Origin of the sequence: Nocardia sp. NPDC058666, assembly GCF_042714895.1 — a bacterium.
Lineage (GTDB): Bacteria > Actinomycetota > Actinomycetes > Mycobacteriales > Mycobacteriaceae > Nocardia.
The window spans coordinates 1-56071 of record NZ_JBHXRY010000016.1; the positions used below are offsets into that span (position 1 = coordinate 1).

The window sequence follows — 56071 nt, forward strand, 5'->3', positions numbered from 1 at the left end:
CTGTCGACCACGGCGACCACCGGCACTACTACCAGGCGCCGATCCGCGACGTCGGCGCGGTGGGCAGTTCTCCCGCCGAGGACAGTGGCGGCCGATCGGATTCGGGGGCCGGTGATGGCGGTGTCTCCGCGGACCCGGATTCGCGGGCTGAAGGCGGCCGGAGTGCGGGTGGTTCCGGCGCCCTGGATTCGCAGCCCGAAGGAGGGGGATCTGAGGTTGTTGGTGCGTACAGTGACGCCGCCGTCGCGTCGGTTGTGCTGGATTCGGGCGCGACGATCTTGTTCGATCGGTCGGCCCTGGACAGCGGCGTTGCCAAGGAACAGCGCCGCGTCGAGGGGATCGCGCTGCCCTACGCCGAGCGGATCGTGGTCGCCGACGGTTCGGGTCGCGTCGAGGTACGCGGGCGGGACGGGGCGGCGGGACAGGTGCAGAACGCCACGTGTCCGCAGCCGCAGGGACAGGTTGTCACCAGGCGCGGAGTTGTATTCGGTTGCGCCGACGGGGCACTCGTGGTGGCGCAGCGCGACGGTGATTTCGTCGCCGAGAAGATTCCCTACCCGGCGCTGACCTCGGATCGGGCCAGCGCGTTCACTCATCGACCCGGCAGCACGACGCTGACCGCGCTCGCTGGTCGCGATGGTGTGTGGACGCTCGATATCCGGAAGAAGACCTGGACACGGACCGCGATCGTGGACCCGGTCGCGGCGAACACCGCCGGTGAAGGATCACCGCTGCTGGTGCTCACCCGCGACGGTGTCCTGCACGCGATCGATCCGGTATCCGGCGGGGAGACAGGACAACTCGCTGTCTCGAGCGGGCCCGTCGAGGGGCAGCCGGTAGTCCTCGTCGACCCGGATCGCGCCTACGTCAACGACATTCGCGGGCGCAAGGTCCACGAGATCGCCTACAACGACAACCTCCGGTTGGCGCGCACGTTCGAACTGGATATCGCGCCCTCGCTGATGGTGGAGACAGGTCTGTGAACCACGCATCTCTCGACATCCGACCGTCGACCACAGCCGGTGTAATCGACCCGTTCGTGGCCGAACAGGTTTCCTCGATGCCTGCGAATCCGGTCTCAGCATCGCGCCGGTTCGGCCGAATCCGGTGGGAGGCCCGCGCTTTCCACGTCCGCGGCACGCCGGGAGCAGGCACGTCGCGAGTCAGCGTGGCGATGCGCCGGACGGCCCGACTGCTCATCACGGCCGCGCTGCTCATCCCGTTGCTCGCCGCGTGCACCAGTGGGACCGAGCGGTCCGGGATCGTGGTGACCACGAACATTCTCGGCGACCTGACCAGGGCGGTCGTGGGCGACTCGGTGCCGGTGACGGTGTTGATGCAGGCCGGCACCGACCCGCATTCGTTCGCGATCTCCGCACGTCAGGCGGCCGACATCGAGCACGCCGCGCTGGTGGTGCACAACGGCCTCGGGCTCGAGGAAGGCATCGCCCGGCATGTGCAGGCCGCGGTATCAGCGGGAGTGCCCACGATCGCCGTCGCCGAGCGGGTTGATCCGATCCGCTACACCTCCGATGAGTCCGCGGGACAACCCGATCCGCACTTCTGGACCGATCCGGCACGGGTGCGCCTGGCCGTCGAGGCGATCAGCGCGGAGGTGCTCGCCCAGGTCGCCGGCATCGATACCGGTGCGGTGCAAGCCAATACGCAACGCTACCTCGGCGAACTCGACCAGCTGGATCGGTGGATGACCGACAAGTTCGCCGCCATCCCAGCCGAGCGCAGACAACTGGTCACCGACCATCACGTATTCGGTTACCTCGCACAGCGATTCGGGTTCCGGATGATCGGCGCGGTGATCCCCAGCGGCACCACCCTGGCCTCGCCGAGCGCCTCCGACCTCGACGCACTCGCCACCGCGATCAGAACCGCGGGCGTGAGCGCCATCTTCGCCGATTCCGCACAGCCCGACCGGCTTTCGCGCGTCCTGGCCGAACACACCGGGTTGCACGTGCAGGTGATCGCCCTGCACACCGAATCCCTCACCCCGCCCGGCGAAGGCGCGGCCACCTATCTCGAGATGGCCCGCGTCAACACCGAGGCCATCGCCCGTGGTTTGTCCGGGCCCACAACGTAATTCACGCACCGAGAAATGGAGCAGTACATGAACAGGTCACGGACCACCACGATGGTGGCCATGTCCGGGGCACTCGCCTCGGTGATCGCACTGGGCGGTTGCACGGCGGACGAACCCGACCACGCCCACGAGCACACACCGGGCGCCGAACCGATCGCGCTCACCTACGACGGCGGCATCTACGTCCTCGACGGCGCCTCGCTCGCCCAGAAAGGGGACGTGAAACTCGACGGATACAACCGCCTCAACCCGGCCGGCGACCACGACCACCTCATGGTGTCGACCAAGGACGGCTTCCGCGTCTTCGACGCCTACGCCGCCGCCTTCACCGGAACCGACTATCCCGCAGCCAAACCTGGCCACGTGGTGCGGCACGCGGGCAAGACCGTGCTGTTCGCCGACGGCACCGGCGAGGTCACCATCATCGACACCGACAAGATCGACAGCGGCAAATCCTCCGAGGTCTACAAGACGCCCACCGCGCACCACGGCGTCGCCCTCGAACTCTCCAATGGGAACCTGCTGGTCACCCTCGGCACCGAGGACGCACGAGTCGGCCTCGCGGCACTGGACAAGGACCGTAGGGAAATCGCGCGCAACGAGGACTGCCCCGGCGTGCACGGCGAAGCCGCCGCACAGGGTGAAGCGGTCGTGGTCGGGTGCCAGACCGGCGCCGTGGTCTACCGCGACGGCAAGATCACCAAGGTGACCAGCCCGACACCGTACGGCCGAATCGGCAACATGTCCGGCAGCGAGGCCTCGCCGATCGTGCTCGGCGACTACAAGCAGGACAAGGAGGCCGAACTCGAACGCCCACAGCAGATCTCGCTGGTCGACACCACCGACGGCACCCTGCGCCTGGTCGACATCGGCACCAGCTACACCTTCCGCTCACTCGCGCGCGGCCCGCAGGGTGAAGCCCTGATTCTGGGCACCGATGGCAAGATCCACGTGATCGACCCCGGCGCGGGCAAGGAAATCCGCACCATTCCGGTGCTGGGCACCTGGCAGGAACCCCTCGACTGGCAGGACGCCCGCCCGGCCCTGTTCGTGCGGGACGGCATCGCCTACGTGAGCGACCCGGCGACCAAGCAGGTCCACCGCATCGACCTGGCCGACGGAAAGGTCACGGCCACGGCCACCCTCGCCGCCGCGCCGAACGAGATCACCGGCGTCACCGCACACTGATCCACGGCTGCGCCCGGCCCACGTAGGAGCCGGACGACTCGCGAGACCGGCCTAATCGTCCAATCGGGGCCCGTTTCCGTCGAAATACGGACTGAACGCCGCCGATTTGGACGATTAGGCCGGGCAATCGGTACTCGCGGCCCACGACGGGATCGGATGCCAATGCCCTGGCTACGCGCACACCTGTCTACCGGTCGGTGCACCGCACGACGACCTCGCGCAGGTTGCGACTACGCACATCATCGAGAATCGCCATGCCCAGGCGGTTCATGCTGTAGCCGAACCCCAATCCCGTTGTGGGGTCGGCGAATCCGAAGGAGCCACCCAGGCCGGTGGTGCCGTAGGCCCGTTTGTCCGAGCCGAAACGGAAGGTGCCGCGCGATTTGCGGAAGCCCAGGTGGTAGCGGCTCTTGGTGTGCAAGACCAGGTCGTCGGCGGGGACATCGTCGGCGGTGTCGGCCGCGGCGAGCTGATCGAGGACGTCGTCGCTGATGGGCAGCGATCCCGTGCGGCCCGCCGCGGCGCCGTAGACCTTTGCCAGCGCGCGAGCGTTGCCGACGCCGTTCATGCCGGGCCATTCGACTTCGAGGAACTCCCGACGCGCGGCACGAGCAGGCGCACCGGGACGCGGGTTGGTCAGTGCCGCATAGGAATACCCGCGCTTGGCGTAGACCTCGCCGCCGATGCGCAACGGCAGATCACGGCGTTCGTACCGCCAGATGTCGAAGCCTTTGGTCGCCGACAATTGGGCGACCCGCTCCATCGGCTCGGATGCGGGCAGGCCGATGAACAGGTCGGCGCCGACCGGTTCCGCGATCTCCTCGGCGAAGAACTGTCCGAGGCTGCGACCTTCCGGATCCACCCGGCGCAACAGTTCGCTCTGATACAACCCCAACGTCAGCGCGTGATAGCCCTGCCGGGTGCCCGGCTCCCACGCCGGTTTCTGCGCGGCGAGCAGCTCGCCCAGCGCATCACGGTCGATCAGCTCACGCAGTTTCACGATCCGGTCCAACCCGGACAGCCCGGCCTGATGATCGATCAGCTGCCGCACGGTGATCCGGTCTTTGCCGTGCGCGGCGAACTCCGGCCAGTACTTGGCTACCGGCGCCTCGTAGTCCAGCAGCCCGCGCGACACCGCCGTCGCGATCGTGAACGCCGACATCCCCTTCGACGAGGAGAACACCGGCACGATCGTGTCGCGCTCCCACGCCACCTCGCGCCGGCGATCACGATGTCCCGCCCACAAATCGACCAGCGGTTCGTCGCCGGAATACACGGCAACCGCGGCGCCGATCTCGCCGTGATGGGTGAAATTGCGGCGGAACGCGTCGGCGACGGGGCCGAAACCGGCCGCCACGTCGCCGTGGATCGAGGGTGCTGCACTCATGGTGCCCACGATCGTAGCCGCGTCTCGTACGCTGCCGATATGCGATCGCTGCAGCAGGTTCAGCACTGGCCGGTCCGAAATGCCGCCGCCGCGGTGGTCACCGCCGACTCGGTGGACAGCATCGGCGACACCGAGCGCGTGTTCGCGCTGGCCTCGGTCACCAAACCGTTGGTCGCCTACGCCACGCTCGTGGCAGTCGAGGAAGGCGCGGTCGAACTCGACCAACCCGCCGGACCGCCCGGATCGACCGTGCGGCACCTGCTCGCCCACACCTCCGGCGTCGCCTTCGCCACCCCCGAAATTCTCGCCGAACCCGGCGCCCGCCGCATCTACTCGAGCGCGGGCTTCGAACTGCTCGCCGACTTTCTCACCGAGCAGACCGGCATCGAATTCCCGCAGTACCTGCGCGAGGCGGTTTTCGAACCACTGGGCATGACCTCGGCGACCCTCGACGGTTCCGCCGGGCACGCGGGCAGCGCCTCCCTGGCCGACCTGACCCTATTCGCCCAAGAGTTGCTGACACCCCAATTGATATCTGAGCAAACATCGGCCGAGGCGACCAGCGTGCAATTTCCCGATCGCAACGGAATCCTGCCCGGATACGGGTCGCAGCGACCCAACGACTGGGGATTGGGATTCGAAATCCGCGACGGGAAAACCCCGCATTGGACGGGCACAGCCAATTCCGCACGCACCTACGGGCACTTCGGCCAGTCCGGCACGTTCCTGTGGGTCGACCCGGAAATAGGGGTGGCGACAATCGCGTTGAGCGACGAGAATTTTGGTGACTGGGCCAGAACCGCGTGGCCGAAATTCAGCGATTCCGTTATCGCAGAGACACATAACACGCAGTAAAGTAACACGCGCAACACCGCACGTTTGGCTACACTCGGGCCACGCCAGACCACGACGGGCCGTTGGGGAAGACGTTCCTTGTCGAGGCTGGAGGTGTTGTTAGTGCGCGCATCGAGTCAGTTCGCTGACGCGACGGCGGGTGTGGTCTACATCCACTCATCGCCCGCCGCGTTGTGCCCGCACGTGGAATGGGCACTGTCCACCGCGCTGTCGTCCCCGGCGAAATTGCGCTGGAACACCCAGCCCGCCGACGGACAACTGCGCGCCAGCAGCGACTGGATCGGCCCCGTCGGCACCGCCGCCCGGATAGCCCAATCGTTGCGGACCTGGCCGGTACTGCGTTTCGAAGTCACCGAAGACCCCAGCGAAGGAGTCGACGGCGAACGCTACAGCTTCGTACCCCAACTGGGCCTGTGGCACGGTTCCACCGGCGCCAACGGTGACGTGATGCTCGGCGAAATGCGATTACGCGCTTTACTGCAAGCCGCCGCGGAACTGGACTCCCTCGGAACCTTCGACCTTTCCACCGAACTCGACCGTGCATTGGGTTCGCCCTGGGATGAGGATCTCGAGGCATTCCGGCAGGGAACCGATTGCATCGGCGCGGAAGTCACGTGGTTGCGTCGGGACGTGGGTTAGCAGCTTTCAGCCGAAGAATGCGATGCGGTCCTTGTATCGGAATCTTCAGTGGGGCAGCATCACAGAAGTGATCAACAGACGAATTACCGGAGCTTTCCTCGCCGCCTCCGCCGCCGCGGTCGTGTTCGGCCCCATCGCTCCCGCGGGCGCGGCCACGCCGTTCGTAGCGCCCCAGGTCGCCTTCGACGCCGCCGCGTCGGGCACCGTGACCGCCACCCTGCACAACCCCAACGACCGGGGTCAGTGCTGGGCCGAAGCCGGTGTCGGACCGGAGAAGAACCACGTGTTCTTCGGCGACGGCACCCTGGCGGCGATCGCCGACGCGGGCAAGACCATCACCGTCACCCTCGAAGGCCTCGCGCCCGGCACCACGCTCACCGCACGCGCCGGTTGCATCAACGGCGCGGAATACGTGTTCTCCGAGTTCGTCACGGTCACGATCCCCAAGCCGTCGACCCCCAAGCCGTCGACCGGCAGCTTCGGGTCCTAGCGATCGGTTCGGCGGTAGCCACCACCGCTACCGCCGGATCTAGCTCGCCGGGTCGAACCCGAACTCGCGCAACTCCTGCGAACACCGGCACGCCGCCGCCAACTTCCCCGCCCACGCGACCGCGTCCTCGCGTGTAGGCAACTCCAACACCGCGAACCCGCCCGTGAGCACGGAGCCCGGATAGATCTCCCCACTCACCGACCCGTCGGCCCCGACCAACACCGGATCGACCTCCGCATTGATTCCCCCGCCGAACACGTACACACCGGCCGCCTTCGCCTCCTCGATCACCGCATGCGATTCGGCCACGACGATCGGAAACTCCTCGTCGGCGAGCACCATGGCTTCGCTCGGGAAGGAGATGAGGTATTTGGTCATGGATCGATGATGCCCTGCGGGAAATCACAATCGCCGACCATTCGCGCGATCTCGAGCCGCGGGTACGGGGTCTGCCTGCTCTCGTGCTGGAGGCGGCGGAAGAATTCGGCCATCACTGTCGCGAGTGGGGCATTGCCGGTGATGATCGAGGAGGGAACCTCCGGGATCCCGGTAGGCGTCCTGCCGTTGGCGTACTCGCTGATTCGCGCGTCGAGGTTGTCACGCCCGCGCAGGGCAGCGACCAGCCAGCGGGTGGAGTAGAAGCGTGCATAGGCGCGGTCGTAGGTTCGGTGGCAATCGTAGAAGTCGGATTCTTGTGGTGACAGCGCGAAATCGGTGGAGATCGCCAGACCGTAATCGGCGAAATACAGCCGTTGGCCGTCGGTGAGGATGTTCTCGAAGTGGGCGTCGAAGTGCAGCAGGCCTCGGCTGTTCATGAAGGCGATTCCCGTGTGTAGATCATTGTCGACCATGGCACAGGCGCGATCGGTGGCCTCGGCGCCCGCGTCGACCTGCTCGCCCAACCACTGATGCAGGTTCTGCGGGATGAACTCCAGGAACAGCGCGATGCTCGCACCGGACTGCCGCTGACCTTCGACCCGATCGCGCACCGCAGCCCCACCGCCCCAGAACGAAACGACCCGGTCGACATCGGCAAGTTCCTCGGGCAGCGGCGTCGAGTCCGGCAGTATCCGCCAGTGGTGCATCAGCGGGAAGCCGTGGTATTCGTCCGCGAGCACCCAGTTCGTCGTCATGATGTGGACGGCGAGTTCTCGCCACGCGCCGAAGCTGGGACCGCCGATGCCGTAGTGGCAGAACATCGGCAGCCCGAACAGATTCGCCGTGGACCCGACGTTCTCCGGAAGCCGCTCCAGGTCGGTCAACGGCACCCGCTTGACGAAGACCTGAGAGCCGCCGACTTCCAACATGGCCGATTTTCCACCGATGCCGGAACCCAGCGGCGCTGCTGCGTCGACGAGGTCCTGTAGCTCGGAATCGCTGTGCAGTGCAAGGGCTTCGGAGATGGCACCGTGGGCAGCCAGGCGTGCGCCGCGCGACATGTCAGGACACTTCATGCGTCTCACGCTAGATGGCGAGTGTCATTGGGACCTGTCCTCGGCGGCGGTGCTCCGCGAACATAGGGCAGATGTGGATGGGTGAATCCTTTCGGGCCGAGCGTGCCTCTTATGTGTGTCGCGACGGATGTCGGACGGATAGGGAGGTTGTTGTGATCATCGGGATCGGTGTTGTGGTCGGGTTGAGTCTGGTCTGCACGTGCGTGTACGTGTTGAAGCGCAAACGAGCTGGGCGTGGGTGAATCTGGTTGGCCTGGTGGGGAATTGATCGCGGCCGCGCAGGGTGGGGATGTGGATTCGATTGCGGCGTTGGTGGCGGGGGCGCATCCGCATATTCAGCGGTTCGCCTACTCCCTGTGTGCCACAATGGAAGACGCGGAGGACGCGGCGCAGGAGGCTTTGATCATCCTGTATCGGAAGGTCGGGATGTTGCGGGCTTCGGGGGCGTTGGCGTCGTGGATGTTTCGGATCGTTCGGAACGAGTGTTTGCGTCGTGCGCGGATGCGGTATCGAATGCCGTTGCAGGACAACATCTCAGCTGCTTCGGCGGAGGATGAGGTACTGCGGCGGTGGGAGGCGGGCAGGGTGGCGGCTGCGGTTGCCGCGTTGCCCGCGGACCAGCGCAGCGTGTTGATCATGCGCGACATTCAGGGTTACAGCGGGCGGATGGTCGCCGATGCGCTCGGGCTCAGTACGGCGGCGATGAAGTCGCGCCTGCATCGGGCTCGGGCGGCGGTTCAGCAAGCGCTGCGGGCTGCTGACGATGTTGTCGGAGGACAGGATGAGCGGTGATTTCGCAAGCAAGTCGATGGTCGAGCACCTGGTGCGCGGCGGGGTGGGATTCGGTGCGCTGATCGGGGCGGTGGTGCTGATTCCCGTGGTCGGAGCGGTCAGTTTGCTGCTGCTGCCCGTGGGTTTTGTCGCGCTGCGTGGGTGCCCGATGTGCTGGGCGATCGGGCTGGTGCAGACCTTGTCCAGGGGTCGGCTGCAACGCTCGTGTGCGGACGGTCAGTGCACGTTGACCGTGGGTGGAGCCCGCTAGCGAGCGGCCGGTCTTACGTGCCGGCCGCTCACCCCCAAGCGCGGCGGGTCGCCGGCATACCGGAGTTGCCCTGCGCGGTCGGCACCACGCCGAGGACCTGGTGGATTCCGAGACCGCCGTCCTCGAATCCCAGTGCCGAGGCCGCCATGTACAGCCGCCAGATCCGGGCGCGGCCCTCGCCGACGAGCGAAATCGCTTGGTCCCAAGCACTTTCCAGATTCGCGACCCAATCTCGCAGGGTCAACGCGTAGTGCTCGCGCAACGCTTCGACATCGCGCACTTCGAACCCGGCCCGCTGCATCGCCAACGCCACCTCGCCCACATCGATGAGCTCACCGTCGGGGAAGACGTAGCGGCCGATGAACGAGCGGCTACGCATCGTGGAACCGCCGGGGGAGGAGATCGCGTGGTTGAGCAGGCGACCCTCGGGGCGCAGCAGGGCGCGCAGGGTGTCGAAGTACTCCGCTGCGCGTTTCGTGCCGACGTGTTCGAACATGCCGATCGAGGAGATCGCGTCGAACTGCTCGCCGTGGAGGTCGCGGTAGTCCGACAGTCGGATCTCGACCTTCGCGCTGAGCCCGGCGTCGTGGACTCGCTTGCGCGCGAGATCGGCTTGCTCGCCGCTGATCGTCACGCCGACTACCTGCGCGCCGTAGACCGACGCCGCGTGCATGGCCATCGAACCCCAACCACACCCGACGTCGAGCAGGCGCATCCCGGTGCGGTCGGCCAGGCCGAGCTTGCGGCAGATCAGATCGTGCTTGGCCTCCTGGGCGTTTTCGAGGGTGCTGTCCTCGGTGACGAATCGTGCGCACGAGTAGGTCATGCTCGGGCCGAGAACCAGCTGGTAGAAGTCGTTGCCCACGTCGTAGTGATGGCTGATCGCCGCCGCATCCCGGCGCTTGGTGTGCACCGGTCCGCGACGGGGTTGGGCCTCTTCAGGTGGCGGCTTCGGGCGATGGGAGAGCGCGCCGAGTCGGCGGGCCGCGTCGACGGCCTTCCAGGTGGCGCCGAGGCCGAGATGCGCGTCGTCCGACGCTGTCGACTGCAGCGATCGAAGCATCGTGAAGATGTCGCCGTCCAAGTCCACATTCCCGGCGACGTACGCGCGCGCGAGCCCGAGTTCGCCTGGGGCCCAGACCATATGACTCAACGCGTCCCGCGACCGCACCCGCATCGTGCCCGCATTCCCGGATTCGATCGAGCTCCCGTCCCAGAACTCGAACCGCACCGCAGGCTCAGGCCCTAACGCCGCCCGCACCAATGGTTCGAACGCCGCCGCGACGGAGGTTTCGTTTCCCATCCGACCACTATGACCCGCGACTTGCGGTGCGAACGGCAACGACTCGGTGTCGAGATCTCGGTCGAGCCGGGTAGTGCCTCGATTCGATTTTCGACCCACCGTCTTGCGAAGTCGTCCGGAAATTCGGTTCTTCGGCCGAGTACGGCGCGATACCGTCGGGTCATGTCGCAATCAGTGGAGAACATCCAAACTTCCGTCACCGCAGACGATCTCGCCCTGGCCGTCCGACTCGCCGTAGAGGTCTTGCGCACGGCGTCCCCCGACAGTTGGGATGCGAAGGCGGGCACGCTCGAGTGGGACTGCTGGGAAACCGTCGAGCATCTCAGCGACGACCTGTTCTCCTATGCGGCACAGCTGAGTCCCGGCATGCCGTTGGACCGGCACGTGCCGTTCGTGTACGAGAGTCGGCGCCCAGGGGGCCCAGCGAACGCGATTCACGCGGATAGGCAGGCGGGGCCCGACGGCCTGCTGCAGGGGCTGGCAGCGTGCGCCGGGATGCTGGTAGCGATGGTGCGCACGACACCACCGCAAGCGCGCGCCTACCACGGCTACGGAATCTCCGACGCCGAAGGTTTCGCCGCGATGGGCATCGTAGAAACGTTGGTCCACACCCACGACCTGACCCAGGGACTCGGCCTCCCCTGGAACCCACCTGCCGACCTGTGCGCGCGCGTCCTCACCCGACTGTTCCCGACCGCGCCGACTTCTGAGCAACCCTGGCCCACCCTGCTATGGGCCACCGGACGCACCGAACTACCCGGCCACGCACGCCGGACCAACTGGCGCTGGGAAAACACGCCACGGGCGTAGCAGCCGACCGTTCTCGCTCGGCTCGTGCGCCGATGACCGGCCTGCCGTTCCAGTGGCCGGAGAACTCCGGTCGGCGGCCACGTCGTCACCCTTGGGGCATGGCGTCCTTGACCGGCTTGTCCCGCACGAGGTCTGACATGCACAGGAGGTCGACCATCGATACCCGGTCGTCGTTCTTCGCGGGATCATTGCCGTAGACAGCCACGATCACCTGGAGCTGGGATGCCTTGTCCAGGTCCGTGTATTGCCCGCACGTCACGGCCAGCGGGTCACCGACCGTGGCTTTCGCAGGCGTGGTGGTTCGGGGGGCCGTGGTCGAGGAGGTGGGGGAGGACGCCGTCGAGTCGGCGCCCTCCGATGAACAGCCCCCCACCACGAACCCGGCCAGACACAATGCGGACAGTGCGATAGCCGAACGTGCTTGTCTCATGCCGCCCATCCTGCCCGAGACGTACGTCCTTCGACAGCGAACGGCCATCGGAATTCATGTGCGGGACAAGGCAACTGACTCACGGCAGTCCGTTGCAAGATCGACGGGCGTCTGACAGCCGATCTATAGGTGGGCGCAGAGGGGATCGAACCCCCGACCGCTGGTGTGTAAAACCAGTGCTCTACCGCTGAGCTATACGCCCTGGCACCGCCGGGGAGAACCGGCGGTGTCGAGTTATGAATCTAGCGCGGCGAGCGCTTTCTCCCAAGCCGCCTGGTCACGGGCCTGTCCGGGCTCGTTCATCTCGGCGAAAGTGATGTAGCCGGACTTGTCGACGACGAAAGTTCCGCGGTTGGGGTAGCCGGATTTCTCGTTGAAGACGTCGTAGGACTGGGTGACGGCGCCGTGCGGCCAGAAGTCTGACAGCAGGGGGAACAGGTAGCCCTGTTCCGCGGCCCAGATCTTGTGGGTGGGTGGAGGGCCGACGGAGATCGCGATGATCTCGGCGTCGTCGTTTTGGAACTTGGGCAGTTCGTCACGGACCTTGCACAGCTCGCCCTGGCAGATGCCGGTGAAGGCGAGAGGATAGAACACCAGCAGCACGTTCTTCTTGCCGCGATAGTCCGACAGGGTGACGGGCTGGTTGTTCTGGTCCTTGAGCGTGAAATCCGGCGCGAGAGTGCCAACCTCTAGCGGCATGGGTACGAATCCTCCGTCGTGTCGGGTCTCAGCCGGGCTGCTCGCCCAACTGAGACCCTAGCGAACGGCTGATTCAGCGCTGTTTGGACGGTGCCTTCGGCTGAACCAGCCGCGAGGCCGTCCAACCGCCGAGGCTGATGGTGGATGTCTGAGTCAGGCCGGCCGTGGGTGCGGCTTCGGCGATCTCGCTCGGATCGACATGGCCTGGTTGACCGGTTTTGGGGGTGAGGACCCAGATGAAGCCTTCGTCTGCCAGCGGGCTGATGGCGTCCATCAACTCGTCGGCCAGATCGCCGTCTCCTTCTCGCCACCAGAACAGGACTGCGTCGACGACCTCGTCGGAGTCGTCATCGACCATCTCCGCGCCGGTGACCTCCTCGATCTCGGCGCGCAATGCGTCGTCGGTGTCCTCGTCCCAGCCCAATTCCTGAACAACCAAGCCGTGAGAAATGCCAAGCTTCTGAGCGTAGTTCTGCGCGTCCGCCGCGGCGACCACGGTGGTGTCCTCCCTAAACTTCCGACAGTAAGATAGGTGCAAGCGAACATGGTTATCGGCCGCAGCGCAAGCTGATCGGGTGAATCGGTACCGTATGCCGCGTGTCGGGAGGGCAAAATCGGCTGTCTCAACAGGCGTCGTGGACCGCGGTCCGTGCCTGGTTGATGGCACGACTGGCGGTGTTGAGCTTGTCCACCGGTGAGTTGTAGGTCATCTTTCTGGTTTGGGTGGACAGTTCGCGCGCGGCGGTGACGTAAGCGCTGAATTTGTCGGCCAGTTCGGTGGGCAGCGCGCCCGCCGCGGCGACCACGCCCGTCTCGACCTTGGTCGCCGCGTTGTCCAGGGTGGTGGCCGCGGACTCGCGTTTGGCGGCGTAGTCGGGCGCGTTGCTGTCGTGGGCGGACACGAAGTCGTTGAAGGCGGTCACGCCCGCGCCGGTGGTGGTGGGGAACTGGGTGCAGTTGTCGGTGACCGCCTTGTCGCGCGCGGCGGCGGCGCGCGAGGACGCCGCGGCCGACGAGGTGGCGGCCGCGGCGGTCTTGTAGGCGGCGACTTCGGCGGCGTCGGTGGTCGGCGTGCCGGGAACCTGCTGCGCACAGCCCGCCAGCACCGCACCGACGGTGACGGCGACAACGGCACAGACCGACCCCAGCCGCCGCGCGTGTAGCACCCTCATCGTTGCCCTCTCACTAGCCGAAGCGACTCGCGTTTTCATCGCCGAACTTAATTGATTTCCTGCTGACATGATGACCTGGGCAGCGGTTTCGGTAAGGATGGGGGTGCGCCCGAACCATTCGTAGCGGGCGTTCCGCACACCAAGCGGGCAAGCCCGGGGACAGCGACGCCGACAAGCAGTTCAGCCCCTAGTACGAGGAGCAGATTTGACCGACCTGATCCACTCTGCAGCTTCCGACGACTCCGTGTCGACCGATGGCGGTGAACCCACCACCAAGCCCACCGGTGAGCGGGTGCGGGTCATTCGGGAAGGAGTGGCGTCGTACCTACCCGATATCGACCCCGAAGAGACCGGTGAGTGGCTGGAATCCTTCGACGCGATGCTCGATCGGGAGGGTCCGGGCCGCGCCCGGTATCTGATGTTGCGTCTGCTCGAGCGCGCCGGTGAACGGCGTGTGTCGATTCCGGCGCTGACCTCCACCGACTACGTCAACACCATTCCCACCGAGAACGAACCGTGGTTTCCCGGTGACGAGGAAGTCGAGCGCCGTTTCCGCGCCTGGATCCGGTGGAACGCAGCGATCATGGTGCATCGCGCGCAGCGCCCCGGAATCGGTGTGGGCGGACATATTTCGACCTATGCGTCGTCTGCGGCGCTGTACGAGGTGGGTTTCAACCACTTCTTCCGCGGCAAGGATCATCCCGGCGGCGGCGACCATGTCTACATTCAGGGCCACGCCTCGCCCGGCATCTACGCGCGCGGTTTCCTCGAGGGTCGGCTCAGCGCCGACCGGCTCGACGGTTTCCGTCAGGAATACAGCCACGGCGGCCTCGGCAAGGGCTTGCCGTCCTACCCGCATCCGCGGTTGATGCCCGACTTCTGGGAATTCCCGACCGTGTCGATGGGTCTGGGCCCGATGAACGCGATCTACCAGGCCCGGTTCAACCACTACCTCACCGACCGTGGCATCAAAGACTGCTCCGACGAACATGTTTGGGCGTTTCTGGGCGACGGTGAGATGGACGAGCCGGAGTCGCGCGGTCTGATCCAGGTCGCGGCCAACGAGGCGCTGGACAACCTGACCTTCGTGATCAACTGCAACCTGCAGCGCCTGGACGGGCCGGTGCGCGGCAACGGCAAGATCATCCAGGAGCTGGAATCGTTCTTCCGCGGCGCGGGCTGGAATGTCATCAAGGTCGTGTGGGGTCGCGAGTGGGACGCGCTGCTGGGCGCGGATCGCGATGGCGCACTGGTGAATCTGATGAACTCCACCCCCGACGGTGATTACCAGACCTACAAGGCCAACGACGGCGCGTACGTGCGCGACCATTTCTTCGGCCGCGACCCGCGCACCAAAGCGTTGGTACAGAACATGTCCGACAGTGAGATCTGGAATCTCAAGCGCGGCGGCCACGACTACCGCAAGGTCTACGCGGCCTACTCCGCGGCGATGGCGCACAAGGGCCAGCCCACGGTGATCCTGGCCAAGACGATCAAGGGCTACACCCTGGGCAAGCACTTCGAGGGCCGCAACGCCACGCACCAGATGAAGAAGCTGGCACTGCAGGACCTCAAGGACTTCCGCGACCTGCAACGCATTCCGATCAGCGATGCGCAGCTCGAGAAGGACCCGTACCTGCCGCCGTACTACCACCCCGGCATGGACGACCCTGCCATCGAATACATGTTGGCCCGCCGCAAGTCGCTGGGCGGTTTCGTGCCGCAGCGGCGCAACGACGCCAAGCCGTTGAAGCTGCCCGGCGACGAGGTGTACCGCTCGGTGCGCAAGGGTTCGGGCAAGCAGCAGGTCGCCACCACCATGGCGCTGGTTCGCCTGGTCAAGGAACTGTTGCGCGACAAGGAGATCGGCAAGCGGATCGTGCCGATCATTCCCGACGAAGCGCGCACGTTCGGCATGGACTCGTGGTTCCCGACGCTGAAGATCTACAACCGCAACGGCCAGCTCTACACCTCGGTCGACGCGGACCTCATGCTCGCCTACAAGGAGAGCGCCGTCGGCCAGATCATGCACGAGGGCATCAACGAGGCCGGTTCCACCGCGTGCTTCACCGCCGCGGGCACCGCGTACTCCACCCACGGCGAGCCGATGATCCCGCTGTACATCTTCTATTCGATGTTCGGGTTCCAGCGCACCGGCGACAGTTTCTGGGCCGCGGCCGATCAGCTGGCGCGCGGGTTCGTGCTCGGCGCCACCGCGGGTCGTACCACGCTGACCGGTGAGGGCCTGCAACACAACGACGGGCAGTCGCTGCTGCTGGCATCGACCAATCCCGCTGTGGTGACCTACGATCCGGCGTTCTCGTTCGAGATCGCGCACATCATCCGCGACGGTCTGCGGCGGATGTACGGCGGCGGCGCGCAGACGCCCAGTGAATTGCCGGGCACCGAGGTCGCGCCGGTGGGCACGTTCGGTGGGGAGAACGTCTTCTACTACATCACCCTGTACAACGAGCCCTACCAGCAACCGGCCGAGCCCGACGACCTCGATGTCGAAGGGCTGTTGAAGGGCATCTACCTGTACCAGCGCGGCGGCGAGGGCGATATCCGTGCCCAGATCCTGGTGTCCGGCGTGACCGTGCCCGACGGGATACGCGCGCAGCAGATGCTGGCCGACGAATGGGGCGTGGCCGCGGACGTGTGGTCGGTGACCTCGTTCGGCGAGCTGCGCAGGGACGCGGTGAACAAGGAGATCGCGGCCTTGAAACACCCCGACACCGACCCCGGCGTTCCGTACATCACCCAGGCGCTGTCGGCCGCGCGTGGCCCGGTGATCGCCTCCACGGACTGGATGCGCGCGGTGCCCGATCAGATCCGGCAGTGGGTACCCGGCGACTACATCACCCTCGGTACCGACGGGTTCGGATTCTCCGACACCCGCACGGCCGCGCGTCGGGTGTTCAACATCGACCCGCAGTCGGTGGTGGTCGCGGTGCTGGAAGGCCTGGCGCGCGACGGCACGTTCGACAGGTCCAAGGCGGTGGAAGCGGCGCGCAAATACGGCATCGACAGTGTCGCCGCCGCGCCGAAGCCCAGTGCGGACGCGGCAGAGGAACTGGCGTAGCGGACTATTGGACTGTGGAGCGCAAACCGCCGCGGCCCCGTCGGATCACCGAGGGCACCAGCGAGCACGAGGTCTATCTGCCGACGGGGGCACTGTCCCCGAACCGGCAGACCCGTGATCCGCTGCCCGACACGCTGTTACGGCGGGTCAAACAGTTCTCGGGCCGACTGTCCACCGAGGCGGTGGGGTCGATGCAGGATCGACTGCCGTTCTTCGCCGACCTGGACGCCGCGCAACGTGCCGGCGTGCAGATGCTGGTGCAGACCGCGGTCGTGAACTTCCTGGAGTGGTTGCAAGATCCCGACTCCGATATCCGCTTCAGCCTGGACGCGTTCCAGGTGATTCCGCAGGATCTGGCGCGGCGGCTGACGCTGCGCCAGACCGTGGACATGGTGCGGGTGGCCATGGACTTCTTCGAACAGTGGCTGCCCGCGCTGGCGCGCAACGATCGTCAGCTGGTGGCGCTCACCGAGGCGGTGCTGCGATACGGGCGTGAGCTCGGTTTCGCGGCCGCCTCGGTGTACGCCAGCGCCGCGGAGTCGCGTGGTGCGTGGGATACCCGCCTGGAGGCCCTGGTGGTCGACGCGGTGGTCCGGGGCGACACGGGTCCGGACATGCTGTCGCGCGCGGCCACGTTGAACTGGGACGCCACCGCGCCCGCCACCGTGCTGGTGGGCACACCGCCGGTGGACCAGAGCGTGTCCACGGTCGGCGCCGTGCACACCATCGCGACCAAACACGGTCGCGCGGCGCTGGCGGTGGTGCAGGGTGCGCGGCTGGTGATGGTGGTCAGCGGGAATCTGGGGGACTCGGGCATCGGGTCGCCGTTTCTCACCGACCTGCTGGCCGAGGTGTTCTCCGACGGTCCGGTGGTGATCGGGCCGACCATGCGCACGTTGGGCGCCGCGCACGCGTCGGCGATCGAGGCGCTGGCCGGCATGGAGGCCGTGGTGGGCTGGCGTGGCGCGCCAAGGCCCGTTCACGCCACGGAGTTGTTACCAGAACGCGCGTTGCTGGGCGATAGAGCTGCGATAGAGGCGTTGAACGAGTATCTTGTGGTGCCGTTGGCCGCTGCCGGATCTTCGTTATCCGACACACTCGACGCGTACCTGGATTGTGGTGGAGCAGTAGAGACTTGCGCTCGGCAGCTGTACGTCCATCCAAATACCGTTCGGTACCGACTCAAACGAATCGGTGAGGTGACCGGTCGCGATCCGATGAATCCGCGCGACGCGTATGTGCTCCGTATTGCGGCGACAGTAGGTCGTTTGACACGAACGCATAACGAATCGTCACCTCCCGTCACAGAAACCCCGTCCATCCCGGTGGCCCACGAACCCCTGTAACGAGATCGGCGAATCGGTCGATCCCGACACCCCACCTCGGATTTTGTGGGACCCCTACAAAAGCCATCCCCAAGCTTCATTCGCGCCGACATCTCATGCGGCGGGGGTCACAGTGTTGTCTTAGGGGGTGATCGCGTTGCTTACCCCTGGACAGGGGTCCCAGACTCCCGCCATGCTCACGCCGTGGCTCGCGCTTCCCGGTGCGACTGACCGCCTCGAGCTGTGGTCCAAGGCCGCAGGCCTGGACCTGGTCCGTCTCGGTACCACCGCGACGGCCGAGGAGATCGTCGACACCGCGGTGACCCAGCCGCTGGTGGTGGCGGCCGCGCTGCTCGCGTTTGCCGAAATCGCCCCCGCGTCGATCCCGGCCGATACAGTCGTGGCCGGACACTCGGTCGGTGAATTCGCCGCAGCCGCTGTCGCCGGTGTCATCACCGCCGACGAGGCCGTCTCGCTGGCCGCCATTCGCGGCCGGGAGATGGCCAAGGCTTGTGCGCTGGAGCCGACCGGTATGTCCGCGGTGCTCGGCGGCGACGAGGCCACCGTGCTCGCACGCCTTGCCGAACTCGACCTGATTCCGGCCAACCGCAACGCGGTCGGCCAGATCGTGGCGGCGGGCAGCCTGGACGCACTGGCCGAACTGGCGGCGAACCCGCCGGAGAAGGCCCGCGTTCGCGCACTGCCGGTGGCCGGCGCGTTCCACACCGCGTACATGGCCTCGGCACAGGAAGCCGTCGCGGAAGCCATCGCGGCGATCTCGCCCAGCGACCCGATCCGCACGCTGCTGTCGAACTTCGACGGCAAGCCTGTCACCTCGGGCGCCGACGCGATCACCAAACTTGCCGCCCAGGTCACGCGCCCCGTGCGCTGGGACCTGTGCAACGAGACCATTCGCGCCGCGGCCGTGTCGGCCGTGGTCGAACTGCCGCCCGCGGGCACGCTGGTCGGCATCGCCAAGCGGGAACTGAAGGGCACGCCCACTCTGGCCCTGAAGACCCCCGAAGACCTCCCCGCGTTGGTCGCACTGACCACTGCGGGCTAGCTTTCCCCCGGCGGCTACGCACAGCGACGTGCAGCCGTTCACGACCCCACAAATAGCAACAAGAAGGGACCACCAAAGTGGCCGCTCTGACCCAGGAACAGATCGTCGAAGAACTCGGCAGGATCATCGAAGAAGTGACGGGTATCGAACCGTCCGAGGTGACCATCGAGAAGTCCTTCGTCGACGACCTGGACATCGACTCGCTGTCCATGGTCGAGATCGCTGTGCAGACCGAGGACAAGTACGGCGTGAAGATCCCCGACGAGGATCTCGCCAGCCTGAAGACCGTGGGCGACGCTGTCTCCTACATCCAGAAGCTCGAGGCGGAGAACTCCGACGCCGCCGCGGAGCTCAAGGCCAAGTTCGACGGCGAGTAGGGCCGAACTTTGACCACTCCTGCTCCCAGTACTTTGAACGGGAACTTCCCCAACGTTGTCGTCACCTCCATGGCGGCGACCACGTCCATCGCGGGTGACGTCGATGCGACGTGGAAGGGACTCCTCAACGGTGAGAGCGGAATCGACGTTCTCGAGGATTCCTTCATCGAGGAATACGACCTGCCGGTGCGAATCGGCGGTCACCTGAAGGTCAGCCCCGACACCCTGTTGAGCCGGGTCGAGATTCGCCGCATGGCGTATGTCGAGCGCCTGGCGACCGTTCTCGGTCGTGAGGTGTGGAAGAACGCGGGCAGCCCTGAGGTCGACAACGACCGTCTCGGCGTCGCGATCGGCACCGGACTCGGCGGCGGCGACGCCCTGATCGACTCGGTCGACAAGCTGAAGAACGGCGGCTATCGCAAGATCTCGCCGCTGGCTGTTCAGATGGTCATGCCGAACGGTCCGTCGGCGGTCGTCGGTCTCGAGCTGAAGGCCAGGGCGGGAGTGGTCACTCCGGTCTCGGCGTGCTCGTCGGGTTCGGAAGCTATCGCCAACGCGTGGCGGATGATCGTGATGGGTGACGCCGACATCGTCGTCACCGGTGGTGTCGAGGGCTTCATCGACTCGGTGCCGATCGCGGCGTTCTCCATGATGCGTGCGATGAGTACCCGCAACGACGATCCGAAGGGCGCCTCGCGTCCCTTCGACAAGGATCGCGACGGGTTCGTCTTCGGCGAGGCCGGTGCGCTCATGGTCATCGAGACCGAAGAGCACGCCAAGGCTCGTGGTGCCACCATCCACGCTCGACTGCTGGGTGCCGGTATCACCTCCGACGGCTTCCACCTGGTCGCCCCCGATCCCGAGGGCACCGGTGCGGCCAGGGCGATGACCCGCGCTATGCAGACCGCTGGTCTGACCAAGAGCGACATCACCCACATCAACGCCCACGCGACCGCGACGCCCATCGGTGATTCCGCCGAGTGCAACGCGATCCACAAGGCGATCGGCAAGCACGCTTCGGTGTACGCGCCGAAGTCGGCACTGGGTCACTCGATCGGTGCCGTCGGTGCCCTCGAGTCGATCCTCACAGTGCTGGCGATCCGGGACGGCATCGTTCCGCCGACACTGAACCTGGACAACCAGGATCCGGCGATCGATCTCGATGTGGTGCACGGGGAAGCCCGTCGCCAGGAAATCGAGTACGCGATCAACAATTCCTTCGGTTTCGGTGGGCACAACGTCGCGCTCGCCTTCGGTCGGGCGTAACAGCCGCATCGACTGCATTCCGATCCCCGGTGGGGGTCGTGCCAACTGAATGGTTCGACCCCCACCGGCGGTTCGCCACAGCAGCCGCCACCGCGGCAATTTTTTGAAGGAGTGAGCGCGATGACCATCATTGCTCCCGCGTTTCAAGACACCACTACCGATCCGCGCGACCCACTGGGTCGGCTCCAACGCTTTTTCGACCCCGGCACCGTCCTGCCGCTGCATCCGCGTGACCGCTCCGGCGTGCTCGCCGCGATCGGCGAGGTCGACGGGGTTCGCACCGTGGCCTACTGCTCCGACGCCACCATCATGGGCGGCGCGATGGGCGTGGACGGCTGCAAGCACATGGTCGACGCGATCGACACCGCCATCGAATCCGGCATCCCCGTGGTCGGCCTGTGGCACTCCGGTGGCGCCCGCCTGGCCGAGGGTGTCGAGGCGCTGCACGCGGTAGGCCTGGTCTTCGAGGCCATGGTTCGCGCGTCCGGCCTCGTTCCCCAGATCTCGGTGGTGCTCGGCTTCGCCGCCGGTGGCGCCGCCTACGGTCCCGCGCTGACCGATGTCGTCATCATGGCGCCCGAGGGCCGCGTTTTCGTCACCGGACCCGATGTCGTGCGCTCGGTGACCGGCGAGAACGTCGACATGGAGACCCTCGGTGGTCCCACCACACACTTCAAGAAGTCCGGCGTGTGCCACATCGCCGCCGATGACGAAGCCGATGCCATGCACCGCGCGCGTCGCCTGGTGTCGATGTTCGCCGAGCAGGGCGAGTTCGACCTGTTGGCCGCACAGCACGGCGACGTCGACCTCAAGGCGATGCTGCCCGAATCGGCCAAGCGCGCCTACGACGTGAAGCCGATCGTGCACGAGCTGCTCGACAACGTCGACGGTGAGTCCTCGTTCGAGGAACTGCAGGGTGGTTACGCCCGCAGCATGGTCACCGGCCTCGGCCGTCTGGGCGGTCGCACCGTCGGCGTGCTGGCCAACAACCCGCTGCGCCTCGGCGGTTGCCTCAACTCCGAAAGTGCCGAGAAGGCATCACGTTTCGTGCGCCTGTGCGACGCGTTCGGCATTCCGCTGATCGTGGTCACCGACGTGCCCGGCTACCTGCCCGGCGTCGGCCAGGAACTGGAAGGCGTGGTCCGCCGCGGCGCGAAGTTGCTGCACGCCTTCGCCGAAGCCCGCGTCCCCCGCGTCACCCTGGTCACCCGCAAGATCTACGGCGGCGCCTACATCGCGATGAACGCCCGCTCCCTGGGCGCCACCGCCGTCTACGCCTGGCCCGGCTCCGAAGTAGCGGTCATGGGCGCCAAGGCCGCAGTGGGCATCCTCCACAAAAAGGCACTCGCGGCGGCCCCCGAAGCGGAACGCGAAGCCCTCCACGAACGCCTCACCGCCGAACACGAAGCCCTCGCGGGCGGCGTCGAACGCGCGGTAGCCATCGGCGTGGTAGACGAGGTCATCGACCCCGCCAAAACCCGCAGCACCATCGCCGCCGCCCTGGCCGCGGCCCCGGCCCGCAAGAGCCACCACAAGAACATCCCACTGTGATGTGAAGTGACACAGCGACATTCGGGCCCCAGGATTTCCTGGGGCCCGAAGTCGTTTCTGTGGACGAAAATTGAGGCGATCTTTCCCTCCGCGGTGCGGTAGTGTGCCGTCTGATCAGAGGGGACCGGGATGGCGCATCGGTTGAGTCCGCAGGAGAAGAAGGCGTTCAGTTATGCCAAGGATCGGCGTAACTGCTACGGGGAGAACGACAAGAGTTCGCGCAAGAACATCGCACGCAACAAGCGGATCCGAAATCGGGTCGACCGGCGTCGTGACAGTGTCCTCGTCGAAGCGACGGGGCCTGTCGATCTTGCGGCTGCCGAGAAGTGCGAGGTCGGGATGTTGTCGACACGGTCGAAGTGGCAGACCGGGTGTTGGCGGAAGATGCCGGATGCGCCGCTGCGGGAGATGGTGGCTTACAAACTGAGACGTCGCGAGAATCGGGTTGCGATGTCTGCCCGGGCGAATGCCGGTGCGGCATAAACGCAGTCGTCAACCACAACGGTCGCCGTCAGCGGGTGGCTGGCGGCGACCGATTGGTGGTGCCTTCGAACACGTTGGGCCCGAACGGTTCACGCTATGACAACGCGCGATACCAGCATCCGGGACGGTGCGCGGTCGCTATCACCGAACCACGCGCATAATGGCAGGGTGCGCTATGAGGAACTCGCCGACGTCCCGTGCTCGATCACGCGGCCGCTGGTGATCTTCGGCGACCGCTGGACTCTGCTCATCCTGAAATACAGCTTCGCCGGCGTGCGCCGTTTCAACGCGTTCCAAAGCACCATGGGAATTTCACGCAGCCGCCTGCGCGACCGCCTCGACCGCCTGATCGACCACGAAATCCTGGTGAAGCGCCCCGCCGCCGACGGCGCCTACGAGGAATACCGCCTCACCGAAAAAGGCCACGCCATCTACCCGATCCTGATGGCGATCCGCGACTGGGGCGACACCTACATGGCCCCCGACGGACCACCGGTCGAATACCGTCACCGAGGATGCGAGGGCGAGGCACACGCCCACCTCACCTGCGACCACTGCGCCGCCGAAGTCACCGCCCGCGACATCGACCCCCAAGCGGGCCCCGGAATCACCCCCCGACGCGAGCTGGACGATTGATCACCACGCTGTCAGCGTGGCGATCAGCGGTAATCGCCACGGTGAGAGCGTGGTGATCTTGAAACGCTAGGTGGTGTGCCAGGTGACTTGGTCGTTCAGGGGGGCGCGGGCGGTGCGGAAGGTGTTGATGGGGTGGGTGAGGTCGGGGTGGCCGAAGGAGATGCCGAACACGACCTTGCGGGTGTCGGGGATGTCGAAGTAGTCGCGGAGGAAGGGGGCGTAGGAGGCCAGGGCGGCTTGGGGGGCGGCGCCCAGGCCTAGGGCTTGGGCGCCCAGGAGGAAGTTTTCGAGCCAGAGGCCGCAGTCGATGGCGCCGTAGATGCCCAGGTCGGCTTCGGAGGTCACGATGGCCACGTGGGGGGCGTCGAACAGTTCGAAGTTGCGCACCATTTGGCGCATGGTCTTCTCGTGGTCGCCTTTGACGATGCCGACGCTGTCGTAGAGCTGGAAACCGCACGCGCGGCGGCGATCCCGGTAGACACCTTCGTAGGCAGTCGGGAATTCGAAATCCGGTGTGCTGCCGGTGGTTTGGATGTGGGCCAGCAGTTCCTTGCGGAACCGGTCGGTGCCCTCGCCCGAGGTGACCACGACCTGCCAGGGCTGGGTATTGCACCAGGAGGGGGTGCGTTGGGCCAGGGTCAGCAGCTGTTCGACGGTCGCGCGGTCGACCTGTTCGGGGGTGAACTGGCGGCAGGTCCAGCGCTGGTCGGCCAGTCGCTGGAGGGTCGCGAAATCGCTGGTGTCGTGGTCGTTCTGCGTCATCGCGCGGCTCCCATGCTCGGCCGAGACCTAGTCTCAATTCGAGACCAGGCTAGCAGTTGTGCCGATCACGCGGCAGGGTAACTCGGGGGCGTCGGGCGGGTGGCGAGAGGAGCGCGACGCCGATCCCGGGGCGGCCGGGCTCGCGCCTGCGGCACATCGGGGCAGTTCCGGGGCACAATCGAACGTATGGCTTTGCAGGCCCGCGACGCGCAGGAGCGCAAACGGCACGGCAGGCACTACACGCCACCGGAGCTCGCGCGGTTCCTGGCGCGACGGGCGCTGCGGTACGTGCCACGCGCCGGGGTGCTGCGTGTGCTGGACCCGGCGTGCGGGGACGGTGAGCTGTTGCTGGCGGTGCATCGGGAAATCAGTTCCAGCGCACCGGATCTCGAGGTCCAGCTCGTGGGATTCGATCTGGACCGACGGGCTGTCGACGAAACCAGTACGCGTGCGGCGGCTGTCGGCGTCGAAATAGACTGTCGTGCAGTGGATTTCCTGACTGCTTCGGATGGTCTCGCTGACGGTTCGTTCGACTTGATCATCAGTAATCCGCCGTATGTCCGAACCCAGCAGCTCGGTGGCGCGACGGCCCAATTGCTGAGTAAGCAGTTCGGTCTGCGTGGGCGGATCGACCTCACTCACCCCTTCGTTGCTATCGCGCCGCGGCTGTTGACTCCCGGTGGTGTGCTCGGGTTGCTGTGTGCCAACAGGTTTCTCACCACGAGGGCCGGGGCAAACCTGCGCCGGATCCTCACCAGCGAGCTGACTCCGGTCGAGCTCTACGACCTGGGTGATACGAAACTGTTCGCGGCCGCGGTGCTGCCCGCGATCACCGTCGCCTTGCGCGCGAACGGGCCGCCGAACTGCCGTTACGTCTCGGTCTACGAGGAGCTGGGTGTCGAACCTGATTGTGGGACTGGACTATTCGATGCATTAGCAGGTGAGGACGGCTGTCGTGTCGGTGCCGGGGGCCGGGTGTTCGCGGTGGAGGTCGGCGTATTGGTGACGGGGGAAGTTACCCCCACGGTGACGGCAGGCTCTGACACCGCCTGGCGGATGTCGCGCCCCGCGATCGACCACTGGCTCGGCCGGATCGCCGACCGCACCTGGCGATCATTCGGTGAGGTCGGGCGCATTCGAGTGGGGATCAAGACGACCGCGGATCGGGTATTCATCTCTGACCAGTGGGATCAGAAGGATCCCAGCCCTGAGCCGGAACTGTTGCGGGAGTTGATCACTCACCATGATCTCCAACCCTGGCAGGTCGCGATGAGCAGGGGAACGAAGGTGCTGTATCCCTACGACCTGCTGCAACCGCGTCGCACTCCGATCGACCTGGCCGAATACCCGTGCGCGGCAGAGTATCTCCGCTCTCACGAACAAGTGCTGTCGGGCAGACGGTACGTGCTCGACGGTGGTCGGAAGTGGTTCGAGATCTGGGTGCCGCAACGCCCACACTTGTGGCGCGCACCAAAGTTGGTGTTTCCCGACATCAGCGAACGACCCCGCTTCGCGCTGGATCGCTCGGGCGCGGTGGTCAACGGCGACTGCTACTGGATTTCGCTCACCGATCTCGGTGACGCGCCCACCGATCTGGCGTATCTGCTGATGGGCGTGGCGAATTCGACGCTGGGGTTGAAGTTCTATGACGCGGTGTGCGGGAACCGTCTCTACTCGGGTCGACGTCGCTGGATCACCCAATATGTCGCCCGGCTGCCGCTGCCCGATCCTGCCTGCCCGGCGGCCTGCGAGATCGTGCGGAGAGTGCGTGCGCTGTTGGAAGACGGTGTGCCCGTGGCGGACTCGTGTATCGATGAGGTCGTTGCGGCGGCCTTCGGTGTCTCAGCGGATGCCGACCATGGGTAGCAGTGTGCGCCGCGCGAACTCGCGCCCGGCCTCCGCGTCGTCGAGCGGGATGAGCCCATCGGGGGTCAGCGCCAGCGACAACGCCAGCCGCGCCATGACCTCGGCGACCAGATCGGGGTCGAACTCGGGCACCGGTGCGCTGACCTGCAGTTCGCGCAACTTGTCGGCCAGATACGCGCGGCCCACGGCCAGGATCGGCCCGGCCTGCGTGGTCAGGCGCGGCAGAATGATCTCGGGCTCGGTGGCCAGCAGTCGGCGCAGCAGTTCGTTGCCCGCGATGGTGGTGACGAACGCGACGAAGATCTCGACCAGGTGCTCGCCGGGCTCGGTGACCGCGCGCACGCGCTCGTCGATATCGCGGACATAGCGTTGCGCCTCGCGCACACCGACCGCTTCGACCAGCTCGTTCTTGGAGTCGAAGCGTCGGTACAGGGTGGCCGGGCTGATGCCGGCCCGCCGCGCGATCTCGCCCATGCTCGTGCGCTTGATCCCGAAATCCAGAAACGCCGACAGCGCACTGTCGAGCAGCTTCTCCCCGTCGGTGACGGGCTTTTCCAGTATCCGCGCGAGGATGGACGAAACGGTAGGCATTGCCCCATTATCCCTACGGGGACAGATCCAGCGCTGCCATCTCTTGTTCGATCGCATTGGCCGCGAAATGCACACCGCGCGAACGCAGTTCGTGCACGCGCGATTGCAGCGCTTCGATCCCGCCGGGCTGGGCCGCGATGTCGGCCAGGCTCAAGCGCCCCGCCGCTCGGCGCACACCGGAATGCACGTATGCCACCGTGATACCTCCTGCCTCGCGTACCCGGAGCCGATCGTCGCTCTGGTGATCGGACGCGATACGCAGGACAAATGCTATCAGGTTTACCTACTGGACACTTGCTCAGTGTGAGCTGTCACAACACCTCGGCGTCGCGGTGGTTGGTCAGGTTGTGCAGATACACCGCGGCGTTGAGCTTGATGCCGTCCTGCTGTGCCTGCGTGAGTTCGCGCCGCACCTTGCCCGGCACGCCGGCCACCAGTGAACCGGGCGGAATCTGCGCCCCCTCGGGGATCAGCGCGTTGGCCGCGATCAGACTGCCCGCACCGATCACCGCGCCGTTGAGCACCGTGGCGCCCATGCCCACGAGCACATCGTCGCCGATGGTGCAGCCGTGCAGAATCGCGTTGTGCCCCACCGAGACTCCGGCTCCGACGGTGAGTTCGAAACCGGGGTCCGCGTGCAGCACGCAGCCGTCCTGGATGTTGGTGCGCGCGCCGATGGTGATCTGCTCGAGGTCGCCGCGCAGCACCGCCGAGTACCAGACGCCGACCTCCGCGCCCAGCCGTACCTGGCCGATGACGGTCGCGTTGGGCGCGATCCAGGCGGTCTCGTCGATCTCGGGCGTGGCACCGTTCACCTTGATGATCATGGTTGTGATTATCGCGCCGCCCCGGGGAACGGTGCGCGGGGGGCTGCCAACACACTCCTGACGGCGGCCGACGTCAGATCGAGTGAAATGTTTTCGGCGCGCGAGTCGATGTCACGAATAGTTCTGCTATCTAACATCTTTCGTGGGCTGAGGAGCCGAAATGTTGCGGAAAGTATTGAGGGGCAACCAGTTGCGTGCGGCGTTCGTCGTGCTGGTCGGCCTTGTGGTGCTCGTGCTCGGCGCTTGCTCGTCGGGAGGAGACTCGGGGGTCTCGCGACCGAGCTCGGTGACGAAGACTTCGGTCACCGTGACGAAGTCGGTGACGGCCACGAGTTCGCCTACGGCGTCTACTGATCCGGGTGGGGCGGGTCCGGAGTCGTCGTATTACCACTCGCCCACGCAGCCGCCCGCGGTCGCGCCGGGGGAGATCCCGCCGGGCTACAACTGCGTTCCGGGGCCCGATTGTGGCACCGACAACTGTGGTGACCAGTGCGGGGTCGAGACCGGTCCGGGTTGCCCGCCAGGGGTGAAGCACTGCGGGACCGACAACTGCGGTGACCAATGCGGGGTCGAGACCGGTCCGGGCTGCCCGCCGGGAGTGAAGCACTGCGGCACCGACAACTGCAGTACCGAGGCGTGTGGGGTGGTTCCGCCGCCGGTCACGACCACCGTCGCCCCGACCACGACTGCGCCGGTCACCACCACCTCGGAAACGGCGGCGCCGACCACCACGATCCCGGCGACCGCACCGGAAACCACGTCGAGCCAGTCGGCTGCACCACCGGCATAGGCCGTGCTGTTTGCGCTTCGGCGCTGATGGACAAGTGATCACCAGGCTCTGGTGCAGGATTCGAGCGGCTGAAATCTGCATCAGAGCCTGGTGATCTTGTTACTGGCCGCCGCCCAGGTACCAGTCGGGGGCGCCGTCGGTGGGCAGGTCGCGGAGTTTGTCGGGATTGCGGACCACATTGATCGCCACGACCCGGCCCGCGTCGACCACGAACGAGAAGACTCCGGTGTGGGTGCCGTCGAACACCACCAGCCCCGGCATGCCGTTGACCAGCACCGCCCGGCCCCACCCGTCCGCCGCCGAGGGCGCGTGGTACCAGCCCAGCAGCATCTTCGCGATGAGTTCCGCGCCGCGCACCGGCTGCCGGATGGCGGGCACCTTGCCGCCACCGTCGGCGGTGAGCACCACCTTGTCGTCGAGGATGCCCAGCAGCGAACTCAGGTCACCGGAGCGCCAAGCCAGCGCGAAGGCCGAGACGACCTTCTCCTGTTCGACAGGCGACGCCGGAAAACGTGGGGTGCCGTTCTCGACATGCTTGCGAGCCCGCGACGCCAGCTGACGCACCGCGGCCGGGGTGCGCCCGACGACCTCGGCGACCTCGGGACCGGTCATGCCGAACACGTCTTGCAGCACGAACGCGGTGCGCTCGGCCGGCGACAGCGACTCGAGCACGACCAACAGCGCGGTGGTGACGCGCTCGTCCTGGGAGATGCGGTCGGCGGGATCGTCCCAGGACGTGACCTCCGGTTCCGGCAGCCACTCGCCGACATACTGCTCGCGACGGGCACGCGCCGACCCGAGTTGGTCCAGGGCCAGACGGCCGATGACGGTGGTGAGCCACGCGCGCAGGTTGTCGATCTCGTCGGCTTTGCCCGCGTCGAACTGGCGTTGCAGGCGCAACCACGCGTCCTGCACCACGTCCTCGGCGTCGCTGATGCTGCCCAGCGTGCTGTAGGCCAGGCGCCGCAGATAGGGACGGTGTTCCTCGAAGCGGCGGGCCAGCTCGGCCTGATCCAGCGGCTGCGGTGCGGTCATGGTGTGCGCCCGTTCGGTTGATCTTGCTCGGTTCCGGCGAGTCTAGAAGCGCCGTCGCAGTGATGACGAACCAGCGGGCGTGGGTGTGACATTCGGGCTGCCCGCTACTGTCGGCCGGTGCGTACAGGGATATCGACGGCGGCCGGGCTGGTGCTGGGATTCGTGCTCGATCGGGTCTTCGCCGATCCCGCGCGGTGGCATCCGGTGGCTGGATTCGGTTCGGCGGCAGCGGCTTTGGAGAAAGTGACCTATGCCGATGATCGGCGGGCCGGGGTGGTGCACGAGATTGTCGCCGTCGGGTCGGTGGTGGGGATCGGTGTGCTCGCCACCCGTGTCGGTCGTGGGGGTGTGCTGGTGACTGCGTTGGCCACGTGGACTGCGCTGGGTGGGCGCAGTCTCGCGCGTGCCGGGCGTGCCATGGCTGACCGGCTCGACGCCGGCGATCTGGCGGGGGCACGTGAACTGTTGCCGTCGCTGTGCGGGCGGGACCCGTCGGTCCTCGATGCCGATGGATTGGCTCGTGCGGCGCTGGAATCCATTGCCGAGAACACCTCGGATGCGACTGTCGCGCCGCTGGTGTGGGGGGCGGTCGCGGGGGTGCCGGGGGTGCTCGGATATCGGGCGGTGAACACGCTCGACGCGATGATCGGGTATCGAAACGAGCGGTACCTGCGGTTCGGGTGGGCCGCGGCTCGAGTGGACGATGTGGCGAATTTGGTGCCCGCCAGGGTGGCTGGGTTGTTGACCGTTGCGCTCGCGCCGGTGGTGGGGGGCCGGTCGGGGTCCGCTTGGCGGGCTTGGCGGCGGGACTCGGGGAAGCATCCGAGTCCGAACGCGGGGGTGGTCGAGGCGTCTATGGCGGGGGCGCTGGGGGTTCAGCTCGGGGGGCGGACGCAGTACCGGCATGGGGTGGAGTTGCGGCCGACGTTGGGGGAGGGGCCTGCGCCGACGACTGGGGATTTGCGGCGGGCTGTGGTGATGTCGGAAGTGGTGCAGGTGGGGGCGGTTGTGGTTGCGGGTGTGGTGGGGATGGTTGTTTCGCGAAGGCAGAGATGACCTGGGTTTTGGTGATTCCGGGGGCTGGTAGGGGGCGCGGTCAGTTGCGGCCGTAGCGGTCGGCTAGGCGGGCTTCGGTGGTGGGTGTGGTGGGTTCCGTAGTGGGTTCCGTGGGCGCGGTTTCGGCCTTCTCTCGGCGGCGGGCGCGGAGTTCGGCGACTACGAAATAGCCGAGGCCCAGTGGAGCCATCAGGCCGAAGGCCAGCCATTGGAGGCCGTAGGACAGGTAGGGGCCCGCATCCAGTTGGGGGAGGGGGGTCGGGGTGAAGGCGCCGGGTTGGTCGGCGGCCAGTTGGAGGTAGCCGCCCTTGTCGGTGCCGGTGGGGATGGGTGTCAGTTCGGTGCCGAGGACGGTGGATTCCTGAGTGGTGTCGACTGTGTACACCTGACGGAAACCGTCCTGGGTGGTCGGAAGTTTGTCGGGGACAACGCCTTCGGAGGCTCGGATGCGGGCTTCGATGCGTTGCGGGCCGGGGGGCGGATCGGCGATCGCGGGTGGGCGGGTGCCGTCCACGGAGGCGACCAGGCCGCGGTCGATCAGCAGGGTGCGGCCGTCGTCGAGGCGGAAGGCGGCCAGCACGGCGTAGCCGGGGGCGCCGTCGAGGTGGCGCAGGCGCACCAGCACTGTCGACTCGGGGACGAAGGTGCCGGTCGCGGTGACCTTGCGCCATTCGGTGTGGGTGTCGGAGTCGCCGAGGACTTCGGTCACCGGGACCGGGTCGGCCTGGACGGAGTCGGCGATCAGTTGGTTGCGGTGTTCGGTGCTGTCGTTCTTGCCCAGTTGCCAGGGGGCCAGGACGGTAAAACATAGGTAGGCGAACGCGCCGACGATCACCGCGAGGATCAGCCAGCTGGGGCGCAGCAGGAAGGTGAGTTTGCGCATCAGCGTGGCACGTCGGCGCGGGCGTCGAGTTCGGCGTGGACCCAGTCGAGCAGGCCGGGGATGGCGGCTTCGATCTGGTCGCGGACCAGGTCGAAGTCGGACTGGTCGCCGTAGTACGGGTCGGGGACGTCGAGGCCGTTCGCGGCGGGGTCGAAGCTGCGCAGCAGTGCGCGCTGGTCGGACGGGACGCCGCGGTGGGCGAGTTCGCGGTCGTGGCCGGTGTCCAAGGCGACGATCAGGTCGGCGTCGCTGTGCTCGGGTCCGAAGGTGGCCGCGACGTGCTCGGCGGCGTAGCCGGCGCGGCGCAGGGTGGCCTCGGTGCGCGGGTCGGCCGGATCGCCGACATGCCACGAACCGGTGCCCGCGCTGCTCACCCGCACCCGGTTCGCCAGACCGGCACGGTAGAGGTGCGCCTCGAACATCTTCGCGGCCATCGGCGAGCGACAGATATTGCCTGTGCAGATGAAGGTCACGTGCAACGGTTCCACGGGTCCCATTGTCGCCGGTGCCGCCCGATCGGCGCCACGTAGGGTGTTCAGTTGTGTTCCCCGACGCAGTCGACCCCGCGATGTTGCGCCACCACGGCGATGTGGAAGCGCGACCGGGCATGGTCGATTTCGCGGTGAACGTCCAGGGTGTCGCCCCGCCGTCCTGGCTGCGCGAACGCCTCGCGGCCCGCCTGACCGACCTCGGCCGCTACCCGAGCGCCGACGACGAACTCGCCGCCCGCACCGCCGTCGCCGCCCGCCACGGCCGTTCACCCGACGAGGTCCTGCTGCTGGCCGGCGCCGCCGAGGGCTTCGCGATGCTGCCGCGTCTGGGGTCCCGCCTGGCGGCCGTCATCCACCCGTCCTTCACCGAGCCGGAACTGGCCCTGCGCGAGGCAGGCGTCCCGGTCACCCGCGTGATCCTGGACCGGCCCTACACCCTCGACCCCACCCTGGTCCCCGAAGAAGCCGACCTGGTCGTCCTGGGAAACCCCACCAACCCCACCTCGATCCTGCACCCGGCGGAGACGATCCAGGCACTACGCCGCCCCGGCCGAATCGTGGTCGTCGACGAAGCCTTCGCCGACGCGGTGGTCGGCAGCGAACCGGAGTCGGTGGCAGGCGTCTCCGCTGCGGACGTGCTGGTCTTCCGCAGCCTCACGAAGACCTGGGCCCTGGCCGGCTTGCGCTGTGGTTACGTGCTCGGCGCCCCCGAGGTGCTGGCACGGCTTGCGCACGGCCGCCCCCACTGGCCGCTGGGCACCCTGCAACTCGAGGCGATCATCGCCACCGCGCAACCGGCCGCCGTCGCGGAGTCCCGCCGCTACGCCGCGCGCATCGCCGCCGATCGGGCCGCCATGGGCGAACGCCTCACCGCGCTGGGCATCGACGTTCACGCGCCCGCGACAGGCCCGTTCCTGCTGCTGCGGGTCGCCGACGGAGCGCTCGTGCGCAAGCGCCTCGCCGACCGCGGGATCGCCGTGCGCCGCGCCGACACGTTCCCCGGACTGGGTCCCGACCATCTGCGCGTGGCGGTGCGCGGTGCCGCGGAAGTCGACCGGTTGATCGATGCGTTGAACGCGGCACTGTGGTGAGTCGCCTGCGCCGGGTGAGAACCGTCGACTCGGTGCCGACCGGCTCGCATCAGAAATACAGGTCATGGCGGGCGCGAAGCCGTCGATCAACCGAAACGTTTGCACCGCAAGGTGATTCGATAGCCATCATTCCCACGAAACGAAGGAGGCGGCGGTGACCGACCTGGCCGAACTGATCGCGGTACTCGACACGGCATACCCGCCGAGACTGGCCGAGAAGTGGGATTCCGTGGGCCTGGTGTGTGGTGATCCGGCGCAGGAAGTCACCAAGGTGATGTTCGCCGTCGATGCCACCGCCGCCGTGGTCGACGAGGCGATCGCCTGGGGCGCACAGGCTTTGGTCGTGCATCACCCGCTGCTGCTGCGTGGCGTGGACACCGTCGCCGCCGATACACCCAAAGGCGCACTGCTGCACCGGTTGATCCGATCCGGGTGTGCGCTGTTCTCCGCGCACACCAACGCCGACTCCGCCGATCCGGGCGTCTCCGATGCGTTGGCCGCCGCCGTCGGTCTCACCGTCACCGGCCCGCTCGATCCGAAACCCCTTGCCTCCGTCGACAAGTGGGTCATCCAGGTCCCGCAGACCCACACCGCTTCGCTGATGTCGGCACTGTTCACCGCGGGTGCCGGCGCAATCGGTGATTACCGCGAAGCCGCCTGGTACACCGCAGGCACCGGTCAGTTCCTCCCGGTGGACGGTGCCAACCCGGCGATCGGCGCGATCGGCACCGTCGAAACCGTCACCGAAGACGCCGTCGAGGTAGTCGCACCCCCGACCTCGCGCCTGGCCGTGCTCGCCGCCCTGCGCGCCGCGCACCCCTACGAGGAACCCGCCTACCACGTCACCGAACGCGCCCCCCTGCCCTCCTCGCTGGGCATCGGCCGCATCGGCGAACTCGCACAACCCGAAACCCTGCGCGAATTCACCGCGCGCGTCGGCGTCGGCCTCCCCCGCACGGTCTGGGGCGTACGCGCGGCAGGCGACCCCGACCGCATGATCGAACGGGTCGCGGTGTGCGGCGGCGCAGGCGACTCCTACCTCGACAAGGCCATCCGAGCCGGCGTCGACGCCTACCTCACCTCCGACCTGCGCCACCACCCCGTCGACGAACACCTACGCCGCGGCGGCCCCGCCCTCATCGACGCCGCCCACTGGGCCACCGAGTTCCCGTGGTGCGGCCAGGCCGAACAGTTCGTCAACGCCGCCCTGCCCTCGGTGGAAACCAGCGTCTGCACCCTGCGCACCGACCCGTGGACGCTCACCGGCTAGGCCCGCCGTGCTGTTCATCGCGTGAGCTGCCTCGCATCCGCTCCGGTGGTATCGGGTGGGATCAACCTCCTGGACGCGCCGCACCAGCATTTCCAGTGACCGCGGTCTTCGGGTCTTGGCGAGATCACCCCTCGCGGCGCGGTACGGTTGATCGATCCCATCCATCCACTGTTCAGGAGTTCGTGCGCGTTGAATGTCGAACCGTCGGTCCAGACCAAGCTGCTGCAGTTGGCAGCAGTAGATGCCGAGTCCGCGCGCATCGCCCACCGTCGTTCCGCGCTGCCCGAGCAGCTGGAAGTCACCCGGCTGGCCGCCGAGCGCAACGGCTACAAGGACGCGGCCGTGGCGGTGGAGATCGGCATCGATGATCTGGACCGCGACATCCGCAAGCTCGAGGGCGAGGTCGAGGCCGTGCGCAAGCGCGAGGACCGCGACCGCGGCATGCTCACCGCGGGCACTGTCGCCGCCAAGCAGCTGTCGGAACTGCAGCACGAACTGGGCAGCCTGGAGCGTCGCCGCTCGGTGCTCGAGGACGAGCTGTTGACCGTGATGGAACAGCGCGAGGCGATGATCGCCGACCACGCGCACGCCGGCGCCCGACTGAGCAAGGCCGACCAGGATCTCGGCGACGCCGAACGCCTGCGCGACGAGGCGATGGCCGACCTGGAAGTGGCGCAGCAGCGGTGCGAGAACGACCGGTCCGCGCTGATCGGGCTGTTCCCCGCCGAGCTGATCGCGCTGTACGAGAAGCAGCGCGCGGCCAACGGTGTGGGCGCGGCGCTGCTGCAGGCCCGTCGCTGTGGCGCGTGCCGGATCGAGATCGACCGCGGCGAGATGCAGCGCATCGCCAAGGCCGCGCCCGACGCGGTCCTGCGTTGCCCGGAATGCAGCGCGATCATGGTGCGCACCAAGGAATCGGGGCTGTGACCGGATCGGTGCGCTGATGCGTTCGGTGATCGTCGAAGCCGACGGTGGTTCGCGCGGCAATCCCGGCCCGGCCGGGTACGGGGCGGTGGTCTTCGCCGACGATCACGTGCGCGTGCTCGCCGAACGCAAGGAGTACATCGGCGTGGCCACCAACAATGTGGCCGAATATCGTGGTCTGATCGCGGGTTTGGCGGCGTCGGCCGAGTTGGGCGCGCGGGTGGTCGCGGTGCGGATGGACTCCAAGCTCGTCGTGGAACAGATGGCGGGACGCTGGAAGATCAAGCACCCCTCGATGATTCCGCTCGCCGAGCAGGCGCGGGCTCTGGTCGCCGGATTCGATGCGGTGAGCTTCGAATGGATTCCGCGCGCCGAGAATTCGCACGCGGATCGGCTGGCCAACGAGGCGATGGATGACGGTGAGATCACCGGCACCGTCCGCGAAGCTGTCGCCGCCGGGTATGCCCCCGGTGACGAAGTCGCCGTGCCGACATCGAGCACCGCGACGAAATCAGTTGCTACCAACCAGGTTTCGCCGGGCTGGACCGGCGCCGTCGGCAAGCCCACCCGCCTGCTGCTGCTGCGCCACGGCCAGACCGCGCTGTCGGTGGAACGCCGCTACTCCGGTCGCGGTAACCCGCCACTGACCGAACTCGGTCGCGAACAAGCCGCACGCGCCGCGAAAATGCTTGCGAACAAAGGCGATATCGCCGCAGTGGTGAGTTCCCCGCTGCAGCGTGCCCGCTCCACCGCCGAAGCGGCCGCTGCCGCGCTCGATGTGCCGCTGCGAATCCTGGACGGCCTCACCGAAACCGACTTCGGCGACTGGGAAGGTCTCACCTTCACCGAGGCCGCCGAACATGATCCGCAACTGCACAGCGACTGGCTCGGTGACCCGTCGATCCCCGCGCCCGGCGGCGAGAGTTTCGACCAGGTGCGCGAACGTGTCGAAGGCGTGCGCCGCGATCTGATCGCGCTGTACCCCGGCCAGAACGTGGTCGTGGTCAGCCACGTCACCCCGATCAAAACCCTGCTGCAGCTGGCCTTGGGCGTTGGCCCGTCGCTGCTGTACCGCCTGCATCTGGACCTGGCGTCGCTGTGTATCGCGGAGTTCTACCCCGACGGTGGCGCCTCGGTGCGCCTGGTCAACGACACCTCTTACCTGTGAGCTAGCAGCTTGTCACCCGGGCACGGTACGGTCGCCCGGCTGACGGTCGACGTAACGACGACGCCGCGGCGCCCGAAAGATCATCGGGCACGCGGAATGCCGCGGCCACACTGGAAAGGTACTTGATGAGGTTTCTACGGATGGCGGCGTTTGCGGCGGCCATCGCGGGGGTGCTCACCGCGTCCGCGGGCAGCGTGACGGCCGACCCGAGCGTGGTGCTGGGTGCCGCCTCGGGCATCGTGTTCGACAACGACTCCGGTTGTTCGCTCACCGCCATCGGCCACGACAACGCGGGCCGCCTCGTCGGCCTCACCGCGGGTCACTGCGCACCCACCGGCTCGCGGGTGGGCGCCGAGCAGGCGCTGCACGCCGGCGTGATCGGCACCGTCGCGTTCTCCGACGACGGCGACTACCTGGATTTCGCTGTGCTGCAACTGGATGCGTCGAAGGTGATCCCGGTCCGCACGATCGGCGCGACCACCGTGGCCGGCATCGGTGCCGCACCCGGCCCCGGCGCCACCGTGTGCTCGGACGGGCGCACCACCGGCCGCAGCTGCGGCGTGGTGTGGGGTGAGCTCGAGGGCACCTCGATCAACCAATACTGCTCGCAGCCAGGCGATTCCGGCGGTCCCGTCGTCGTCGGTGACCGCCTGATCGGCATGAACCAGGGCCGCCTCACGGGCCTGGGCCCCGTCGACTTCGACGTCCCCTGCACCGGCGGCGTCAACCCGGTCCACTCGCCCGCCTACTTCCAGCCCATTCAGGTGATCCTGGACGTGCTCAACCGCGCAGGCGGGGTAGGCGCGGGCTTCCAGCCCATCTGATCTCACCCGAAACAACAAGGGGCGCACCGTCTATCAGGCGGTGCGCCCCTTGTCGTAGCAACTCGACAGTCTCAGGGGCGCAGGACCGAGACCAGGAATTCGGTTTCGTCTTTGACCACCTGTTCGAAGACATCGTCGAAGTAGACGTCGAAGTGGCCGACCGGGTATTGCTTGATCACGGCGTGTTTGGTGCGTTCGGCGGCTTTGCGGGTGGGGCCCGCGGGGGCGACGGTGTCATTTTCGGCGATGGCGTAGAAGACCGGGACCTTCAGGGCTTTGGCGCGGCGGCCGGGGGCGTCGAACAGGGTCGAGAAACCGATGCGCGCACCGACTTTGGGGTCGTAGGTGTCGCTTTCCTCGGCGAGGCGGCCGTAGCCCTCCGGGACGTCGGTCGCGCTCATCAGGGCCGCGGAACGCTTGCGGCCCGCCAGGCGGATGCGTACGGGTTTGCGGCGGATCGTGCCGAAGATCAGGTCCGTAGCCGCCAACGTGGCGACCTTGGTCAGGCTGATCGGACCCTTCGCCATCGACGACGCCCACCCGCTGGTGAACGGCACCTGCGCCACCACCGCGGCGATGTAATCGTCGTCGGGTGCCACCGCCAGCACGTGCCCACCACCGAACGAGGTGCCCCACAACGCGATCCGGGTGGCGTCGAAGCCGCGGATGCTGCGCGCGTAGGCGATTGCGGCCTTCCAGTCCTGCCGCTGACGGGCGATGCTCAGTACCTGGCGGGGCGTACCCTCACTGGCGCCGAAACCCCGGTAGTCGAAGGCCAGCACCCCCATCCCCGCCGCGACGAACCGCCGCGCATACCGATCCAACCCCATCTCGCGGTTCGCCCCCAGCCCGTGTCCCATGATCACCAACGGGCGCGGCCGAGGCGCGCCGTCGGGCAGGTAGAGCCACGCGGCGCACTGCTGGTCACCCGAGGGGAAACTGACGTCGACACGTTCCATGAGTCAATACCGTAGCGAGTACTCTGTACCCGCGGGCGAGTCGGCCGGGCGACCGCGGTGACGGGAACGGGCACAGCAGTGCCGCAGCCCGGCGCCGAGGAAAGTCCGGACTCCACAGAGCAGGGCGGTTGTTAACGGCAACCCGGGGTGACCCGCGGGACAGTGCCACAGAGAACAGACCGCCGCACGCGAGTGCGGTAAGGGTGAAACGGTGCGGTAAGAGCGCACCAGCGCCCCGGGTGACCGGGGCGGCTAGGTAAACCCCGCCCGGAGCAAGGTCAAAGGTCGCACCGGTCAAACGGTGCGGCTGCGCAGGTGTTCGAGGGCTGCTCGCCCGAGCCTGCGGGTGGACTGCTCGAGGCACCCGGCGACGGTGTGTCCAGATGGATGGTCGCCCCCCGATGCGAATCGGGGACAGGATCCGGCTTACAGGCCGGCTCGCCCGCCCAACGCGAAAGGCGGCGGTTCCCACCTGGGGACCGCCGCCTTCGCGTTATGCCGATGATCGGCTCAGCACATCATGGTGGACATCTGGTAGACGGCGGTCGCTTCTTCCTTGGTAGCGGCGACATCGCCGTTCTTGGCGGCCTTCTGGATCGTGGCCACGGCCTCGTCCTGGGACTTGCCGGCCTTGATGTCGGAGCAGGAGTGGTTCAGCACCGCGGCCACGGTGGCGTCGTCACGTCCCTGCGCCAGCTTCGGGAAGGCATTGCGGTAGCTCACCACGAACGTGCCCGCCTTGGTGGCGTCGACCTGGGTCGCGGGCGCGGCGGTCGTGGTGGCGGCGGCGGGTGCGCCGGCGGAGGAGGAAGAGTCGTCGCTGCAGCCGGCCAGAAGCAGGGCGAAGACGGTGGCGCTGGCCGCGATGGCGGCGGTAGTTCTACTCACGGAGCGCGATCGTAGCGGCCCAGGAAACATGTCGCCTCCCGTCGGGTTAACGGGAGGCGACATGTTCGATATCGGTGCGGTGAGCTAGAGCGGGTTGATCGCGAGCACGGTGGCCCAATAGGTGGCCGCGTCCGGTCCGATGATCGGTAACAGGTAATCGAAAACAATCCACGACATACGTTCGTAAACTCCCCTTTGTCGACGTCGGTGCCACACACCCGCACTGTGTACAGGCGTGCCGCCGCCACAGTAACCGCGCCGCCGCCGCGGAAACAATGCCCCGCGATCTCGCGCCGCGAGTGTGTCGGCTCGATGAATTTGCGCCCGAACTGTCCGCGAACGTGAGTGAGGTCATAGAGTGTGCGCGTCGGCCGGGTTCGCTATCACATCTTCGGGCCCAACAACATTCGATCGCGGAAGCAGGTCACATTTAACATGCGGGTAGTTCGTTCCATTGTCGCCGGTGCACTCATCGCCGGAGCCGCTGCGGTTGCGGCCACCCTCGGCGCAGGCTCGGCGAGTGCTGTCGCGGTGACGCCGCTGTCGGGTGGGGTCCAGGTCGACCTGAGCCCCGCCGATACCGCCTGGGTGCACCAGTCCCGATTCGGTCTCACCCTCGCGGGTCTGCCGCACCCGTCGGCGGCCTCGTTCGGCCAGGCGCTGCAGGCGGCCGCGTCGGTGTCGTCCACGGTGCCCAACGGCCGCGTCACCTTCACCGTCTACGGCCCGTTCGATCAGCTCAACGGCACCATGCTCGCCCTGCAGTAAGTCCCGCTACTCTGCGAGTTATGCAACTGCATCAGCGGATCGTCTCGGCGCCGGTCGACTTCGGCGCCATCCGTTCCGAATTCGGACTTGCCTCGGAATATCCGGCCGAGGCGGTCGCCGATGCCCGCGACGCGGTGGACGCGTTCGCGGGCACGCGGATCGATCGGACCGATATCGAGTTCGTGACCATCGATCCCCCCGGCGCCATGGATCTGGACCAGGCGCTGCATATCGAACGCACCCCCACCGGCTTCACCCTGCACTACGCGATCGCGGATCTGGGTGCGGTGATCGTGCCCGGCAGTGCCCTTGCCACCGAATCCGAATTGCGCGGGCAGACTTTCTATTTGCCCGACGGCACTGTGCCGCTGCATCCGCCGGTGCTGTCGGAGGGAACCGCCAGTCTGTTGCCCGGCGTCGACCGGCCTGTCGCTTTGTGGACTATCGAACTGTCCGATGATGCTGTGCCGCTGAGTTTTTCGGTGACGCGTGCCTTGGTGCGCTCGCGTGAGCGGTTCGATTACGCGCAAGTGCAGGCTGCGGCTGACGCGGGGACTTTGCCTCCTTCCCTGGCCGCGTTGCCCGAATTCGGGCGCCTGCGGATCGAGGCGGGGCTGGCGCAAGGCGCTATTTCGTTGCGATTGCCCGCGCAGGAAGTGGTCGCCGACGGTGACAGTTGGCGGTTACGGCTCGAGCCGCGTACCGCCGCCGACGATTGGAACGAACAGGTTTCGCTGCTGACCGGAATGTGCGCGGCGCGAATCATGGTGGAGCACAAGGGTGCCGGGCTGCTGCGGACGATGCCACCACCGCCTGCCAGCGCGATCGAATCGATGCGGCGCACAGCCGCAGCTATGGGTGTCGAGTGGCCCGATGACATGCCGGTCGGCCGGATGTTGGCCGGGCTCGACGCGAATACACCCGCGGCGCTGGTGCTGATGTCCGAAGCCACCGGGTTGCTGCGCGGCGCGAGCTACACACTGCTCGCCGACCTCGACGACCCGTCCCCGGACAAGCTGACGCACAGTGCGATCGGTGCGCCCTATGCACACGTCACGGCACCACTGCGACGCCTGGCCGACCGCTTCACCACCGAAATCTGCCTTGCCCACTGCGCGGGCGTGGAGGTCCCGCAGTGGGCAGCCGACGGTGCGAAGGCGGCCGCCGACACGATGCGGCGCACCGACGCGGTGGCCAACAAAGTCGACCGTGCCTGCGTCGACCTGACGGAGGCGACCCTGCTGGAGCCACGCGTGGGCGCCACGTTCTCCGCGGTTGTCCTGCGTGATGCCACCGATTCTCGCCCCGCGGAGATCTTCGTCAGCGAACCGCCGATCCTGGCGCGATGCGAGGGGAAGCCGCCCGAAGGCCAGACGGTTGACGTGCGATTGACCGTCGCCGACCCGGCAACTCGCACAATCGTTTTCGAATACGAACGGCCGCAAACGTGACCAGCTGATCAGGCAGAGATGAAGGCGGCGGCTGCGGGGTAGTGGGCTATTGCTGCGCCCGCGGCGGCTTCTTCGGTGTCGGCCAGGAGTTCGTAGAGGGTGGCCGCGGGGCCGTGCGCGGTGGTGGCCACGGCCAGGATCGCTTCGCGGGATTCCACGGCGTCGCGGTGGTCGCCCAGCACCGATTGCAGGCGTTTGGCTCTGGCGCCCAGGTCGCTGGCCTCGGGGCCCAGCACCGTGCTCGCGGCTTCGCAGGAATACCGTAAACGCTTGGCGCCCTTGCGAATATCGTGCAGCAGTTCTACGCGATCGGCGGGGGTGGCGGTGGGTTCGGCGAACACGAGTTTGCGTAGGCGTTTGCGGTCGCGACGCAGGACATCGTCGAAGACTTCGGTGGCGTCGTCGCGGGACAGCTCGGGCGACAGCGGGGGATCGGTGCGCCAGGCGTCGAGGACTTTCTTCAAGCGGCGGTACCGCTTGCCGTCCAGCGCGGTCAGGACTTCCGCGTGGGCGTCGGTGTAAGCCTGGCGGGACGCGCCGACCAGCGCCTCGGTGACCTCGGCGGGGACGTCGTCGTAACTGTCGAGCAGGTCGGTGAAGCGTTCGGCGCGCACCTCGGCGTCGCGGGCCACGCCGAGCAGGTCGGCCAACCATTTCAGTTCCGCCTCGGTGCCCGCGGCCTGCTCGGCGTCGAACAGTCGGCGATACGAGCGCAGCACGCTGCGCAGTCGGCGCGTGGCCACCCGCATCTGGTGCACCGAGTCGTAGGCGTCGGCGCGCACGTCGGGTTCGGCGGCGGTGAGCCGGTCGATGTCCTCGCGCAGTGCCGCGACGACGGCTTTTCCGGCCCTTGGCGCCATGGTGTCAGCCTCGCTTTCCGAACGTGTCGGTCGCCTCCACCAGGTGTGCGGTGATGCCGGGCTCGTGCGCGGTGTGTCCGGCGTCCTCGACGATGTGCAGGGTCGAGGACGGCCACGCGTTGTGCAGGTCCCATGCGCTCACTGCCGGGCACACGATGTCGTGGCGGCCCTGCACGATCACACCGGGGATGTCGGCGATCCGATCTATGTCTGTGAGCAACTGTGCCTCGTCGAGGAATCCGCCGTGACGAAAATAGTGGTTTTCGATCCGGGCGAAGGCGAGAGCGAAGCGGGCTTCGCCGGTTTCGGCGACCCGATCCGGTTGGGGCAGAAGCGAACTCGTCGCACCCTCCCACGTCGACCAGGCGACCGCCGCATCGAGGGCGACCTGGGGGTCGGGGGAGTGCAGCAGCCGGTGGTAGACCTCGACGAGATCGTCCCCGCGTTCGGCAACCGGAACCGGCGCAAGGAATTTCGCCCATTCGGCGGGGTAGACGTTGCCCGCCGCGCCGTTGTAGTACCAGTCGATCTCTTTGCGCCGCAACAGGAAAATGCCACGCAACACCAGTTCGGTCACCCGTTCCGGATGAGCTTCGGCGTAGGCGAGCCCGAGCGTGGAACCCCAGGATCCGCCGAACACCTGCCAGCGGTCGACACCGAGTCGCTCACGCAGCAGTTCCATGTCGGCGATCAGATTCTGGGTGGTGTTGGTCTCCAGCGAAGCCCCATCGGCGATGTGCGGCATGGACTTTCCGCATCCACGCTGATCGAACAGCACGATCTTGTACACCGCCGGATCGAAGAAGCGCCGCTGCATCGGACCGGTGCCGCCGCCGGGCCCACCGTGCACGAACACCACCGGTTTCCCGTCGGGATTGCCGCTGACCTCCCAGTACACCGACTGGCCGTCGCCGACGTCGAGAAGTCCCTGTTCGAAGGGTTCGATCTCGGGGTACAAGGTGCGCATCAGAAGGCCAATCCGGCAGCGAGGGTGGGCAATTCGAGCGCAGTCAGTGCTTCGGTGCGCACGTCCGGGCAGGCCTCGGTGGTCACCCGGTCGATCATCGCCTTGTCGGCGAGCACGTGCCCGTTGATGCCGCCCTGGCGCAGACCCCAGTCGTGGACCATGGCGTTGAGCGAAAGTCGACCCAGCGTCGGGCCCTGCACGCGGAAGTTCGACAGCTCGGGTCGGATCATGTCGCACAGTTGGGTGGCCGACGAGGGGCTGATCGTCAGCGTCCCCGCCGGAGTAGGCGCAGCCGAGGTCGTGGTCTCCGCGCTACCGCTCGGCGCCGGTTGCACCCCACCACACGCGGTCAGCCCCACGGCGACCACACCCAACAGCACAGAACGAGTAATCCAACAGCGTCGCGGCATCGGTACCTCTGGTAGTCGAACAGTGTCCCCACCGAGTCTGCCATCAGCCGCCGACAAGTTCCCGCACGAGAACGGCCGCCCCCGCGATGGGAGCGGCCGCACGGATCGAAACTCAGAAGCTGTGTTCGGGGCCGGGGAAGGTACCCTGGCGGACTTCGGCCGCGTAAGTGGCTGCGGCGGTGCGCAGTTCGTCGCCGACATTGCCGAAACGCTTCACGAACTTGGCGGTCTTGCCGCTGGTGTAACCGGCCATGTCCTGCCAGACCAGCACCTGGGCATCACATTCGACACCCGCGCCGATGCCGACGGTCGGGATGGTGAGCTTGCGGGTGACCTGGCCCGCGATCTCGGCGGGCACCATTTCCATGACCACCGAGAACGCACCGGCTTCCTGCACCGCGATCGCGTCGGCGACCAGCTGCTCGGCGCCGTCGCCGCGACCCTGCACGCGGAAACCGCCCAGCGTGTTCACGCTTTGCGGGGTGAAGCCGATGTGGGCCATCACGGGGATGCCCGCGGAGGTGATCAGCGCGATCTGCTCGGCGACCCGTTCGCCACCTTCGAGCTTGACCGCGTGCGCGCCACCTTCCTTCATGAAGCGGATGGCGGTGGCAAGAGCCTGCTGCGGCGAGGACTCATAGGTGCCGAACGGCAGGTCGGCCACGACCAGTGCGTGCGGTGCGCCGCGCACGACGCCGCGCACCAGCGGGATGAGTTCGTCGATGGTGATCGGCACGGTGGTGTCGTAGCCGTAGACGACATTGGCGGCGGAATCGCCGACCAGCAGCACGGGGATGCCGGCCTCTTCGAACAGCCGGGCGGACGAGTAGTCGTAGGCCGTCAGCATCGACCAGCGTTCCCCGTCGACCTTCATCTGCTGTAGATGTTGGACGCGGGTCTTGCGGCGGGGCTTGTTCTCGACGGGAGTGGCACCGTAGGCAGGACCCTGCTCATCGGATACGGACATCATCGTCCCTTTCGTCTGGTTCCTCGAGGCCCATACCGGGTCCCCGGGCATTTCTGACCTGTCCAGTGTGGCACCAGCGCGCGACCGTTTTAAGTGCGGGAGCCGGTGTGATCGGTCACATCCACGATTCGGCTACCGTGATCGCGAGCCCGTCCGGGCGCGTTTTGTGCGGCGCCGCAGGGCGCGGAAAGGTGGGCCCACTGTGCAGCGAGGCCGGCTGTTCGTCCTTCTCGGCGCGACCTGCGCGTTGATCGCCACCGGTTGCAGTACGGGCGAGGACACCGCGCCGAACACGCCCCTGCCCCCCTCTCCCGCAGGCTTGAACAGCTTCTACGAGCAGCGCATCGATTGGGGCTCCTGCACCGACTTCGGCAGCCCCGAGGACCGGCTGCCGCCCAAAACCGAGTGCGCGCGCATCACCGTCCCGATCGATTACGCGCAGCCGGACGGCCCGACCGCCCAGATCGCGCTGTCGCGGATCCCGGCCACCGGCAAGAAGGTCGGCTCGCTGCTGATGAATCCGGGCGGTCCCGGCGTTTCCGGTCTGTCGATGGTGGGCGTGGGCAACCGCACCGAGTTGGCCGAGAGGTTCGACCGGGTGGGGTTCGATCCGCGCGGTGTCGGCTCGTCGCTGCCCGCGATCGTGTGCCTGACCCCGCAGCAGGCCGACGCCGAACGCGCCGAGGTGCCCGTCGACAACACCCCCGCCGGCATCGCCGCGGCCGAGGCCGACAACCGCGAATACGCCGACCGTTGCGCCCAGCGCACGGGCGTGGACCTGCTCGAGCACGTCGGCACCCGCGAGGTCGTCCAGGACATGGACGTCATGCGGGCGGTGCTCGGTGACGCGAAACTGAGCTACCTGGGTTATTCCTACGGCACCCGCTTGGGCTCCGCCTACGCCGAGAAATTCCCGCAGAACGTGCGCGCGATGGTGCTCGACGGTGCCGTGGACTCCTCGCAGGATCCGGTCCAGGAATCGCTGCGCCAAGCGGCGGGCTTCCAGGGCGTGTTCACCGCGTACGCCACCGACTGCGCGACCAAATCCGACTGCCCGCTCGGCACCGACCCCGCCCAATCCGTCGCCCGTTTCCGCGAGCTGGTCGCCCCCCTCGAAAAGACCCCGGCCCGCACCGCCGACCCGCGCGGCCTCAGCTACAACGACGCGATCACCGGCGTCCAACAGGCCCTCTACAGCGACGACATGTGGCAGATCCTCACCCAGGGCCTGTCCGAACTGCGCGCGGGCAACGGCGACACCCTGCTGCAACTGGCCGACATGTACGACGGCCGCCGCGCCGACGGCACCTACTCCAACACCCAGGACGCCTTCAACGCCATCCGCTGCATCGACGACCCGCGCATCACCGATCCCGCGGTGACCGGCCGTCAGGACACCGAATACCGCAAGGCCGCCCCGTTCCTCGACGACGGCGGGGGCACCGGCGCCGCGCCGCTGGAACTGTGCGCGGCCTGGCCGGTGCCCAACACCAGCGAACCGCACCGCATCTCCGCGCCCGGCCTGCCCCTGATCGTGGTGGTTTCCACCACCGAGGACCCGGCCACGCCCTATCAGGCCGGTGTCGACCTGGCCGCCCAGCTGGGTGCCGACCTGATCACTTTCCGCGGAAACCGGCACACCGCGGCGCTGGTGGCAGGCGATCAATGCCTGGACAAGGCCGTGATCAATTACCTCGTCGATCTCGCCACGCCCGCTGCCGGTCTCACATGCTGAGAGTCGATGGTGCTCACCACGCCCTGTCATGCCCGGTGAGATGTGCGAATGATGTGACGAGATCGAAAACCCATCCGTGTACGTAATACAGATTTAACACGGGGTGCTTACGCTCGCCGATATGGATCGCCAGAAGGAATTCGTGCTGCGGACGCTCGAAGAGCGGGATATCCGCTTCGTCCGTCTCTGGTTCACCGATGTGCTGGGCTACCTCAAGTCCGTCGCCATCGCCCCCGCCGAGCTCGAAGGCGCCTTCGAGGAGGGCATCGGTTTCGATGGCTCCGCGATCGAAGGCTTCGCCCGCGTGTCCGAGGCCGACATGGTCGCGCGGCCCGATCCGTCGACCTTCCAGGTGCTGCCGTGGGCCAGTTCCAAGGGTCACCAGCATTCGGCGCGGATGTTCTGCGACATCACCATGCCCGACGGTTCGCCGTCGTGGGCCGACCCGCGCCACGTGCTGCGCCGTCAGCTGAACAAGGCCGCCGACGCGGGCTTCAGCTGCTACGTGCACCCCGAGATCGAGTTCTTCCTGCTGAAGAACGAGCTCAAGGACGGCTACGAGCCCACCCCGGCCGACAACGGCGGCTTCTTCGACCAGGCCGTGCACGATGCCGCGCCGAACTTCCGCCGCCACGCCATCGACTCGCTCGAGTCGATGGGCATCTCGGTGGAGTTCAGCCACCACGAAGGTGCCCCCGGCCAGCAGGAGATCGACCTGCGCTACGCCGACGCGCTGTCGATGGCCGACAACGTGATGACCTTCCGCTACCTGATCAAAGAGGTCGCGATCGACGAGGGCGTGCGCGCCACGTTCATGCCCAAGCCGTTCTCGCAGTACCCCGGCTCGGCCATGCACACCCACATGAGCCTGTTCGAAGGCGAGAACAACGCGTTCGCCGACCCGGACGACCCGAACAACCTGTCCGATACCGCGCGCTCGTTCATCGCGGGCATCCTCGAGCACGCCCCCGAGATCAGCGCGATCACCAACCAGTGGGTCAACTCCTACAAGCGCCTGATCCACGGCGGCGAAGCCCCGACCGCGGCGTCGTGGGGTCGGTCCAACCGGTCCGCGCTGGTCCGCGTGCCGATGTACACGCCGAACAAGTCGTCCTCGCGCCGCGTCGAGATCCGCAGTCCAGACTCGGCCTGCAACCCGTACCTGACCTTCGCGGTGCTGTTGGCCGCCGGTCTGCGCGGCATCGAAAAGGGCTACACCCTGCCCCCCGAGGCCGAAGACGACGTGTGGTCGCTGACCGACGCGGAACGTCGCGCCATGGGCTTCCGCACCCTGCCCGGCACCCTCGACGAGGCCCTGCAGGCCATGGAGCGTTCGGAGCTGGTCGCGGAAACCCTCGGCGAGCACGTGTTCGACTTCTTCCTGCGCAACAAGCGTCGCGAATGGGCCGACTACCGCTCGCAGGTCACCCCGTGGGAGCTCAAGGAGTACCTGAGCTTGTGAGGTGATGCAGTCGGTGGCGTAGTAGTTTTAACCTCATGGTCCGGCCACCGACTGCCCGCTCCGCTGTTCCCGGCGTCGGCCGGCTCGGGTTACTCGAACCGACAGCGGCAGCTTCACTGAACCAGCTCGGCTGGGACAACGTCGACAGCGTGCCTGTGCTCTGGGCACTGTCGCGTTCGCCCGATGCCGATCTCGCGCTGTCCACGCTGGTGCGGTTGCGCGAATCGCTGGAAAACCAATGGCCCGAACTGGATTCGGCGATCCGTTCGGATACGACGTTGCGCGGCAGGCTGTTCGGTCTGGTCGGGTCGTCGACCGCCTTCGGTGATCACCTGGTCGCCGCCCCCGCCGCGTGGAAAATCCTACGCACGGAACAACTTCCGACCCGCGCGGCACTGATCGCCGACCTGCTCGACGCTGTCGACGCCACCCCGGAAACCGGGCCCAATGCGGGTCCGATGCTGTTCCGTGCGGGAATCGCAGGCCCCGAGGCAGTGGCGTTGTTGCGCAGCAGGTATCGCGATCAGCTGATGCTGCTGGCCGCGGTCGACCTCGCCTCCACGGTCGAGAACGAGCCGGTCCCGCCCTACCTGCTGGTGGGTAAACACCTGTCGGATCTGGCCGACGCCGCACTCACCGCCGCCCTGTCCGTCGCGATCGCACGGGTGTGCAAGAACGGTGAACTGCCGGTGCGCCTGGCAGTGATCGCGATGGGCAAATGCGGTGCGCGAGAACTGAATTACGTCAGCGATGTCGACGTGGTGTTCGTCGCCGAACCGGCCGACGCCACCGCCACCCGCCTGGCCGCGGAGATGATGAGCGTGGCCAGCTCCGCCTTCTTCGAGGTCGACGCGGCCCTGCGCCCCGAGGGCAAAGCCGGTGCCCTGGTGCGCACCCTGGACTCCCACCTCGCCTACTACAAGCGATGGGCGCGCACGTGGGAGTTCCAGGCGCTGTTGAAGAACCGGCCGATGACCGGCGATCTGGAACTGGGCCAGCAATACCGCGACGCGCTGATGCCGATGGTGTGGACCGCGTCCGAACGCCCCGACTTCGTCGCCGACGTGCAAGCCATGCGCCGCCGAGTCGAGGACCTGGTCCCCGCCGACATGCGCGAGCGCGAACTCAAACTCGGCGCGGGCAGCCTGCGCGATGTCGAATTCGCGGTCCAGCTCCTGCAATTGGTGCACGGCCGGGTCGACGAGTCCCTGCACGTGACCAACACTGTCGAGGCACTGACCGCACTGGCTACGGGCGGCTACGTCGGCCGCGACGACGCCGCCAACCTCACCGCCTCCTACGAATTCCTGCGCCTGCTCGAACATCGCCTGCAACTGCAGCGCCTCAAGCGCACCCACACCCTGCCCGCCGCCGACGACGCCGACGGCATGCGCTGGCTCGCGCGCGCCGCCCACATCCGCCCCGACGGCCGCCAGGACGCGGTCGGCGTGCTCGACACCGACATCCGCCGCAATGCCGTGCGGGTGCGTCGCCTGCACGCGAAACTGTTCTACCGCCCGCTGCTGGACGCGGTCGCCCGGATGGACTCCGACGCCCTGCGCCTCAGCCCTGACGCCGCGGTCCGCCAGCTCGCCGCGCTGGGTTACGCCGCCCCCGCCAACGCGCTGGCCCACCTCAAAGCCCTCACCGGCGGCGTGTCCCGCAAGGGCCGCATCCAGGCCCTGCTGCTGCCGACCCTGCTCGAATGGCTCGGTGACACACCGAATCCCGACGCGGGCCTGCTCGCGTACCGCCGGGTGTCGGAGGGTCTGGACGACCAGATCTGGTTCCTGCGCGAACTGCGCGACGAGGGCGCGGTCGCACAACGGCTGATGATCGTGCTCGGCTCCTCGGAATACCTGCCCGACCTGCTGATCAACGCTCCCGACACCATCCGCATGTACGCCGACGGACCCGGCGGCCCGCAACTGCTGAGCACCAAACCCGAAGACGTGGCCCGCGGTATGCAGACCGCCGCCGCCCGCTACGACGACCCCAAACGCGCTGTGGCAGCGGCACGTTCGCTGCGCCGCCACGAACTGGCCCGCGTCGCCTCGGCCGACGTGCTCGGGATGCTGGACGTCCCGCAGGTGTGCGCGGCACTGTCCTCGGTCTGGGTCGCGGTGCTCGAAGCGGCACTGAGCGCGGTCATCCGCGCGTCGGAAGCCGAACGCGGCGCACCGGCACCCGCGGACTTCGCGGTGATCGGCATGGGCAGGCTCGGCGGCATGGAACTGGGCTACGGCTCCGACGCCGACGTGCTGTTCGTGTGTGACCCGCGCCCCGGCGAGGACGAGGCCGCCGCGGTGAAATGGGCCAACGGCATCGCCGAACAGGTCCAGCGACTGCTCGGCGCGCCCAGCGTCGACCCGCCGCTGCAGGTGGACGCGGGCCTGCGCCCCGAGGGCCGCAACGGTGCCCTGGTGCGCACGCTGGCGGCCTATCAGGCCTACTACACGCAATGGGCCCAGCCGTGGGAAGTGCAGGCGCTCCTGCGCGCACACCAGGTGGCAGGCGATCAGGACCTGGGCGTGCGTTTCCTGCACGTGATCGACCCGATCCGCTACCCGACCGGCGGGGTGTCGGAGGAATCGGTGCGCGAGATCCGGCGCATCAAGGCCCGCGTGGACGCCGAACGCCTCCCACGCGGCGCCAACCCGTCCACCCACACGAAACTGGGTCGCGGGGGACTGGCCGACATCGAGTGGACGGTCCAGCTACTGCAGCTGCGCCACGCCCACGAGGTACCCGCCCTGCACAACACCTCGACCCTGCAATCCCTCGACGTGATCGAAGAAGAGGGCATCCTCGACTCCGAAGATGTTGCGCTGCTACGTGAATCGTGGATCACCGCCACCGCGGCCCGCAACGCGCTGGTCCTGGTCAAGGGCAAACCGTCGGACCAACTCCCCGGTCCGGGCAAGCTGCTCACGGCGGTCGCGCGCGTGGCGGGCTGGCCCACCGACGACGGCAGCGAATTCCTCGACACCTACATGCGCATCACCCGTCGCGCGAAAGCGGTCGTCGAGCGCGTGTTCGGGGGGTAACTCGGGCACGAAAAAGCCCCGCACCAGAGGTGCGGGGCTTTTCCAAGTTCACGCCGAAATCAGATGGCGCGGACGTCCTGAGCCTGGGGGCCCTTCTGGCCCTGGCCGACCTCGAACTCCACCCGCTGTCCCTCTTCGAGGGACTTGAAGCCCGAGCCGCCGATAGCCGAGTAGTGAACGAAGACGTCGGGGCCGCCTCCGTCTTGGGCGATGAAGCCGAAGCCCTTTTCGCCGTTGAACCACTTGACGGTGCCTTGAGTCATGTTTTAAAAGTCTTTTCCGTAGGTGAGCCATGGCGATCACTTGCGATCAGCCCAGTCTCAGCAACCCAGTATGCCATACTCGCCAGCAAACCGCGCTAGGAGATTTTCGCACCGCGATCTGGGCGGAGTTTGGCGTGGTGGACCGGCGTGTCGCGGCGGCAGGCAACCAATGTGTGCGCCCCTTTCGCATCCCATCACCGACTGTGCCAATCTGGGCATTATGGGTGAAACGAACGGTGGTCACGTCGACCTGGCGATGCGAGTGCTCGACGCGCATGTGGCGTTCACCAAACAGCAGTTGCGCGACCCCGCCGGGTTCCTCGAGTTCGTCACCGAGGAGATCGACGGGATGCTCGACGAGGCCGCGGTGCTCACGCTGGCGCAGGCGGTGACCCGCGAGCAGATCAAGGCGGTCGCGCACAAGTTCGCCGTGCAGGTTCCGGTGGAGGGTGCGATTCCCGAACTCGTCGGTGAGATCGTGACCCGGTTGTACAACCATCGCGCCAACGACGAGATCGAGGTCGGCGAGCTGGTCGACCCGCGCCGGTTCGACGAGCTGATCGACGCCGTGGCCGACCTGGACGTCACCCACCGGCTGGTGCGGTTGATCCTCAACAGTCCCGTCACCGTCGACGCGTGCGTGGAGGCGGTGCAGCGCGCGGTGGTCACCGCGGTCGACGACGGCAAGCACGCCGAAGGCAGCAGCCTGACCCGATCGCTGCGTGGCGCGCTGTCGCGGCTGGCCGAACCGGCGATGCCCGCGATCGAGAACGGGGTGGGCATGATCACCCGCACCGGCGCGCGATTCGTGTTGCGCGGCAACAGCGGTGACGCCGACGAGGTGCTCATCGACAGCGCCCGCGAAACCTGGCGCAAGCACACCGGCGACGCGGTCGGCTCGTTCCGCGAGGTGGTCTCGGCCGACGACGTCGAGGACATCGTGGTGCTGGTGTTCGAGTTCTGGCGCACCTTCCGCGACACCGAGTACTTCCGGGCGCTGCTGGACGAGGGCATCGACGGCGTGTTCGACAAGTACGGCGACACCCCCCTTGCCGAACTGCTCGGCGAACTGGGTGTGGGGCGTGCGGAGATGATCGAGGAGGCGCTGCGGTTCGGTCCGCCCGCGCTGGAAACACTGGACGAGCGTGGCTATCTCGACTCGATGCTGCGCCGCAGGTTGGCACCGTTCTATGCCTCCGATGCCTTCCGTGCGGCGGTCGCCGACGCGGGTCGGTAGCGCCAGTTCCGTTCGGCCGCTGGCATGTCGGAGTGTGTCGGTACGATCCGTGCAACGATGGGGCGCTTGTCCGCCACCGGATCTCGATCGAAAGGCTGCCGTGACACGTCTGTCCACCCTGCTCGACCAGATCGACTCCGGTGCTGTGCTGCTGCCCGAATTCCAGCGTGGGTATGTGTGGAACCGCGACCAGGTGCGCGGCCTCATGCGCTCGCTGTACCTGGGTTACCCGGTCGGCGGGTTGTTGGTGTGGGAGACCGGGTCCGAGGAGATCGCGGTGCGCGGGGCGACGAACGGGTCGGGGCTGCGGCAGTTGCTGCTGGACGGTCAGCAGCGGATCACCACGCTCTACGGGATCGTGCGCGGGTCGGCGCCGTCGTTCTTCGAAGGTGACGAGATCGCGTTCACCGGCCTGCATTTCGATGTCGACCGCGAGGTCTTCGAGTTCCAGGTGCCAGGCCGCGACACCGCGCCGACGTGGATCGACATCACCGAACTGTTCGCCCGTGGGCCCATGCACTACCTGGCCCGGTTCCCCGATGAAGCGCCGGAAACCCTTGCGGTGTACCTGAATCGGTTGAACAAGGTGCGCGAGGTGGTCAACCGCGAGTTCAATGTCGAGACCATCACCGGTTCGGACCGCACGGTCGACGAGGTGGTCGACATCTTCAACCGGGTGAACTCCGGTGGTACCAAACTGTCCAAGGGTGATCTGGCGCTGGCCACGCTGTGCGCGCAGTGGCCGCAGGCGCGCGGCAACCTGCGCGATCACCTGATCCGCTGGGACAAGGACGGCTACACCTTCACCCTGGATTGGTTGCTGCGCAACGTCATCGCCGTCGGCAACGGGCGCGCGCATTTCGACGCGCTGGGCGATCTCGAACCGGCCGAATTCGAACAGGCGCTGCTGGCCACCGCGAAGCAGGTCGACACCTTCCTCGACACCGTCGCGGGTCGACTGGGTCTGGATCACGACCGAGTTCTGATGGGCCGCTACGCGATTCCGGTGATCACCCGGCTGCTGTTCCTCAACGGCGGCCGTTTCGATGACGACCTGCACCGCGACCGTGTCCTGTACTGGTACGTGCATTCGGCGCTGTGGGGCCGGTTCAGCGGTTCCACCGAAACCTTTTTGCAGCAGGACTACGACACCCTCGAACGCGGCGGCATCAACGCGCTGATCGGTTCGCTGGAACGGTTGCGCGGCGGTTCACTGGACCTGTGCGCCGACGATTTCGCCGGCGCCACCCGTGGCTCGCGGTTCTACCCGCTGCTGTATCTGCTGACCCGCGTGGACGGTTCGCGCGATCTGGGCACCGGTTCGGAGTTGGGGATCGAGCAGTTCGGTGAGCGAACGCCGGTGCAGGTGCACTACCTGTTCCCGAAAACCGTGCTGCGCGATGCCGGTTACGAACGAAACGAGATCAACGCGATCGCCAACTTCTGCTTCCTCAGTTCCGGTTCCGAGACCGCGATCGGTGAGCGCGAACCCGCCGACTACTTCGCCGAGGTGGAGAGTCGGAATCCGGGAGTGCTTGCCTCCCAGTGGATTCCGACCGATCCGGCGCTGTGGCGGGTGGAGAACTACCGCGAGTTCTTGCGCGCGCGCCGCAAACTGCTGTCCGCGTCGGCGGATGCCTTCCTCGAGAAACTGCGCACGGGCAAACTGCACCGCCCGACCCTGCTGACCGTGGGGGTGGCCGGGGTGACCATCGGCGATCCGGCAGTGGACCAGATCAACGCACTGGTCGAGGACTTGGTCGCCGACGGCTTCGGTTTCCCGCTGCTGGACAGCGAGGTGTCCGATCCGATCACCGGCCGCGAACTCGCTGTCGCGGAAGCTTTTTGGCCCGACGGCCTGCAGCCCGGCGTCGGCATGCCGGTGGTGCTGGTGCTCGAACCCGCCAATGCCGACCTGACCCGTTTCGCCCAACTGGGCTACGCGGTGTTCACCTCCGTGGACGCCCTGCGCGGCTACGTCGACAACCTGCGCGTGGAAGCCTCCGGCGACACCGGCGTCGAGGGCCCCGCCGCCGACGTGGCCGCGCTGGCCGACCGCCTGCCCGCCACCTGGGTCGGCAACTCCGAACAGGTGTGGTTCCGCTTCGCGTGGAACCTGCTCGAACACGACCGCGCCGACGGCCCCGAATCCCACCTGGGCCCCGAACACCTGGCTCTGCGCTACATCGCCCTGTGGGCGCTGACCCGCACCTTCTACATCCACGCCTTCGACCAGGGCAACCCCGGCGAGTGGCGCTACTACCTCGGCGACGCCATCGGCCCCGTCCCCCTGATCCCGCACACCTGGCTGGCCCAACGCGCCGTCGAATCCGGCGCCCTTGCCCCCGGCGCCACCCCCGGCGACGAAGACATCGCCATCGCCCTGGTCCACGGCGTCCTGGAAACAGTCGACGAAGTAGCCACCGCCCTATCCCACCTCCTGGGCGGCCCCGGCCTGTTCGCGTCCCTGTGGGCCTCCGCAGGCGCCGCAGAACACTACGGCTACCCCCTGTCCACCGACCAGATCAACGACCTCATCAACCAGGTCGTCAACGACCCCGCCTCCCGAAAGATCCAGGCGTACAACTGGATCGAAGCCGGTCTGCCCCTCTAAGCCTTGCCGGTTGCGCGCTGGAAGGTTCGTACGAAGTCGGCCAGCGCGGTGCGGTCCTCGACGTCGACCGGCCGGTAGCCGCGGTCGGCTTCGACGGTGATGGAGGTGCCCGCGCGCACCGGCAGTTCGTCCCAGCAGACCGGGAGAACCGGCAGTTGCACGGTGCGCTCGCCGACGGTCAGGGTGATCGCCGAGGTGTATCTGGTCGCGACGGTCATCAGCTCGTCGACGGCCTGCTCGGTGAGTGGGCCCGCGGCGGTGAATTCTTCGATGTACACGGTCACCTCCTTCTCGGCGGCCAGTGTAGGCCTCAGTAAACCCTCAAGGCAGTCACAAGGGAGTCGAAAGTGGGCGCGCTTAGGCTCGCTCACATGATGCGTAAATGGGTGGAGCGGGCGTTGCTCGTGCTGGGGTGGGGCGCGGTGGTCGCGGCGGTGGTCGGGATCGTGTTGCATGTTGTGGACTGGCAGCAGAAGTGGATGGTGTTGCTGGCTTCGGGGGCGATGTGGTTGATGTTGGCGGGTGTTGTCGGGTTGGTGTTGATGCTGGTCGCGCGCGGGTGGCGTAGTTCGGGGGCGGCGGCGTTGGTGTTGGCGGGGGCGGCGTGGTTGGTGGTGCCGTCCTATATTCCGGAAGCCGGAGCTGCCGACGGTCCGGAACTGGTGGTGCTGCAGTCCAACATCCTGTTCGGACTGGCCGATCCGGCCTTCCTGACCGCCACCGTGCGCGACAACAACGTCGACGTGCTCACCGTCGAAGAACTGACCATCGACTCGATCGCGGGCCTGCGTAAAGCCGGTCTGGAAGAGCAGCTGCCCTACTTCTACGTGGAGCCCACTCAGTCGGGCGGTGGCGGTACCGGCATCTACAGCCGATACCCGTTGCGCGACACCAAGAAATACGACGGCTTCATCATGAGCAATATCTCCGCGACGATGGAACATCCCCAGCGCGGCCCGATGTCGGTGTTCGCCTTCCATCCGATCCCGCCCAACCTCGACTTCGCCGCTTGGTCGGCCGAGATGCGCCACATCGACGAAATCCTCGCCGCGACAAACGCACCCGCGATCGTCGGCGCGGATTTCAACGCCACCCACGACCATTCGGAATACCGAGCCCTGCTCGACGGCGCGTTCGCTTCCGCCGCCGACCAAACCGGTGACGGTGTCCTGCTCACCTTCCCCGCGGATCGCCGCTGGGGCCCTGTGATCGGCATCGACCACATCCTCGTCGCCGGCGGCGTGGCCGAACAGATCCGCACGCTCACCGTCCCCGGCTCCGATCATCGCGCGGTGCTGGCCACGATCCGAATGAACCGTTGACACAGTGGATTACCATGTGATCGCCGCGGACCATCAGGTGTCCGCGTCATTCCCCGGGGAGGACAAACGTATGAGAAGACATCGGTTCGCCGTGGCCGCGGCACTGATCAGTGTCGGTGTGCTGGTCGCCGGCTGTTCGTCGACCAACGCGGCCAGCGACAAAGCCGTTGCCACACAGGACAACCCGTGGGAGGTG

General features: G+C 67.1%; 56 protein-coding genes, 1 tRNA gene, 1 other RNA gene and 1 pseudogene (1 of these 59 cut by a window edge). 35 read left to right on the forward strand and 24 right to left on the reverse strand.

Annotated elements, in window-relative coordinates:
* The 3 genes and pseudogenes from ACFWVD_RS25120 to aztD all read left to right on the forward strand — a co-directional run.
* Positions 1 to 983, forward strand: a pseudogene (locus ACFWVD_RS25120) (metal ABC transporter permease); the annotation flags it as partial.
* Positions 984 to 1174: 191 nt separating this feature from the next.
* Positions 1175 to 2095 carry a zinc ABC transporter substrate-binding protein AztC gene (gene aztC / locus ACFWVD_RS25125; protein WP_379246919.1) on the forward strand — a complete coding sequence of 307 codons (921 nt, stop codon included), beginning with the start codon at positions 1175 to 1177 and terminating at the stop codon, positions 2093 to 2095.
* 27 nt (positions 2096 to 2122) lie between these two features.
* Positions 2123 to 3283 (forward strand): zinc metallochaperone AztD, encoded by a 1161-nt coding sequence (gene aztD, locus ACFWVD_RS25130; protein WP_379246774.1) that lies wholly within the window; start codon positions 2123 to 2125, stop codon positions 3281 to 3283.
* A gap of 187 nt (positions 3284 to 3470) precedes the next feature.
* Here the strand turns inward: aztD and ACFWVD_RS25135 are convergent, their stop codons facing one another.
* Positions 3471 to 4670 (reverse strand): serine hydrolase domain-containing protein, encoded by a 1200-nt coding sequence (locus tag ACFWVD_RS25135; protein ID WP_379246776.1) that lies wholly within the window; start codon positions 4668 to 4670, stop codon positions 3471 to 3473.
* A 39-nt stretch (positions 4671 to 4709) separates the two neighbouring features.
* On the opposite strand from ACFWVD_RS25135, the gene ACFWVD_RS25140 reads away from it, so the two are divergent.
* The 3 genes from ACFWVD_RS25140 (at position 4710) to ACFWVD_RS25150 (ending at position 6654) form a co-directional block, all read left to right on the forward strand.
* Positions 4710 to 5525, forward strand: a complete 816-nt coding sequence (locus ACFWVD_RS25140; protein WP_379246778.1) for a serine hydrolase domain-containing protein — start codon at positions 4710 to 4712, stop codon at positions 5523 to 5525.
* A 102-nt stretch (positions 5526 to 5627) separates the two neighbouring features.
* A complete protein-coding gene (locus tag ACFWVD_RS25145) occupies positions 5628 to 6164 on the forward strand; it encodes a DUF3145 domain-containing protein (RefSeq protein WP_379246779.1) in 537 nt (178 codons plus the stop codon).
* Between the two features lie 67 nt (positions 6165 to 6231).
* A complete protein-coding gene (locus tag ACFWVD_RS25150; protein ID WP_379246781.1) occupies positions 6232 to 6654 on the forward strand; it encodes a hypothetical protein in 423 nt (140 codons plus the stop codon).
* A gap of 39 nt (positions 6655 to 6693) precedes the next feature.
* Here ACFWVD_RS25150 and ACFWVD_RS25155 read toward each other — a convergent pair whose 3' ends face one another.
* Positions 6694 to 7032: a YciI family protein gene (locus ACFWVD_RS25155; protein WP_379246783.1), complete on the reverse strand. Its 339-nt coding sequence runs from the start codon at positions 7030 to 7032 to the stop codon at positions 6694 to 6696.
* Positions 7029 to 8108, reverse strand: coding sequence for a protein kinase family protein (locus tag ACFWVD_RS25160; protein WP_379246785.1), 1080 nt, complete (start codon positions 8106 to 8108; stop codon positions 7029 to 7031). The genes ACFWVD_RS25155 and ACFWVD_RS25160 overlap by 4 nt, the downstream gene beginning before the upstream one ends.
* Before the next feature lie 234 nt (positions 8109 to 8342).
* Between ACFWVD_RS25160 and ACFWVD_RS25165 the strand changes: the two genes are divergently transcribed.
* Both ACFWVD_RS25165 and ACFWVD_RS25170 read left to right on the forward strand, forming a co-directional pair.
* Positions 8343 to 8900 (forward strand): RNA polymerase sigma factor, encoded by a 558-nt coding sequence (locus ACFWVD_RS25165; RefSeq protein WP_379246787.1) that lies wholly within the window; start codon positions 8343 to 8345, stop codon positions 8898 to 8900.
* Positions 8890 to 9150: a hypothetical protein gene (locus ACFWVD_RS25170; protein WP_379246789.1), complete on the forward strand. Its 261-nt coding sequence runs from the start codon at positions 8890 to 8892 to the stop codon at positions 9148 to 9150. The genes ACFWVD_RS25165 and ACFWVD_RS25170 overlap by 11 nt, the downstream gene beginning before the upstream one ends.
* 28 nt (positions 9151 to 9178) lie before the next feature.
* Here the strand turns inward: ACFWVD_RS25170 and ACFWVD_RS25175 are convergent, their stop codons facing one another.
* Positions 9179 to 10453 (reverse strand): class I SAM-dependent methyltransferase, encoded by a 1275-nt coding sequence (locus tag ACFWVD_RS25175; protein ID WP_379246791.1) that lies wholly within the window; start codon positions 10451 to 10453, stop codon positions 9179 to 9181.
* A gap of 162 nt (positions 10454 to 10615) precedes the next feature.
* Here ACFWVD_RS25175 and ACFWVD_RS25180 point away from each other — a divergent pair, with 162 nt between their 5' ends.
* A complete protein-coding gene (locus tag ACFWVD_RS25180; protein WP_379246793.1) occupies positions 10616 to 11263 on the forward strand; it encodes a maleylpyruvate isomerase N-terminal domain-containing protein in 648 nt (215 codons plus the stop codon).
* An 85-nt stretch (positions 11264 to 11348) separates the two neighbouring features.
* Here ACFWVD_RS25180 and ACFWVD_RS25185 read toward each other — a convergent pair whose 3' ends face one another.
* The 5 genes from ACFWVD_RS25185 to ACFWVD_RS25205 form a co-directional block, all read right to left on the reverse strand.
* Positions 11349 to 11693: a hypothetical protein gene (locus ACFWVD_RS25185; RefSeq protein WP_379246795.1), complete on the reverse strand. Its 345-nt coding sequence runs from the start codon at positions 11691 to 11693 to the stop codon at positions 11349 to 11351.
* A gap of 130 nt (positions 11694 to 11823) precedes the next feature.
* Positions 11824 to 11895, reverse strand: a tRNA-Val gene (locus ACFWVD_RS25190).
* Between the two features lie 32 nt (positions 11896 to 11927).
* Positions 11928 to 12392: a peroxiredoxin gene (locus tag ACFWVD_RS25195; protein ID WP_266299002.1), complete on the reverse strand. Its 465-nt coding sequence runs from the start codon at positions 12390 to 12392 to the stop codon at positions 11928 to 11930.
* Positions 12393 to 12465: 73 nt separating this feature from the next.
* On the reverse strand, positions 12466 to 12888 hold the full coding sequence (locus ACFWVD_RS25200; protein ID WP_379239034.1) for a DUF3052 domain-containing protein: 423 nt from the start codon (positions 12886 to 12888) through the stop codon (positions 12466 to 12468).
* A 127-nt stretch (positions 12889 to 13015) separates the two neighbouring features.
* Entirely contained in the window at positions 13016 to 13564 is a 549-nt protein-coding gene (locus tag ACFWVD_RS25205) for a hypothetical protein (RefSeq protein WP_379246797.1), read from the reverse strand.
* 244 nt (positions 13565 to 13808) lie between these two features.
* On the opposite strand from ACFWVD_RS25205, the gene aceE reads away from it, so the two are divergent.
* The 8 genes from aceE to ACFWVD_RS25245 all read left to right on the forward strand — a co-directional run bounded on the left by aceE (position 13809) and on the right by ACFWVD_RS25245 (position 23347).
* Positions 13809 to 16646, forward strand: a complete 2838-nt coding sequence (gene aceE / locus ACFWVD_RS25210) for a pyruvate dehydrogenase (acetyl-transferring), homodimeric type (RefSeq protein WP_379246921.1) — start codon at positions 13809 to 13811, stop codon at positions 16644 to 16646.
* Positions 16647 to 16690: 44 nt separating this feature from the next.
* A complete protein-coding gene (locus tag ACFWVD_RS25215; RefSeq protein WP_379246923.1) occupies positions 16691 to 17992 on the forward strand; it encodes a PucR family transcriptional regulator in 1302 nt (433 codons plus the stop codon).
* Positions 17993 to 18119: 127 nt separating this feature from the next.
* Positions 18120 to 19034 (forward strand): ACP S-malonyltransferase, encoded by a 915-nt coding sequence (locus ACFWVD_RS25220; RefSeq protein WP_379246798.1) that lies wholly within the window; start codon positions 18120 to 18122, stop codon positions 19032 to 19034.
* Between the two features lie 77 nt (positions 19035 to 19111).
* Positions 19112 to 19411, forward strand: coding sequence for a meromycolate extension acyl carrier protein AcpM (gene acpM / locus ACFWVD_RS25225; RefSeq protein WP_379246800.1), 300 nt, complete (start codon positions 19112 to 19114; stop codon positions 19409 to 19411).
* A gap of 9 nt (positions 19412 to 19420) precedes the next feature.
* Entirely contained in the window at positions 19421 to 20677 is a 1257-nt protein-coding gene (locus ACFWVD_RS25230; RefSeq protein WP_379246802.1) for a KasA/KasB family beta-ketoacyl-ACP synthase, read from the forward strand.
* Positions 20678 to 20797: 120 nt separating this feature from the next.
* Positions 20798 to 22228 (forward strand): acyl-CoA carboxylase subunit beta, encoded by a 1431-nt coding sequence (locus tag ACFWVD_RS25235; RefSeq protein ID WP_379246804.1) that lies wholly within the window; start codon positions 20798 to 20800, stop codon positions 22226 to 22228.
* Between the two features lie 129 nt (positions 22229 to 22357).
* Positions 22358 to 22711 carry a hypothetical protein gene (locus tag ACFWVD_RS25240; RefSeq protein WP_379246806.1) on the forward strand — a complete coding sequence of 118 codons (354 nt, stop codon included), beginning with the start codon at positions 22358 to 22360 and terminating at the stop codon, positions 22709 to 22711.
* Between the two features lie 168 nt (positions 22712 to 22879).
* Complete coding sequence (locus ACFWVD_RS25245) at positions 22880 to 23347, forward strand: winged helix-turn-helix transcriptional regulator (RefSeq protein ID WP_379246808.1); 468 nt, start codon at positions 22880 to 22882, stop codon at positions 23345 to 23347.
* A gap of 66 nt (positions 23348 to 23413) precedes the next feature.
* Here the strand turns inward: ACFWVD_RS25245 and ACFWVD_RS25250 are convergent, their stop codons facing one another.
* A complete protein-coding gene (locus ACFWVD_RS25250; RefSeq protein WP_379246810.1) occupies positions 23414 to 24109 on the reverse strand; it encodes a nitroreductase in 696 nt (231 codons plus the stop codon).
* Positions 24110 to 24295: 186 nt separating this feature from the next.
* Between ACFWVD_RS25250 and ACFWVD_RS25255 the strand changes: the two genes are divergently transcribed.
* A complete protein-coding gene (locus tag ACFWVD_RS25255) occupies positions 24296 to 25975 on the forward strand; it encodes an Eco57I restriction-modification methylase domain-containing protein (RefSeq protein WP_379246812.1) in 1680 nt (559 codons plus the stop codon).
* Here ACFWVD_RS25255 and ACFWVD_RS25260 read toward each other — a convergent pair.
* The 3 genes from ACFWVD_RS25260 to ACFWVD_RS25270 all read right to left on the reverse strand — a co-directional run bounded on the left by ACFWVD_RS25260 (position 25952) and on the right by ACFWVD_RS25270 (position 27393).
* Positions 25952 to 26566, reverse strand: a complete 615-nt coding sequence (locus tag ACFWVD_RS25260; RefSeq protein WP_379246814.1) for a TetR/AcrR family transcriptional regulator — start codon at positions 26564 to 26566, stop codon at positions 25952 to 25954. The genes ACFWVD_RS25255 and ACFWVD_RS25260 overlap by 24 nt on opposite strands.
* Positions 26567 to 26579: 13 nt before the next feature.
* Positions 26580 to 26762, reverse strand: a complete 183-nt coding sequence (locus tag ACFWVD_RS25265; RefSeq protein ID WP_379246816.1) for a hypothetical protein — start codon at positions 26760 to 26762, stop codon at positions 26580 to 26582.
* Between the two features lie 115 nt (positions 26763 to 26877).
* Entirely contained in the window at positions 26878 to 27393 is a 516-nt protein-coding gene (locus ACFWVD_RS25270; protein ID WP_379246818.1) for a gamma carbonic anhydrase family protein, read from the reverse strand.
* A gap of 160 nt (positions 27394 to 27553) precedes the next feature.
* Here ACFWVD_RS25270 and ACFWVD_RS25275 point away from each other — a divergent pair, with 160 nt between their 5' ends.
* On the forward strand, positions 27554 to 28183 hold the full coding sequence (locus ACFWVD_RS25275) for a hypothetical protein (RefSeq protein ID WP_379246820.1): 630 nt from the start codon (positions 27554 to 27556) through the stop codon (positions 28181 to 28183).
* A 99-nt stretch (positions 28184 to 28282) separates the two neighbouring features.
* Here ACFWVD_RS25275 and sigJ read toward each other — a convergent pair whose 3' ends face one another.
* Positions 28283 to 29218 carry an RNA polymerase sigma factor SigJ gene (gene sigJ / locus ACFWVD_RS25280; protein ID WP_379246822.1) on the reverse strand — a complete coding sequence of 312 codons (936 nt, stop codon included), beginning with the start codon at positions 29216 to 29218 and terminating at the stop codon, positions 28283 to 28285.
* 117 nt (positions 29219 to 29335) lie between these two features.
* On the opposite strand from sigJ, the gene ACFWVD_RS25285 reads away from it, so the two are divergent.
* Positions 29336 to 30274 carry a cobalamin biosynthesis protein gene (locus ACFWVD_RS25285; RefSeq protein WP_379246824.1) on the forward strand — a complete coding sequence of 313 codons (939 nt, stop codon included), beginning with the start codon at positions 29336 to 29338 and terminating at the stop codon, positions 30272 to 30274.
* 40 nt (positions 30275 to 30314) lie between these two features.
* Here ACFWVD_RS25285 and ACFWVD_RS25290 read toward each other — a convergent pair whose 3' ends face one another.
* The gene (locus tag ACFWVD_RS25290) at positions 30315 to 31157 is read right to left on the reverse strand and encodes an SURF1 family protein (RefSeq protein WP_379246826.1); all 843 of its coding nucleotides are present in this window, start codon (positions 31155 to 31157) and stop codon (positions 30315 to 30317) included.
* Positions 31157 to 31654 (reverse strand): low molecular weight protein-tyrosine-phosphatase, encoded by a 498-nt coding sequence (locus tag ACFWVD_RS25295; RefSeq protein ID WP_379246828.1) that lies wholly within the window; start codon positions 31652 to 31654, stop codon positions 31157 to 31159. Before ACFWVD_RS25295 ends, ACFWVD_RS25290 begins: the two co-directional genes overlap by 1 nt.
* Before the next feature lie 44 nt (positions 31655 to 31698).
* On the opposite strand from ACFWVD_RS25295, the gene cobC reads away from it, so the two are divergent.
* From cobC to ACFWVD_RS25320, 5 genes are all read left to right on the forward strand, one after another.
* Positions 31699 to 32739 carry an Rv2231c family pyridoxal phosphate-dependent protein CobC gene (gene cobC / locus ACFWVD_RS25300; RefSeq protein WP_379246830.1) on the forward strand — a complete coding sequence of 347 codons (1041 nt, stop codon included), beginning with the start codon at positions 31699 to 31701 and terminating at the stop codon, positions 32737 to 32739.
* A gap of 154 nt (positions 32740 to 32893) precedes the next feature.
* Entirely contained in the window at positions 32894 to 34009 is a 1116-nt protein-coding gene (locus tag ACFWVD_RS25305; protein ID WP_379246832.1) for a Nif3-like dinuclear metal center hexameric protein, read from the forward strand.
* A gap of 189 nt (positions 34010 to 34198) precedes the next feature.
* A complete protein-coding gene (locus tag ACFWVD_RS25310; protein ID WP_379246834.1) occupies positions 34199 to 34936 on the forward strand; it encodes a zinc ribbon domain-containing protein in 738 nt (245 codons plus the stop codon).
* Between the two features lie 16 nt (positions 34937 to 34952).
* Positions 34953 to 36101, forward strand: coding sequence for a bifunctional RNase H/acid phosphatase (locus ACFWVD_RS25315; protein ID WP_379246835.1), 1149 nt, complete (start codon positions 34953 to 34955; stop codon positions 36099 to 36101).
* 140 nt (positions 36102 to 36241) lie between these two features.
* Complete coding sequence (locus tag ACFWVD_RS25320) at positions 36242 to 36925, forward strand: S1 family peptidase (protein ID WP_379246836.1); 684 nt, start codon at positions 36242 to 36244, stop codon at positions 36923 to 36925.
* A 71-nt stretch (positions 36926 to 36996) separates the two neighbouring features.
* On the opposite strand, the gene ACFWVD_RS25325 is transcribed toward ACFWVD_RS25320, so the two are convergent.
* On the reverse strand, positions 36997 to 37884 hold the full coding sequence (locus tag ACFWVD_RS25325) for an alpha/beta hydrolase (RefSeq protein WP_379246838.1): 888 nt from the start codon (positions 37882 to 37884) through the stop codon (positions 36997 to 36999).
* Positions 37885 to 37920: 36 nt separating this feature from the next.
* Here ACFWVD_RS25325 and rnpB point away from each other — a divergent pair.
* Positions 37921 to 38329, forward strand: an RNA gene (gene rnpB, locus ACFWVD_RS25330) — RNase P RNA component class A.
* A gap of 65 nt (positions 38330 to 38394) precedes the next feature.
* On the opposite strand, the gene ACFWVD_RS25335 is transcribed toward rnpB, so the two are convergent.
* The gene (locus ACFWVD_RS25335; protein ID WP_379246840.1) at positions 38395 to 38772 is read right to left on the reverse strand and encodes a hypothetical protein; all 378 of its coding nucleotides are present in this window, start codon (positions 38770 to 38772) and stop codon (positions 38395 to 38397) included.
* Between the two features lie 435 nt (positions 38773 to 39207).
* Here ACFWVD_RS25335 and ACFWVD_RS25340 point away from each other — a divergent pair, with 435 nt between their 5' ends.
* Together ACFWVD_RS25340 and ACFWVD_RS25345 are read left to right on the forward strand one after the other, a co-directional pair.
* Positions 39208 to 39540, forward strand: a complete 333-nt coding sequence (locus ACFWVD_RS25340) for a hypothetical protein (RefSeq protein ID WP_379246842.1) — start codon at positions 39208 to 39210, stop codon at positions 39538 to 39540.
* Positions 39541 to 39560: 20 nt separating this feature from the next.
* Complete coding sequence (locus tag ACFWVD_RS25345; protein ID WP_379246844.1) at positions 39561 to 40991, forward strand: RNB domain-containing ribonuclease; 1431 nt, start codon at positions 39561 to 39563, stop codon at positions 40989 to 40991.
* An 8-nt stretch (positions 40992 to 40999) separates the two neighbouring features.
* Here the strand turns inward: ACFWVD_RS25345 and ACFWVD_RS25350 are convergent, their stop codons facing one another.
* The 4 genes from ACFWVD_RS25350 to panB all read right to left on the reverse strand — a co-directional run bounded on the left by ACFWVD_RS25350 (position 41000) and on the right by panB (position 44195).
* Positions 41000 to 41851 carry a CHAD domain-containing protein gene (locus tag ACFWVD_RS25350; protein ID WP_379246846.1) on the reverse strand — a complete coding sequence of 284 codons (852 nt, stop codon included), beginning with the start codon at positions 41849 to 41851 and terminating at the stop codon, positions 41000 to 41002.
* 4 nt (positions 41852 to 41855) lie between these two features.
* Positions 41856 to 42818, reverse strand: a complete 963-nt coding sequence (gene pip / locus ACFWVD_RS25355) for a prolyl aminopeptidase (RefSeq protein ID WP_379246848.1) — start codon at positions 42816 to 42818, stop codon at positions 41856 to 41858.
* Positions 42818 to 43198 carry a hypothetical protein gene (locus ACFWVD_RS25360; RefSeq protein WP_379246850.1) on the reverse strand — a complete coding sequence of 127 codons (381 nt, stop codon included), beginning with the start codon at positions 43196 to 43198 and terminating at the stop codon, positions 42818 to 42820. The genes pip and ACFWVD_RS25360 overlap by 1 nt, the downstream gene beginning before the upstream one ends.
* Positions 43199 to 43340: 142 nt before the next feature.
* On the reverse strand, positions 43341 to 44195 hold the full coding sequence (panB, locus tag ACFWVD_RS25365) for a 3-methyl-2-oxobutanoate hydroxymethyltransferase (protein ID WP_379246852.1): 855 nt from the start codon (positions 44193 to 44195) through the stop codon (positions 43341 to 43343).
* Positions 44196 to 44397: 202 nt separating this feature from the next.
* Here panB and ACFWVD_RS25370 point away from each other — a divergent pair, with 202 nt between their 5' ends.
* From ACFWVD_RS25370 to ACFWVD_RS25380, 3 genes are all read left to right on the forward strand, one after another.
* A complete protein-coding gene (locus ACFWVD_RS25370; protein WP_379246854.1) occupies positions 44398 to 45930 on the forward strand; it encodes an alpha/beta hydrolase in 1533 nt (510 codons plus the stop codon).
* A gap of 121 nt (positions 45931 to 46051) precedes the next feature.
* Positions 46052 to 47392: a type I glutamate--ammonia ligase gene (gene glnA / locus ACFWVD_RS25375; RefSeq protein ID WP_379246856.1), complete on the forward strand. Its 1341-nt coding sequence runs from the start codon at positions 46052 to 46054 to the stop codon at positions 47390 to 47392.
* A 35-nt stretch (positions 47393 to 47427) separates the two neighbouring features.
* Positions 47428 to 50439, forward strand: a complete 3012-nt coding sequence (locus tag ACFWVD_RS25380) for a bifunctional [glutamine synthetase] adenylyltransferase/[glutamine synthetase]-adenylyl-L-tyrosine phosphorylase (protein ID WP_379246858.1) — start codon at positions 47428 to 47430, stop codon at positions 50437 to 50439.
* A 59-nt stretch (positions 50440 to 50498) separates the two neighbouring features.
* Here the strand turns inward: ACFWVD_RS25380 and ACFWVD_RS25385 are convergent, their stop codons facing one another.
* Positions 50499 to 50702, reverse strand: a complete 204-nt coding sequence (locus tag ACFWVD_RS25385; protein WP_056821080.1) for a cold-shock protein — start codon at positions 50700 to 50702, stop codon at positions 50499 to 50501.
* A 220-nt stretch (positions 50703 to 50922) separates the two neighbouring features.
* Between ACFWVD_RS25385 and ACFWVD_RS25390 the strand changes: the two genes are divergently transcribed.
* Together ACFWVD_RS25390 and ACFWVD_RS25395 are read left to right on the forward strand one after the other, a co-directional pair.
* A complete protein-coding gene (locus ACFWVD_RS25390) occupies positions 50923 to 51939 on the forward strand; it encodes a hypothetical protein (protein ID WP_379246860.1) in 1017 nt (338 codons plus the stop codon).
* A 100-nt stretch (positions 51940 to 52039) separates the two neighbouring features.
* Positions 52040 to 54553 (forward strand): DUF262 domain-containing protein, encoded by a 2514-nt coding sequence (locus tag ACFWVD_RS25395; RefSeq protein ID WP_379246861.1) that lies wholly within the window; start codon positions 52040 to 52042, stop codon positions 54551 to 54553.
* Here the strand turns inward: ACFWVD_RS25395 and ACFWVD_RS25400 are convergent.
* A complete protein-coding gene (locus ACFWVD_RS25400) occupies positions 54550 to 54831 on the reverse strand; it encodes a hypothetical protein (RefSeq protein ID WP_379246863.1) in 282 nt (93 codons plus the stop codon). The genes ACFWVD_RS25395 and ACFWVD_RS25400 overlap by 4 nt on opposite strands.
* Before the next feature lie 93 nt (positions 54832 to 54924).
* Here ACFWVD_RS25400 and ACFWVD_RS25405 point away from each other — a divergent pair, with 93 nt between their 5' ends.
* Both ACFWVD_RS25405 and ACFWVD_RS25410 read left to right on the forward strand, forming a co-directional pair.
* Entirely contained in the window at positions 54925 to 55875 is a 951-nt protein-coding gene (locus tag ACFWVD_RS25405) for an endonuclease/exonuclease/phosphatase family protein (protein ID WP_379246865.1), read from the forward strand.
* A gap of 70 nt (positions 55876 to 55945) precedes the next feature.
* A protein-coding gene (locus ACFWVD_RS25410) for a metallopeptidase (RefSeq protein WP_379246867.1) crosses the window boundary here: on the forward strand, positions 55946 to 56071 show its 5' end (the start). It continues 1317 nt past the right edge of the window; the window shows 126 of its 1443 coding nt (coding positions 1-126); its start codon is at positions 55946 to 55948; the stop codon falls past the right edge of the window.

Coding starts and splice junctions, on each gene's coding strand:
- ACFWVD_RS25250 (WP_379246810.1), bottom strand. CDS start 24,109: ATGACGCAGAACGACCACGACACCAGCGATTTCGCGACCCTCCAGCGA.
- aztD (WP_379246774.1), top strand. CDS start 2,123: ATGAACAGGTCACGGACCACCACGATGGTGGCCATGTCCGGGGCACTC.
- ACFWVD_RS25320 (WP_379246836.1), top strand. CDS start 36,242: ATGGCGGCGTTTGCGGCGGCCATCGCGGGGGTGCTCACCGCGTCCGCG.
- pip (WP_379246848.1), bottom strand. CDS start 42,818: ATGCGCACCTTGTACCCCGAGATCGAACCCTTCGAACAGGGACTTCTC.
- ACFWVD_RS25390 (WP_379246860.1), top strand. CDS start 50,923: ATGGGTGAAACGAACGGTGGTCACGTCGACCTGGCGATGCGAGTGCTC.
- ACFWVD_RS25135 (WP_379246776.1), bottom strand. CDS start 4,670: ATGAGTGCAGCACCCTCGATCCACGGCGACGTGGCGGCCGGTTTCGGC.
- aztC (WP_379246919.1), top strand. CDS start 1,175: ATGCGCCGGACGGCCCGACTGCTCATCACGGCCGCGCTGCTCATCCCG.
- ACFWVD_RS25340 (WP_379246842.1), top strand. CDS start 39,208: ATGCGGGTAGTTCGTTCCATTGTCGCCGGTGCACTCATCGCCGGAGCC.
- ACFWVD_RS25405 (WP_379246865.1), top strand. CDS start 54,925: ATGATGCGTAAATGGGTGGAGCGGGCGTTGCTCGTGCTGGGGTGGGGC.
- ACFWVD_RS25345 (WP_379246844.1), top strand. CDS start 39,561: ATGCAACTGCATCAGCGGATCGTCTCGGCGCCGGTCGACTTCGGCGCC.
- ACFWVD_RS25385 (WP_056821080.1), bottom strand. CDS start 50,702: ATGACTCAAGGCACCGTCAAGTGGTTCAACGGCGAAAAGGGCTTCGGC.
- ACFWVD_RS25160 (WP_379246785.1), bottom strand. CDS start 8,108: ATGAAGTGTCCTGACATGTCGCGCGGCGCACGCCTGGCTGCCCACGGT.
- ACFWVD_RS25170 (WP_379246789.1), top strand. CDS start 8,890: ATGAGCGGTGATTTCGCAAGCAAGTCGATGGTCGAGCACCTGGTGCGC.
- ACFWVD_RS25155 (WP_379246783.1), bottom strand. CDS start 7,032: ATGACCAAATACCTCATCTCCTTCCCGAGCGAAGCCATGGTGCTCGCC.
- sigJ (WP_379246822.1), bottom strand. CDS start 29,218: ATGACCGCACCGCAGCCGCTGGATCAGGCCGAGCTGGCCCGCCGCTTC.
- ACFWVD_RS25140 (WP_379246778.1), top strand. CDS start 4,710: ATGCGATCGCTGCAGCAGGTTCAGCACTGGCCGGTCCGAAATGCCGCC.
- ACFWVD_RS25315 (WP_379246835.1), top strand. CDS start 34,953: ATGCGTTCGGTGATCGTCGAAGCCGACGGTGGTTCGCGCGGCAATCCC.
- ACFWVD_RS25350 (WP_379246846.1), bottom strand. CDS start 41,851: ATGGCGCCAAGGGCCGGAAAAGCCGTCGTCGCGGCACTGCGCGAGGAC.
- ACFWVD_RS25380 (WP_379246858.1), top strand. CDS start 47,428: ATGGTCCGGCCACCGACTGCCCGCTCCGCTGTTCCCGGCGTCGGCCGG.
- ACFWVD_RS25195 (WP_266299002.1), bottom strand. CDS start 12,392: ATGCCGCTAGAGGTTGGCACTCTCGCGCCGGATTTCACGCTCAAGGAC.
- ACFWVD_RS25290 (WP_379246826.1), bottom strand. CDS start 31,157: ATGCGCAAACTCACCTTCCTGCTGCGCCCCAGCTGGCTGATCCTCGCG.
- ACFWVD_RS25205 (WP_379246797.1), bottom strand. CDS start 13,564: ATGAGGGTGCTACACGCGCGGCGGCTGGGGTCGGTCTGTGCCGTTGTC.
- ACFWVD_RS25295 (WP_379246828.1), bottom strand. CDS start 31,654: ATGGGACCCGTGGAACCGTTGCACGTGACCTTCATCTGCACAGGCAAT.
- ACFWVD_RS25240 (WP_379246806.1), top strand. CDS start 22,358: ATGGCGCATCGGTTGAGTCCGCAGGAGAAGAAGGCGTTCAGTTATGCC.
- ACFWVD_RS25235 (WP_379246804.1), top strand. CDS start 20,798: ATGACCATCATTGCTCCCGCGTTTCAAGACACCACTACCGATCCGCGC.
- panB (WP_379246852.1), bottom strand. CDS start 44,195: ATGTCCGTATCCGATGAGCAGGGTCCTGCCTACGGTGCCACTCCCGTC.
- ACFWVD_RS25180 (WP_379246793.1), top strand. CDS start 10,616: ATGTCGCAATCAGTGGAGAACATCCAAACTTCCGTCACCGCAGACGAT.
- ACFWVD_RS25185 (WP_379246795.1), bottom strand. CDS start 11,693: ATGAGACAAGCACGTTCGGCTATCGCACTGTCCGCATTGTGTCTGGCC.
- ACFWVD_RS25325 (WP_379246838.1), bottom strand. CDS start 37,884: ATGGAACGTGTCGACGTCAGTTTCCCCTCGGGTGACCAGCAGTGCGCC.
- ACFWVD_RS25270 (WP_379246818.1), bottom strand. CDS start 27,393: ATGATCATCAAGGTGAACGGTGCCACGCCCGAGATCGACGAGACCGCC.
- ACFWVD_RS25275 (WP_379246820.1), top strand. CDS start 27,554: ATGTTGCGGAAAGTATTGAGGGGCAACCAGTTGCGTGCGGCGTTCGTC.
- ACFWVD_RS25175 (WP_379246791.1), bottom strand. CDS start 10,453: ATGGGAAACGAAACCTCCGTCGCGGCGGCGTTCGAACCATTGGTGCGG.
- ACFWVD_RS25260 (WP_379246814.1), bottom strand. CDS start 26,566: ATGCCTACCGTTTCGTCCATCCTCGCGCGGATACTGGAAAAGCCCGTC.
- ACFWVD_RS25255 (WP_379246812.1), top strand. CDS start 24,296: ATGGCTTTGCAGGCCCGCGACGCGCAGGAGCGCAAACGGCACGGCAGG.
- glnA (WP_379246856.1), top strand. CDS start 46,052: ATGGATCGCCAGAAGGAATTCGTGCTGCGGACGCTCGAAGAGCGGGAT.